The 57,671-nt window shown below is 33.7% G+C and carries 44 protein-coding genes and 1 tRNA gene (2 of these 45 cut by a window edge); 30 read left to right on the plus strand and 15 right to left on the minus strand.

Translation table 11 applies throughout. The features are described 5' to 3' along the window. On the plus strand, positions 1-482 hold the final stretch of the coding sequence (gene murA / locus ACQ4M0_RS03925) for a UDP-N-acetylglucosamine 1-carboxyvinyltransferase (RefSeq protein ID WP_213863812.1). It extends 796 nt beyond the left edge of the window; the window shows 482 of its 1,278 coding nt (coding positions 797-1,278); its start codon lies off the left edge, out of view; it ends in the stop codon at positions 480-482. A 9-nt stretch (positions 483-491) separates the two neighbouring features. Beyond that, positions 492-1,334, plus strand: a complete 843-nt coding sequence (gene thyX / locus ACQ4M0_RS03930; RefSeq protein ID WP_007302176.1) for an FAD-dependent thymidylate synthase — start codon at positions 492-494, stop codon at positions 1,332-1,334. A gap of 24 nt (positions 1,335-1,358) precedes the next feature. Here the strand turns inward: thyX and ACQ4M0_RS03935 are convergent, their stop codons facing one another. The 5 genes from ACQ4M0_RS03935 to ACQ4M0_RS03955 all read right to left on the minus strand — a co-directional run bounded on the left by ACQ4M0_RS03935 (position 1,359) and on the right by ACQ4M0_RS03955 (position 8,397). Further along, on the minus strand, positions 1,359-2,531 hold the full coding sequence (locus ACQ4M0_RS03935; protein WP_438456265.1) for a hypothetical protein: 1,173 nt from the start codon (positions 2,529-2,531) through the stop codon (positions 1,359-1,361). A gap of 265 nt (positions 2,532-2,796) precedes the next feature. Next, positions 2,797-3,753: an IS5 family transposase gene (locus tag ACQ4M0_RS03940; protein WP_213863789.1), complete on the minus strand. Its 957-nt coding sequence runs from the start codon at positions 3,751-3,753 to the stop codon at positions 2,797-2,799. A 16-nt stretch (positions 3,754-3,769) separates the two neighbouring features. Then, the gene (locus ACQ4M0_RS03945) at positions 3,770-3,904 is read right to left on the minus strand and encodes a hypothetical protein (protein ID WP_438456266.1); all 135 of its coding nucleotides are present in this window, start codon (positions 3,902-3,904) and stop codon (positions 3,770-3,772) included. Between the two features lie 59 nt (positions 3,905-3,963). Then, positions 3,964-7,419: an ankyrin repeat domain-containing protein gene (locus tag ACQ4M0_RS03950; RefSeq protein WP_264376648.1), complete on the minus strand. Its 3,456-nt coding sequence runs from the start codon at positions 7,417-7,419 to the stop codon at positions 3,964-3,966. A 9-nt stretch (positions 7,420-7,428) separates the two neighbouring features. Continuing rightward, complete coding sequence (locus ACQ4M0_RS03955) at positions 7,429-8,397, minus strand: hypothetical protein (protein WP_438456267.1); 969 nt, start codon at positions 8,395-8,397, stop codon at positions 7,429-7,431. Positions 8,398-8,495: 98 nt separating this feature from the next. On the opposite strand from ACQ4M0_RS03955, the gene priA reads away from it, so the two are divergent. The 11 genes from priA (at position 8,496) to ACQ4M0_RS04010 (ending at position 24,137) form a co-directional block, all read left to right on the plus strand. Further along, on the plus strand, positions 8,496-10,469 hold the full coding sequence (gene priA / locus ACQ4M0_RS03960; RefSeq protein ID WP_264376650.1) for a replication restart helicase PriA: 1,974 nt from the start codon (positions 8,496-8,498) through the stop codon (positions 10,467-10,469). Positions 10,470-10,583: 114 nt separating this feature from the next. Continuing rightward, positions 10,584-11,387 (plus strand): ankyrin repeat domain-containing protein, encoded by an 804-nt coding sequence (locus ACQ4M0_RS03965; RefSeq protein WP_264376651.1) that lies wholly within the window; start codon positions 10,584-10,586, stop codon positions 11,385-11,387. A gap of 559 nt (positions 11,388-11,946) precedes the next feature. After that, the gene (locus ACQ4M0_RS03970) at positions 11,947-13,335 is read left to right on the plus strand and encodes an ankyrin repeat domain-containing protein (protein WP_007302183.1); all 1,389 of its coding nucleotides are present in this window, start codon (positions 11,947-11,949) and stop codon (positions 13,333-13,335) included. A 132-nt stretch (positions 13,336-13,467) separates the two neighbouring features. Next, positions 13,468-14,055 (plus strand): recombination mediator RecR, encoded by a 588-nt coding sequence (gene recR, locus ACQ4M0_RS03975; protein ID WP_213863825.1) that lies wholly within the window; start codon positions 13,468-13,470, stop codon positions 14,053-14,055. Positions 14,056-14,173: 118 nt separating this feature from the next. Next, positions 14,174-15,178 carry a hypothetical protein gene (locus tag ACQ4M0_RS03980; RefSeq protein WP_438456268.1) on the plus strand — a complete coding sequence of 335 codons (1,005 nt, stop codon included), beginning with the start codon at positions 14,174-14,176 and terminating at the stop codon, positions 15,176-15,178. A gap of 55 nt (positions 15,179-15,233) precedes the next feature. Further along, the gene (locus ACQ4M0_RS03985) at positions 15,234-16,454 is read left to right on the plus strand and encodes a KAP family P-loop NTPase fold protein (protein ID WP_438456269.1); all 1,221 of its coding nucleotides are present in this window, start codon (positions 15,234-15,236) and stop codon (positions 16,452-16,454) included. A 158-nt stretch (positions 16,455-16,612) separates the two neighbouring features. After that, positions 16,613-18,517 carry a molecular chaperone HtpG gene (gene htpG, locus ACQ4M0_RS03990; RefSeq protein WP_007302187.1) on the plus strand — a complete coding sequence of 635 codons (1,905 nt, stop codon included), beginning with the start codon at positions 16,613-16,615 and terminating at the stop codon, positions 18,515-18,517. A 38-nt stretch (positions 18,518-18,555) separates the two neighbouring features. Continuing rightward, positions 18,556-21,735: an ankyrin repeat domain-containing protein gene (locus ACQ4M0_RS03995; protein ID WP_438456270.1), complete on the plus strand. Its 3,180-nt coding sequence runs from the start codon at positions 18,556-18,558 to the stop codon at positions 21,733-21,735. A gap of 64 nt (positions 21,736-21,799) precedes the next feature. After that, a complete protein-coding gene (gene hemA, locus ACQ4M0_RS04000; protein WP_007302191.1) occupies positions 21,800-22,996 on the plus strand; it encodes a 5-aminolevulinate synthase in 1,197 nt (398 codons plus the stop codon). A gap of 45 nt (positions 22,997-23,041) precedes the next feature. Beyond that, on the plus strand, positions 23,042-23,164 hold the full coding sequence (locus tag ACQ4M0_RS04005) for a hypothetical protein (RefSeq protein WP_438456271.1): 123 nt from the start codon (positions 23,042-23,044) through the stop codon (positions 23,162-23,164). Between the two features lie 16 nt (positions 23,165-23,180). Then, entirely contained in the window at positions 23,181-24,137 is a 957-nt protein-coding gene (locus ACQ4M0_RS04010) for an IS5 family transposase (protein ID WP_213863789.1), read from the plus strand. A gap of 237 nt (positions 24,138-24,374) precedes the next feature. Here ACQ4M0_RS04010 and ACQ4M0_RS04015 read toward each other — a convergent pair whose 3' ends face one another. The 3 genes from ACQ4M0_RS04015 to rimM are packed head-to-tail and all read right to left on the minus strand — an operon-like array spanning position 24,375 to position 26,194. Then, positions 24,375-25,067 carry an inositol monophosphatase family protein gene (locus ACQ4M0_RS04015; protein WP_438456272.1) on the minus strand — a complete coding sequence of 231 codons (693 nt, stop codon included), beginning with the start codon at positions 25,065-25,067 and terminating at the stop codon, positions 24,375-24,377. After that, positions 25,068-25,634: an elongation factor P gene (gene efp, locus ACQ4M0_RS04020; protein WP_264336298.1), complete on the minus strand. Its 567-nt coding sequence runs from the start codon at positions 25,632-25,634 to the stop codon at positions 25,068-25,070. 59 nt (positions 25,635-25,693) lie between these two features. Beyond that, positions 25,694-26,194, minus strand: a complete 501-nt coding sequence (gene rimM, locus ACQ4M0_RS04025) for a ribosome maturation factor RimM (RefSeq protein ID WP_019236768.1) — start codon at positions 26,192-26,194, stop codon at positions 25,694-25,696. A gap of 97 nt (positions 26,195-26,291) precedes the next feature. Between rimM and ACQ4M0_RS04030 the strand changes: the two genes are divergently transcribed. Together ACQ4M0_RS04030 and ACQ4M0_RS04035 are read left to right on the plus strand one after the other, a co-directional pair. Continuing rightward, positions 26,292-26,810 carry a DEAD/DEAH box helicase gene (locus ACQ4M0_RS04030; protein ID WP_438456273.1) on the plus strand — a complete coding sequence of 173 codons (519 nt, stop codon included), beginning with the start codon at positions 26,292-26,294 and terminating at the stop codon, positions 26,808-26,810. Between the two features lie 15 nt (positions 26,811-26,825). After that, entirely contained in the window at positions 26,826-29,942 is a 3,117-nt protein-coding gene (locus tag ACQ4M0_RS04035) for a DEAD/DEAH box helicase (RefSeq protein WP_438456274.1), read from the plus strand. Here the strand turns inward: ACQ4M0_RS04035 and ACQ4M0_RS04040 are convergent. Further along, on the minus strand, positions 29,939-31,108 hold the full coding sequence (locus tag ACQ4M0_RS04040; RefSeq protein WP_052264687.1) for an aspartate aminotransferase family protein: 1,170 nt from the start codon (positions 31,106-31,108) through the stop codon (positions 29,939-29,941). The two genes, ACQ4M0_RS04035 and ACQ4M0_RS04040, sit on opposite strands and share 4 nt — an antisense overlap. A 64-nt stretch (positions 31,109-31,172) precedes the next feature. On the opposite strand from ACQ4M0_RS04040, the gene ACQ4M0_RS04045 reads away from it, so the two are divergent. From ACQ4M0_RS04045 to ACQ4M0_RS04065, 5 genes are all read left to right on the plus strand, one after another. Further along, positions 31,173-32,600: a sensor histidine kinase gene (locus ACQ4M0_RS04045; RefSeq protein ID WP_010403276.1), complete on the plus strand. Its 1,428-nt coding sequence runs from the start codon at positions 31,173-31,175 to the stop codon at positions 32,598-32,600. Between the two features lie 176 nt (positions 32,601-32,776). Then, the gene (locus ACQ4M0_RS04050; RefSeq protein WP_012481913.1) at positions 32,777-33,514 is read left to right on the plus strand and encodes a WD_0702 family putative metalloprotease; all 738 of its coding nucleotides are present in this window, start codon (positions 32,777-32,779) and stop codon (positions 33,512-33,514) included. A 72-nt stretch (positions 33,515-33,586) separates the two neighbouring features. Beyond that, entirely contained in the window at positions 33,587-34,597 is a 1,011-nt protein-coding gene (gene tsaD, locus ACQ4M0_RS04055; RefSeq protein WP_007302199.1) for a tRNA (adenosine(37)-N6)-threonylcarbamoyltransferase complex transferase subunit TsaD, read from the plus strand. A 111-nt stretch (positions 34,598-34,708) separates the two neighbouring features. Next, the gene (locus ACQ4M0_RS04060) at positions 34,709-38,335 is read left to right on the plus strand and encodes an ankyrin repeat domain-containing protein (RefSeq protein WP_438456275.1); all 3,627 of its coding nucleotides are present in this window, start codon (positions 34,709-34,711) and stop codon (positions 38,333-38,335) included. A 284-nt stretch (positions 38,336-38,619) separates the two neighbouring features. Next, a complete protein-coding gene (locus ACQ4M0_RS04065; RefSeq protein ID WP_017532259.1) occupies positions 38,620-40,365 on the plus strand; it encodes a type I secretion system permease/ATPase in 1,746 nt (581 codons plus the stop codon). A 99-nt stretch (positions 40,366-40,464) separates the two neighbouring features. Here ACQ4M0_RS04065 and ACQ4M0_RS04070 read toward each other — a convergent pair whose 3' ends face one another. Beyond that, entirely contained in the window at positions 40,465-41,226 is a 762-nt protein-coding gene (locus tag ACQ4M0_RS04070; protein WP_438456276.1) for a hypothetical protein, read from the minus strand. Between the two features lie 57 nt (positions 41,227-41,283). Then, a complete protein-coding gene (locus ACQ4M0_RS04075; protein ID WP_438456277.1) occupies positions 41,284-42,546 on the minus strand; it encodes a pyruvate dehydrogenase complex dihydrolipoamide acetyltransferase in 1,263 nt (420 codons plus the stop codon). Between the two features lie 193 nt (positions 42,547-42,739). Here ACQ4M0_RS04075 and ACQ4M0_RS04080 point away from each other — a divergent pair, with 193 nt between their 5' ends. Beyond that, complete coding sequence (locus ACQ4M0_RS04080; protein WP_213863789.1) at positions 42,740-43,696, plus strand: IS5 family transposase; 957 nt, start codon at positions 42,740-42,742, stop codon at positions 43,694-43,696. Positions 43,697-43,928: 232 nt separating this feature from the next. Here the strand turns inward: ACQ4M0_RS04080 and ACQ4M0_RS04085 are convergent, their stop codons facing one another. After that, positions 43,929-44,423: a WBM0748 family T4SS-associated protein gene (locus ACQ4M0_RS04085; RefSeq protein ID WP_438456278.1), complete on the minus strand. Its 495-nt coding sequence runs from the start codon at positions 44,421-44,423 to the stop codon at positions 43,929-43,931. A gap of 236 nt (positions 44,424-44,659) precedes the next feature. Between ACQ4M0_RS04085 and ACQ4M0_RS04090 the strand changes: the two genes are divergently transcribed. Next, on the plus strand, positions 44,660-45,664 hold the full coding sequence (locus ACQ4M0_RS04090; RefSeq protein ID WP_438456279.1) for a hypothetical protein: 1,005 nt from the start codon (positions 44,660-44,662) through the stop codon (positions 45,662-45,664). Between the two features lie 123 nt (positions 45,665-45,787). Here the strand turns inward: ACQ4M0_RS04090 and ftsH are convergent, their stop codons facing one another. The 3 genes from ftsH to ACQ4M0_RS04105 all read right to left on the minus strand — a co-directional run bounded on the left by ftsH (position 45,788) and on the right by ACQ4M0_RS04105 (position 49,543). After that, the gene (gene ftsH / locus ACQ4M0_RS04095) at positions 45,788-47,617 is read right to left on the minus strand and encodes an ATP-dependent zinc metalloprotease FtsH (RefSeq protein WP_438456280.1); all 1,830 of its coding nucleotides are present in this window, start codon (positions 47,615-47,617) and stop codon (positions 45,788-45,790) included. Positions 47,618-47,629: 12 nt separating this feature from the next. Beyond that, positions 47,630-48,925, minus strand: coding sequence for a tRNA lysidine(34) synthetase TilS (gene tilS / locus ACQ4M0_RS04100; protein ID WP_438456281.1), 1,296 nt, complete (start codon positions 48,923-48,925; stop codon positions 47,630-47,632). A 138-nt stretch (positions 48,926-49,063) separates the two neighbouring features. After that, complete coding sequence (locus ACQ4M0_RS04105; protein WP_438456282.1) at positions 49,064-49,543, minus strand: OmpA family protein; 480 nt, start codon at positions 49,541-49,543, stop codon at positions 49,064-49,066. Between the two features lie 274 nt (positions 49,544-49,817). On the opposite strand from ACQ4M0_RS04105, the gene ACQ4M0_RS04110 reads away from it, so the two are divergent. The 8 genes from ACQ4M0_RS04110 to ACQ4M0_RS04145 all read left to right on the plus strand — a co-directional run. Then, positions 49,818-51,236 (plus strand): carboxypeptidase, encoded by a 1,419-nt coding sequence (locus ACQ4M0_RS04110; RefSeq protein ID WP_007302209.1) that lies wholly within the window; start codon positions 49,818-49,820, stop codon positions 51,234-51,236. A 20-nt stretch (positions 51,237-51,256) separates the two neighbouring features. Continuing rightward, positions 51,257-52,324, plus strand: coding sequence for a rod shape-determining protein (locus ACQ4M0_RS04115; RefSeq protein WP_019236777.1), 1,068 nt, complete (start codon positions 51,257-51,259; stop codon positions 52,322-52,324). 219 nt (positions 52,325-52,543) lie between these two features. Continuing rightward, positions 52,544-53,650 carry a tRNA 2-thiouridine(34) synthase MnmA gene (gene mnmA / locus ACQ4M0_RS04120; protein ID WP_019236778.1) on the plus strand — a complete coding sequence of 369 codons (1,107 nt, stop codon included), beginning with the start codon at positions 52,544-52,546 and terminating at the stop codon, positions 53,648-53,650. Between the two features lie 112 nt (positions 53,651-53,762). Beyond that, positions 53,763-55,061: a WD1261 family protein gene (locus ACQ4M0_RS04125; RefSeq protein ID WP_019236779.1), complete on the plus strand. Its 1,299-nt coding sequence runs from the start codon at positions 53,763-53,765 to the stop codon at positions 55,059-55,061. Positions 55,062-55,141: 80 nt separating this feature from the next. Then, positions 55,142-55,648, plus strand: coding sequence for an inorganic diphosphatase (ppa, locus tag ACQ4M0_RS04130; protein WP_019236780.1), 507 nt, complete (start codon positions 55,142-55,144; stop codon positions 55,646-55,648). Positions 55,649-55,895: 247 nt separating this feature from the next. Further along, the gene (locus ACQ4M0_RS04135) at positions 55,896-56,852 is read left to right on the plus strand and encodes an IS5 family transposase (protein ID WP_213863789.1); all 957 of its coding nucleotides are present in this window, start codon (positions 55,896-55,898) and stop codon (positions 56,850-56,852) included. Positions 56,853-57,076: 224 nt separating this feature from the next. Next, a tRNA-Ser gene (locus tag ACQ4M0_RS04140) sits at positions 57,077-57,167 on the plus strand. A 118-nt stretch (positions 57,168-57,285) separates the two neighbouring features. Beyond that, on the plus strand, positions 57,286-57,671 hold the start of the coding sequence (locus ACQ4M0_RS04145) for a SurA N-terminal domain-containing protein (protein ID WP_012481918.1). The gene runs 742 nt beyond the window's last position; 386 of the gene's 1,128 nt are visible here — the first part of the coding sequence; it begins with the start codon at positions 57,286-57,288; the stop codon falls past the right edge of the window.

The following is a 57,671-nucleotide window of genomic DNA, read 5'->3' on the forward strand; positions in this document are numbered from 1 at the left end:
ATATAGAATGTATTGCAAATGAATTGAAGACTATAGGAGCCAGAGTTGAGTTACATGACGATGGTATTATTATTTCCAGAAAAAATGGCTCTATTAAATCTGCTCACGTTGCAACAAATCCATATCCCAACTTTCCCAGTGATATGCAACCACAACTAATGTCTGCTATGTCAATTGCAGGTGGAATATCAATCATTGAAGAGAACGTTTTTGAAAGTAGATTTGCACATGCAAATGAGCTAAGAAAATTAGGTGCTAATATCAGCATCGAAAAAAATAAAGCTACTATAAGTGGAATAAAGAGCTTATCTGGAGCTAATCTATATGCTAATGACTTAAGATCAACAGCAGCTTTAATTCTCGCTTCTTTGGTAGCTAAAGGAGAAACTACAATAAATAACTCACATCATTTATGGAGAGGATATGAGGCAATGCACGAAAAACTCAATTCATGCGGGGCTGATATTTTCGTTTCATCTTGAGGATATATTATGAATGAGACAACTAAGCGAACTACAGTAAAAGAAATAGATGACATTCTATACGAAGAACATAAAGTATTAGATCATGGATTTGTTCGAGTAATTGATTATATGGGCTCTGATAGCGCCATAGTTCAAGCTGCTCGCGTTTCTTATGGAAAGGGAACAAAACAGATAAATCAAGATGAGGCGCTTATAAAGTATTTGATGAGGCATCATCATACAACTCCATTTGAAATGTGTGAAATTAAGTTTCACGTGAAACTTCCAATTTTTATTGCAAGACAGTGGATAAGACACAGAACTGCAAATGTGAATGAATATTCCGGAAGGTATTCGATACTTGATAATGAATTTTATATACCAGAACAGGTTGCAAAACAATCTGATAATAATAAACAAGGCAGCGGTGAAGCTTTTGACTCAAGTACTTCAAAAGAAATAATAGATTCTCTAATAAATGATTCTAATTTAGTATATTCTCATTATGAGAAATTTATTGAACAGGGCCTTGCAAGGGAAATTGCCCGAACTAATCTAACACTTAATTACTATACTCAGTTTTATTGGAAAATAGATTTACACAACCTTCTTCACTTTTTAAGGCTTAGAGCTGATCAGCACGCCCAATATGAAATTAGAGTCTATGCAGAAGTTATGTTGGACATAGTAAAGAAATGGGTCCCGCTGGCCTATAATGCTTTCATTGAATACTCCTTAAAATCAGCCTGTATTTCAAAAACTGGTCTTGAAATAATTCGCAAGCTAATAAAAGGAGAAAATGTTGCGAGAGAAGAAAGTGGCATTGGTAAAAGAGAATGGAATGAGCTGATGTCTATACTTGGTAAATAGCCAAAAAGATCGAGTTATGTCCTTTCACAGACTTGCAGGTGTGAGCAACAATTTATTCATACCTTTATCAACTGATATATCAATTATTTTTGAATTTGTTCTTTCTGTTGTTTCATAAAGTTTTTCAGCTTTCTTTGAAATCAGTGTTGCATTTCTAAGTCCAATACGAACTTCGCAATAATCTGCAAAATTTTCAACATACATATCATATGAATAATGGTTTACAGCAAGTTCCATTACCCTACAAACTTCCTCTAATGTAAAATTAGCAGCTCCTGTATCAGGACAAAAGCTAACCGCTCCTTTATTAGGGTCAAAAAATATGTATTTATCATTCTCTGCTTTATACACCAACATAGAATGCCCCTCATCCTCAATGACATCTTCTTCATTACAAGCATAGCAAAAATAACTAAATTCTAAGTAGCATCCTATCTTCACATCATTTAAGAAACGTTTGATTTGTTCTTGGTTAGTATAGACCCATACTTTTGTTGAAGATAGATCGTTACATAATTGCTTATATATTATCTCATCATAATAAAATGGACCTCCTTCTCGCTTTTCAATGCTCTGAACATCAAGAATAGGTAAAAATTGCGATAAAAACTTCATCATCAATAACTTAATCGTTTGTTCTTTTCTTCCATCAATATAATTCATAAAATCTTGTTCAGATATAATATTATCAGACTCGAGAAATCCAACAAAATCTTGCCTATTCTCTAATTTTAGAAAAGTAACAAAGTAATTTAATGAGTGACATAACCCTCTTTCGAGAGAAAAACCTAAAATTTCTTCAAATCTATCTTTTAATTGTACAATTTTAGATATACTATCTGACATAAAAGTATTCAAATTAAATTGAATAGCTTTCTCACTTTCAAATAATTTATTATATTGTTCTTCAGCTGATAAATCCGGTGCTTTGTATACATATCTACCATTTTCTCTACGTATACCTTCTATATCTTTAATTATACCTTGTTCTACATTTTTACTGATAGAAATTTGGTGCTTTCCTTTATTGGCAAATTGATTTAAAAACTCCGCAATTTCCTGTTTTGAGAGTCTTGTTTCAACTTGTCCATCTTCTCTATCTTCAGTTTTATAAAACACTTTAACTCTAGGATGTTCCTTATCAGTATAGACTTTTAATACAATAGATTGAGCAATGCGATTAACATATTTTGGCATATTGATTATTAAGATATTAACTATATATCTTAATAACAGTATAACCCACGCCACCTGTCAATTAATAAATTAATATTATTTGTTATATAAAAAAGTAAATTGCATAGTAGATTCCAGTGCTTGACACTGGAATCTAGGAATTTTGATTCTAAATTGGGTATTGGTCTAAAATTAAAATAAACGTTTGTGATGAGATTATATGAACACTGGATCCCAGTGGGCTTTGTTGCACAGCTCTTCGGATAGTGGGTAATGTATAATAAATTCATGAAGCTATATCAAACTTAGCCATGCCTATTTCAGTAAATTTGTTAAGCAAATAACACTTGAGTAGCAGTTCCTTCTCACGATTAATCTCAGATTTATTCCTAAAACTAAATCCAAATATTTGCTTCAGTCGCGAGAAAAAACTTTCTATATAAGATCTCTTCCAATAATTTATCTCTTTTTTCCACCTCTTCATACCATCTTCATCATATGACTTTATGAGCTTGATTGTAGAATTTCTCTCATTCATATAATCCAACTTTGGATGCTCTACTGCATTATTTTGCGGAGGAATCCTTGTCTTTATGTCAAGCTCATCGCACAGTTTGTATAACTTCTTTCGATTATATGCCCTATCTGCATATATCGTGCTTATGTTATACTTGGTATCCACTCTTTCAATAAGATCACAGGCTCCATAGTGGTCGGAATAAACTCCACTACTGTATTTTGCAGCTATAACTTTTTTACTACCTATCTCTAGCATTACATGTAGCTTTCTTGTTTGCTCATAGCGGCGATACTTTCTATCTGTACCATTTGCCTTACTATGGCCTGGAATATTATTGTAGATGCTGATACCTGTACTATCTATAGCAATTTCAATATCTTCCATATCGTTCTTATCAACTCTGCAGTCGTTGATTTTGATATTAAGCTTTTTAAACCTTCTTGAAGCCTGCGAATAGCTGATAATTTGCAAAATTTTCCCTATTTGCTCAAGATATTTCTCTATAAATCCCACTGTTTGCCTAAGACCAATCCTGAATAGATAGGTTATTATGTGAATTAGAATCACTACTTTGTCGCTGTAGACATTGTTGCCACCTGCTACTTTTGGACTATTTTCGTACCAATTTTCAATGGCATCGTTGATATAATGAAAAACATTTCCCCTTTCTTGAAGAAATTTGTTATATTCATTGCAGTTACTGACTTTCATTCTTATTGGCATATTTTTCCTTTGTCGGCTAAATATCTATTTTATAACAAATTCCATCAGTAACTGCCTGTTCTTTCCTTGAGTGGTGCAACAAAGCCATCCCAGTGTCAAGCACTGGGATGACAGGAGAAGGAAACGCCGGAATGGCAGGGGAAAGAAACACTGGGATGACAGTGAAAGATCTAATTCCTTATATCAATTAATTCTCATCCACCTTTTACATTACATAAACTCATCACTTTTATAGAACATCTCATTAAAATCATTCAAAATTCCAAAATCTTGATTTTTAATAAATAGATGCCCATCTGCAATATAGGACTCAGCAAGAGTAAATGGTTCATCATGATGCTGTGATGCTGGCCTAACAATTTCATTGTACAAAACCATTACTTGCTCATAATTGTATCCACTACCATCATGATATTTACCACGTATAGTGTCATAAAAATTTCTTACATCATCATACGTAACTTGCAGTTCTACCTTATATTTCCCTATTTCAACAGCCTCACCCACTTTGATTTTTAAAGGATGTTGTTTCACATTATCTATAACAATTGTTTCCTCTTGCTTCTCTTCATCTCCTCTTATCGATCTTTTACTCCTTTCTTCACTCGCAGGTTGATCTGCTGGCATTTGGTCTATATCGTTAGATTCTTCTTCTTGCATAGTAATTTTTTTGAGATAGCTAAGCATATCCTTTCCAGCTTTTTCCCAAGTTGCAGCTTCTTTTGAAAGCTCACGATAATAAGAATCATTACCGCCTTTGCTATCTATTACATCTCTTGCTAGTCCTTTCTCTTCTGCCCATAACTCAGCATGTTCAACAAGTGTCCTGCCATCTTTGCCTACAACGTCAACGTCAGCTTTGTTTTTTATTAGATATTCTATTGTATCTAACTTTCCATGCCTCACTGCATGAACTAAAGGTGTCCAACCATCATTATCCTGAGCATTAATATTCGCACCTTTTTCAACTAACTGCTCTATCATCTTCTTATTCCCAAGATCAACAGCAAGATGCAAAGGTGTTAAGCCGTAGCTATCCTGAATATCAATATCCGCATTATGCTCTATGAGATATTTAACTACTTCCATATTTTTCATGTACATGGCAAAATGTAGTGGAGATTTACCAGAGCTAATATCACGGGTATCAACATCTATACCACGATCTATTAAGTATTTAGCAATTTCCGTATGTTTTAGCTCAATTGCATAGTGCAGCAGTGTTTGAGCTGACGTGTTTTTGATACCAAGATCTGCGCCATGCTCAATTAAACTCTTAACTATTTCCGCATTCCCTAGCTTAATAGCAGCAAGTAACGGAAAAGTATAATAACTTTTACTATTAGGATCTGCGTTATGATCTAATAGATACTTCACTATTTCTGTATTACCTGAATAAATAGCACTGTATAATGGCGTTTTGGAATAAGCATCTTGAATATTAGGATTTGCACCACGATCTATTAAGTATTTAGCTATCTCTATATTTCCAGACTCAATGGCATAGTGTAAAGGTGTCTTATAATACACATATTTAGTATTAGTTTTCTGATAATAATTGTCATGAACATTAAGATTTGCTCCATGATCAATAAGATATTTTGCTACTTCCGTATTTCCTGACTGAATGGCATAATGTAGTGGCGTTTGTCCATTATGGTCTCTTGTATCAGTATATGAATTGTGTTTTAGTAGCATTGCTACTTTGCTTAAATCTCCCAATGAAGCAGCAAAATGTAAACTCGTCGCACCTGTTACCTTATTTATCTCGTTTACTTTTCCTATAGTGTTTTCTACATTATTGTCATCAATATTCACCTTTAAGAAAGGCTGTTTATTATACTTCATAACTTTTGTTGTAACAGCTTTTCCTTGTTCGTCTTCACTCACTTTTTTAGCAGGTTGCATAGAATCTTCTCTACTGACACTTTCTATCTTGGTTTTATCACCACTTACATTATGTACTGGGCTATAACCATATAGACCCTTGCCTGCACTTTGTTGGCTTGTTGAACTTTCAACACTGTTAGATTCAACAACATTATATTCCATATGTTGTTCACCACTCAGCTCAGCCTTAACCCATTGTTTAAATTCTTGATCATAACCTTTCAGCTCAGTCAAAAAATCCTCAAATAATTTATTACCTTGAGACCTATTTGCACCAGATTTAGAAAGGCTCTTGAGCAAATTATCAATCATATCTGGATGTTTATCTTCAAGAAATTTGATCACTTGTTCAGCATCCGAATGATAATGTTCCCCTTTATTACTCCAAATATTATTGCGCAATATTTCATCTGGTTTGAGACCTTTATTCTTTATTGCAATCAAGGCCTCTTTATCTCCGTGGTCATTGACATGCCGACCATCTTCTAAACTTGCCATATAGTTAGCAACCCCTTCATGCATGGCCTTAGATAAGACATCACCTGTACCATAATAGGAATTAATGATAGTTAAGGCGTGCCCCAATTCGTGTTTTAAAGTTTTACACGAGTCATCAAATTGGTCTTGTAGATAAAAATAAACATGAACTTCTGAGCCACGCCCTTGAACTGTTAAGCCAGAAGCGCCTTTATAGTTAACGTTCAACTCCTTAAGATAATTTTCGTAGTCACTCTTTGTATTAAATACGAAAACATTAACTTTATTTGGTATGTTGTGCCAAGGCTGAGAATTATTAATGCCAAATGCTGAATCAAAATCTTTTATAGTACTCTCGATGGCATTTTTTACACTACTCAATTTGCTCTGAGTTAATTCCTCATCATCATATTTTATATTTATTTGAAGCTTGTGTTCGCCAAAAGTCATAACTTCACTATCTGGCACAAGATCTGCCACAATTTTATCGCCACTTTTTACATCCATCCACTGCTTAAATTCTTTTTCAACTTCTGAGTTATTCAAAAGATGCTTGAATTTTGATATCGCTTCTACTCTATTGAAGGACATTTCAGTAAGCAATTGCTTTATGAATTGAGGATGTTTTTCTTGTAGGAATGTCACTAAGCAATCTGATATTCTATAGTCGTTAGACATACTTGCTATTTTATATGGTGTATCATGCCCAGATTCATGCATTTTATTGTATGCTTCTTTTGTATAATGCATATCGCGAGTGCTTTCTTTTTTAGCTGCATCATAGCTCCACATGAAAAGCTTCATACCGGTACGTAAAACTTCAGGTACTGTATCCATATTACCGGTAGAGTACTCAAGAAATGCATCGCTCATTTTTTCCATTAAAATTTTAGATTTTGCACAAAGTAAGCCATTTACATCTCCAACAATAAAAGTCTTTGCTATCGTGCCGTCAGCTTCGTGTGCTCTTACTGTTCCACCACCCCATAATTCTCTATGGTCCTTACCACCTGAAAGTTCCTTGATGTGAGCTTTGTAATCATCGTAATTTTTCAGCACATAAAGCTGCAATTTTACTGGACCAGAATGAACGCTTTTTTGTGAATAGAAATTATCAGACCAGGCTCCGTAAGCATCTTTTACAGTTTGTTTTATATACTCAGGGGTATAACTAGCTAATCCCCCATATTTTACTTCTATTGTAAGCTGATCGTTTATTACTATACTTTCTTTATTTGGAAATAATTTTTTAATCAAAGTTTGTGATTTATCATATTCAGAATTTGTTTTAAATTTCATATCCACCTCTTAAAAATTTTCACTATAAATAAGTCTTGAGAAAAATGCGTTAACTGTAGATTCAGCCTTTACCTTGTTTTTGCACAACTGCTGAGATAGTTGATCATCGCTGAAAAGCCGATTCTTAGTATCGAGATATTTAGCATAGTTGCCAGCAAGTATTGAGTAGAAACCGCTTTCAAGTTCAAGATAAGAGCTGCTATTGAGAACAAAAAATAAATCGCTCTGGTCAAGCAGTATGTCATAACCAGAGCTCGTACAATGTAAGTATTCATTACTTTCATACTCTGCTATGTAGTATTTACTTGCATCAAGATCACCATTAAGCTGTAAAATTGCTGCTGAACGTCCATTCCCAATACTATGGCCTTTTATTACTCTAAGTACTTTAATCTCATCATTTTCTATGAGTTCTCTTAACTTTTCATTCTTTTGATTTAATTCTTCCTCTGCCTTTCTTCTGTCTTCTTCTAATTTTGTTTCTTTTTCAACAAGCTCATTTTGTATTTGCAAAAACATATCTTGAATGGTTAAGCCATTTAGAAAGTAATCCAATACACTTGACACAAACGGCTGCAATTCACCATTATCTTCAAAGCTCTTTTCCTGCTTTTTGTCATATTGAGTGGGATTATAGATTGCATACAGAGGATAAAAACCATAATTCACCTCGTCGAATGATAACTCTATCGAAAATCCGCTCTGATCAAGTGGAAGTTTAGTAGCTAAATATCTACCATTATTATCTCTGACATACAGCTCATTTATACCATAGTGCCCACTATATTTGTTGTAATAAATATAAAAATTCTCAGGATTAAGATTAAAGTAATCATCTAAATTGTTAGGTTTACCGAGCTTTTCACATAGAAAACTCTTGCTCTTATCTGTAAGTTTGATGCGTGTAGAGAAGTAACACCGATCTATTCGGTCACCTTTTTCTATTTCAAAGTCTAGGACTATTTTATCGCTAAACATACAGAATTTCCTCACATTTCCAATATTTATGATTATAAATTGTGTACTATGAAAAAAGCATTAAGGCTTCTTTATGTATCTAAAAACAGCGCTAACTTATGACAAGAATAGTTGACGTATTACTACCACTTCCAATTGATCAGCTATTTTCATATGCAATTGAGAAAGATACTGAAACTTCAATTGGAGATTACGTAGTGGTACCATTTGGCAGAAAGCGTTTGATTGGAATAGTTTGGAAATATAGCGGCAAGAGTGATCGAGAATTAAAATGCATTGAACAAAAGATCGAGTTACCGAGTATCAGACCAAAACTGATCGAATTTGCAGAGTGGGTTGCGCAGTATAATGTAATACCTATCGGTATGCTTGCCAAAGTAATAATGGGAGGAGTATTAAAGGTAAATCAGATAGATAAGTTAGTTTTCACTAAGCAAAAGCAGGAAATAAGTGAAATAGATTACCAATTAAGCCCTGAGCAGCAAGCAGCTCGCGATAAGATAATAAGTAATTTGAATGAGTATTCAGTGACTTTGCTTGACGGTGAAACCGGGTCTGGAAAAACGGAAGTTTATCTCTCTGTGATTGCAAGGTTAATTGAAATCGTAAACGATGCACAAGTCCTGATCCTTCTGCCAGAAATTGTCCTAACTTCACAATTAGTAAATCGTGTTCACAGTCAGATATCTGGAAATATAGCTGAGTGGCATTCAGGACTTACTCCCAAAGCTCGCCGAAATAATTGGCTTAATATAGCAAATGGAAGTGCGCAGATAATTATTGGGGCAAGGTCATCACTTTTTTTGCCTTATAAGAACCTAAAATTGATCATCGTTGATGAAGAGCATGACTCATCCTTTAAACAGGAACAAGGAATTATATATAATGCTCGAGATATGGCAATTATCTTAGCCAAACTCGAAAATATTCCGATTATTTTATCATCCGCTACTCCGCTGCTTGAAACAATTTATCATGTTAAAAAAGGGAATTACAACCATGTAAAGCTAACCGAAAGATTCGGTGGTGCAGAGTTGCCGCACATAAAAGTAGTGAATAATAAACAATGGATTTCAAATGAGCTTTTCGAAGGGATAAAACAAACCATAGAGAAAAAACAGCAAGTTATGCTCTTTCTAAACCGCAGGGGGTATGCGCAACTTGCAGTTTGTAAAAAATGTGGATATAAAATTTCCTGCTCAAATTGCACTGTATGGCTTACGTACCACAAGAAAAAGAACGTCCTTTTGTGTCACCATTGTTCTTACCAATCAAAACTTCCAGAAAAATGCTCGAATTGTCAAAGTGAGCAGTCATTATCCCTTTGTGGTATAGGAATTGAGAGGTTACTTGAAGAGATAGTAAAACTATTACCAAATGCAAAAACTGCAATTATCAGCAGCGATCAGAAATCGCTTGGTAGCGTCATTGACTCAGTGCTCAAAGAAGAAGTGAATATTATAATTGGTACACAAGTAATTGCTAAAGGGCATAATTTCCCTAAGTTAACTTTGGTTGGAGTGATCAATGCAGATTTAGGACTTGAAAATTCTGATCTTAGGGCAGCAGAAAAGACATATCAATTATTGCATCAAGTTGCAGGAAGGTCGGGAAGGTTTAATGAAAAAGGAATGGTAATAGTGCAAACTAATAATCCTGAAAGTTTGATAATAAAAGCATTGCAGCAGCAAAAAAGGGATTTGTTTTATGAAATTGAACTTGAGTCAAGAAGCAAAGCTAAAATGCCCCCATTTAGTAGATTAATAGCGCTTATAGTTTGCGGTAAGGATCAATTTGCAACACAAAAAGCAGCAAATGAGATAACAAACTTTTTGCATAATCAATTTTCAACTACCTCTCAGCACTTGACATTGAAAGAATTTGAAATTTTTGGCCCATCACCAGCAGCAATAAATTTCTTAAATAATAAATATCGGTATAGAGTGCTACTCAAAATACACAATAAACATAGTTTATCTATAAAGAAAAAGCTAAAATATTGGATTAAAAATTACAACTTGAATTCAAATATTGCAGTAACAATAGATGTTGATCCTGTGAGTTTCTTTTGAATTTATTTGACATTTGTAGGAATTGCTAATAAGTTCTATTAATTTTTTAATTAAAAAACTTGACTTTTATTAGAATTTATTATATTATTTATATAATTAGAATAGGGAGATAATATGACTGATTTACCTAAAATCATTAATGATGGAGAAAAGAAATTTATAGAAAAAATTAAAGAGTTACAAGAATATCTTAATGATAATAGCGAAATTGTGATTAACAAGCGGTTATTCGCACTGGCTATTTTAAATAAAATCCCTGTAAATGGAGATCTTATCAATAAGGAAGGAGGAAAGATAGTATACCCTATCTTGCACCACTGTATTGAACACGATAGTGCAATATCTGAGAAAAAAGAGAAATTATCATTTCAAGACGTGATGAAGATTTTAGATGAAACTGTGAATAGGTTTATTACTCCTCAGTATTTCTACAAATTGATAAATTTTCAAGATCAAAGTAGTAAAAATACATTATTACACCAAGCTGTTACAAGTGATAACACTGATGCAATAGAAGCCCTTTTAAAACATGGTGCAAATCCTTTAATAGAGAATATAAATAAGCAAATTCCATTAGATTTAGCTCATGGAGATACAAAAAAAGTACTCATCAAATGTATGAAAGACCAAGCTCAATCGAAAAAAGAAAGTGCTAGATGTAATAGTTTGATTGGCATTATACCTGGCGTTTTTCTTGGCATTGGACTCGGTGTTGGTGGTGCTTTAGTCCCTTCAATGACTATTATATTATGCGCACTCGCAGTATCTGCTCTTGTTGCTGGAATAGCAGTTGGAGTGGCTATATATTTCCTAAGTCAAGACTATAAACAGGCTAAATCAATCGAAGAAGCTGTTAATCCTCAACTCTCTTCTGTCGAGCATGAAAAGACTGTAGATAATAAAGCAGTACTAGGATAACTGTGAGTTTTTTAACATTAGATTTCTTGCATAACTGGAATTCGAAAGTTCCAGCGCATTTTTCTTATTGGATCCCAGTGTCAAGCACTGGGATGACATCTTATTATGCAAGAAATCTATTCATTTAAAACTTATTTGAGAAAACGTAGCTATAAAAACCGCAGGTACCAGTTGGTTTTTATTAGCTAAATTAAAGGTCAAGTATCTGGAATTCTGAACATAAGATCCCCCTGTATAAAAAAGATTAGAAAAAATGCAGTGCACATACGACAGATATGCTCTGAAGAGGATACGCTACATTTTTAGTGAGTGTGATTTAAAAGTCTGCAGACCGAAGATAGATTTTTGAGCTCAATAAATATCTCTAACTGTAATTGTAATCAGATTTAAAATATGCGGAAGTAATTTTTTAGCTATAAAATCTTCTAAAAAATTAACACAGAAGTTAGTTTCATAAGTATTTTTATCAAAAACTATTTTAAAAAAATTTAAATAGAGTTGAAAAATTTTAAAGATGAGATACCCTACCTGAAATGCAATCCCTGTAAAATAAAGAAATATGAAAGGTGAAATAAACACTGCAGCAAATTTTCAAGCAGAAGACCTTGAGTCTAAAAATGCTACAGATCTTGATTGTTTAGCTAACTCTCTAAATTCTTTGAATGCAAAGAGTGCTGAGATTAAAGATAAAAGGAACGATGTGCCTTTTTCCAGTAGAAAAAGCAACTCGCATGTTTTAGAACTTTTTTCTAGTGAAAATGTTGAGATTAACATTCCAGATGAAACACCTTGTGCTGCTCGGAGTGAATCAGGTATAGCTGTAATATTTAGAGGTATAGCTGGGTTGTTTAAAGGTAGGAATAGTATGGACGTAACCCTTTATCAATCTAAAGTGCAACGTAGCTCTGCAATTGATTACAGTACTACAGAAAGTATAGGGTTACGGCTACTAAATATCTGTAAAGGAGAAGAAGATATCTCTTTTGATCAAGAGATTAATTTTTTATATAAAGAGGGTTATTTGTATGATGTCTTATTGTTGCAAGACGAGGAGAATCATGACACACCTTTACATGTAGCTATAAAAAGAAATCGTACTTGTTTTGTAGAAAAACTTTTGTGTATTCTTAAGGAACCATACTGTTCAAGTGAGTTTTACAAACGCAAATATTTTGAACATAAGCAAGAGAATGAAAAGCCGCTTTTCAAAGTTATTAATACTAATAACAAGGATGGAAAAGATGCAATTACTCTGGCTATTGAAAGCAATAATTCAGAATGCATTTCAGCTCTTTTTAACTACTTAACTCGTGAAAATATTAACAGAAGAAAAGATGTTGAAAATGAGTACACACCTCTACACGAAGCTATGCTTCTTAACAAAAATGAAGCAATCAAAGAGCTTCTCAAATCAAAGGATATAGATACTGAACTCATAGATAAGGAATCTTACAAAGCATATAATTATGCTAATAACAAAGAGGCCATAGAATTGTTTATTCAGCACTATAGTAGTAAAATTAGTGAGTTGCGTATAAAATTAGAAGATAATAATAAAAAACTAGCACGAATTAAGTGCGTCCTAAACAAAACAAAACTTACTTGTGTATGCTTAGCAGCCTTCGGCTCTTGTTTTAGAATGTATAGAAATTCCCATGACATAATAAATGAAGAAGTGAGTGAAGATATGTTATATTATTCTCTTGCATTGCTTGCCAACACTACAGGTCTAATATTATTTTTTAATTATTTGATCGATACAATACTTTCCAAGTATGAAGAAAAAAATTCTAGTTTGAATAAAGAGTCAGACAGTTATGTAGAAGAAAGAAATATGTTGAAAAATAAATTACGTCATTTTCAAAAAAGAAGTACCGTAGTAACTACGCAAATGTGTGAGATAATTTCAGTTATACCTGAATCAGAGTTAGGTTACAGTAGATTGTGATTACATTAATTTTTTCAAGACAGTTCTAAAAAAAGTGGGAAATCTTTTTCATAGCCAATCAAACTAAGCTTTCTTTACGAAAGGTTTGATGTTATCATTTTATAAACTATATCCTGAATTTGTTAAATGAACATTAATATAAAGAATTTAGTTCATGCTTTTTCTAAATTGCCAAGTTTAGGTCCATCATCATCACGAAGATTAGTTATACATTTGCTCCAAAATAAAGAGAAAGTCATGCTACCGCTTGCATCTTTGATTAGAGAGCTAGCGGATCTTATAATAGAGTGCAAAATTTGTGGAAACCTAGATACTAAATCGCCGTGTTCTATTTGTACTAACCCAAAGCGTGACACCAAGTTAATGTGTGTAGTAGAAGAATTGGGTGATCTATGGGCATTTGAAAAAGGGAATATATATTCAGGTATGTATCATGTTTTGGGTGGAAGGCTATCAGCAATAAATGGCATAGGTCCAAAAGAACTGAATCTTGATAACATTCCCAAAAGAGTTACAGAATTTAAAATTGAAGAGGTCATTATTGCAATCAATCCGACATTAGAAGGCCAAGTTACTGCGCAATATATAATTGAATTGCTAAAAAACTTGAATGTGAAAATATCGCGCCTTGCTTGTGGCATACCGATAGGTGGAGAAATTGACTACCTAGATGAAGGGACTCTGAAGATAGCGCTTACTTCGAGACAGGATATTAAATAATATTCCATTTCTTCTGAGCAACATACTTTAAAAATACTGTAACATACTTCAGCCTAGAAACTTGCTTGCTAATTGAAAATATTATACATTTAAATATGGTATTTAAAAATGAGGGGTTATGTTAACTTTTGTACTAGATGGAGTACGTGATACTTATAGTTGGTTAATCAAAAAATCAAGATCAATCGCTCTTGATTTCATTGCGCTATTTAACAAAGAATACGCAGATAGTAAACGAATTGGATACATATTAAAGGATATAAAGATTGACTTAGGACTACAAGTGCCTAATTTAGAAGTGAAAAAATTAAAAGAGTTTGATTTTAAATCAAATGATCTACTCTTAACAAAAAGCGATATTAATTTTCACAATACAGATTTATTAAAGGATATTATTATTAAACCTGATTTCAGCAAAATAATAAGAGAATTAAATCAAGACGAATATGCTCGATATAAGGATCCTGATTTCAGCAAAATAATAAGAGAATTAAATCAAGACGAATATGCTCGATATGAGGATATTATTATTAAGCCTTATTTCAATTTCAGCGAAATAACAAGAAAATTCAATCTAGACGAATATGTTCGATATATTGATAACCTAAGCTTTATATTTCCATTAATGCTGGTGTATAAAAACTTTGTGCATAGTGACTGGGTATCTGATAAGTATGGTAATTCTGCACTAATAGAATTAATAAAAACTTGTGATAGTAGGAAAATCATGGAGGAAAAAATAGAATTATGGAAGGAAAAAGGAAAGTTAACAATAGATATCAGTTTGGATGCAGGAAGCTTAGCTTATATAAACGGGATGTTTCCTTTAATACAAAAAGCTATTAAAAACAGGAGTTTTATAATTCAAAACTATTCTGGACTCTATGAAAGTGGAATTGAGCAACTAGTAACTGAATTCAAAGATTGTAAAAGTTTAAAGGAAACACAGGAAGTAATAGACGATCTTACACAAAATTACGTGCAATACATGGAAAGATGCATAGAAGAAAAAACAGGAATAAAAACTATCACATATGATCCATGTGGTGTGCTTGATCCTGTAAGTAGCTTGAAAAACATTTCTATTAATGTGTTAGAAAAACATGGATTACTAAGCAAATGATTGTCTGGACCCTTAACTTATAAGATACTATAATAAAATATAGCATAAGGATCTTATGTGCTTTAAAAAACTTATATCATTAGTAAGATTCAGAAAAAAAGAAGACGAGCAATTACCTAAGGTAATAACTTGGGAGAATGATTGCTTAGGCTATAAACAAGTTGCAAGTAAATTTAGTTCTATAATCAAGACAATTGGTAAGTCTTTTTCTATTGTATCCTTAGAAGGATATGATAAATGGGGTAAGACGTTTTTTTTGAAAGAATGGGTAAAGGATCTAGAGCAGCAAAATGAAATTGCAGCTTATTACAGCGCATGGGATATTAGTGCGCTAGATCAACCATTGCCTTCTTTTTTGCATTTCCTGTTTGAGGATCTATTCGCATCATACAAAGTAAAAAGGAGTGTTATACAGCAGTTCAAAAACATAAACCAAGAACTATTTTCTCTCAATACATTAGGAAAGCTGATCAGTAAATCTCCACTTGCTATGCTTTCAGTATTTCTCGATGCTGCAAAAGAGGCTGATAAGAAAGACATTGGTTTTGTCTTGGGTGAGTTAAATCTTCTCCAAAGGAGAAAAGAGAACATTAGAGATTTTAAAATACAACTAGCAGATGTGGTTAATAAAATCAGGAAAGACAAAAACATTTATATAATGGTGGATGATCTTGATATATGTCGCCCTAAATTCATTGTCGATTTTTTAGAATCCATAAAGTACATGCTTGATGTTGAGGGACTGGTTTTCATTATCTCTGTTAGCCAAGATAAGAGTAATGTGCAAAGAGCAATTAGCACAATACTTGGACCAAATTTTAGCCTAAAATCTTTTACTGATCTCTCTTTGCATTTGCCAAAACAGCCAACAGATCAGTTTATAAGAAAACTGTTTGAAAGTTCTGAATTACCGAAAAAATCAAAGAGCTTAATTATAGATAGCTTTATATTTTATGCAGAAAGCTTCTCATTATCACTGCAGGCAATACAATACTGTATAAGAAGAATAAAGCTATGTTTTTTGAACCATGCAAAAGAAGAATTACTTGATCCGAATTTATTTACATTTTTAGTAATACTACAGTCAGTAAACACTGATTTGTACGAGGAATTATATTCATCACCTCAGAAAGTATTGGAGAAGATTGAGAGTGATTTAATGCCAAATGGTCAAGAAGAATGGAAAAAGCTTAAAATCTCTCTTGAGACTACTTTTAAAAAAAAAGAATCAAAGACTAACAAATCTTTGAAGCAAATAAGAGATATTATATTCTAGCACTTTCTTTTTAATTTGCATGACACAATGGTTGTACTTATTCCAGTTTAGCATTGGAACCATAAGTTGGCCCACATAAATTTTAGCATGTGTGACCTTGAAAGATCGCAGTGCAATACTTAAATTATTAGAGTAGTAGGCTAATAATGGAGCTCAAAATGCACAACATACAAGAAACTGAAAGTTTAAAATTTGACGCTGAAGTAGGCAAAGTACTAAATATAGTAATTCATTCACTTTATACTAATAAGGATATTTTCTTGCGTGAGTTAATATCAAATGCATCAGATGCATGTGATAAATTGCGCTATGAATCACAATTAAATGCTGATTTATTAGATTCAAGTGATGAGTTGAAGATTACTATTAGCTCCAGTAAAGATAAGAATGAGCTGTATATAACCGATAATGGAATTGGAATGAACAGACAGGATTTAATAGATAATCTTGGCACGATTGCAAGTTCTGGTACGCAAAAATTCTTGGATGCAATTAAGAATAATAAAGATTCGAGCCAAGCTGTAGAGCTGATTGGAAAGTTTGGTGTTGGTTTTTATTCAAGCTTCATGGTTGCTTCAGAAGTTATAGTAGAATCAAGGAAAGCCGGAGAAGAAGAGTCTTGGGTGTGGAAATCTAAAGGAGATGGAGAGTATTCAATCAGCAAATTAGATGGTCAAATCTCTCGTGGCACAAAAATTACGCTCATCATGCGTCCTGAAGAAAGCGAATTTTTAGACAAATTCCGTATTGAAAACATCGTTACTACTTACTCTGACCACATAAATTTTCCCGTTGAGTTTGTAAATGAAGAAGGAAAAAGTGAAAAATTAAATAGCAAAGCTGCAATTTGGACTAAGCCAAAAAATGACGTTACTCCAGAAGAGCACAACGACTTCTTCCGTGGTGTTGCACATGTGGGCGGTGAGCCTTGGATGATATTTCATAATAAAAATGAAGGTGCAATAGAGTATACGAACTTGCTTTATGTTCCTTCTATCAAGCCTTTTGATTTATTTCATCCAGATAGACGCTGCTCTGTAAAATTGTATGTAAATAAAGTGTTTATCACTGAAGATAATGTGCAGATTATACCGCAGTACTTGCGTTTTTTGAAAGGTGTGGTTGATTCACCGGATTTGCCTCTCAATATCAGCAGAGAAACACTGCAAAATAATCGTGTAGTTGAGCAGATTAGGAAATCTTTAACTAAGCGCATAATATCAGAGCTCGGCAAAAAAGCAAAAGAGAATTTAGAGGAATATACAAAATTCTGGGGCAATTTTGGTGCGGTGTTAAAAGAAGGTCTTTGCGAAGCTATGCCAACTGATGAAAGAGAAGCATTGCTTTCCATTTGCAGATTTCATAGCACCAGTGATGGTAAGCTAGTTAGCATTGATGATTATATAAGCAGAATGAAGCCTGAACAGGAACATATCTACTATCTCACAGGTAATAGTCTCGATTCAGTAAAAAACAGTCCACAACTTGAAGGATTCGTCAGCAAAGGATTGGAAGTGCTTCTATTTGTTGATCCAGTTGATGATTTCTGGACTAGCGTGATTCATGAATATAAAGATCAAAAATTTAAGTCTGTGACCCGCGCTGATGTTGATTTAGAAAAATTTTCTTCAGAAGAAGGCAAGAAAGATGAAGAAAATAAATCAGATGAAAACAAAAGCGAAGAAAACGCGGATTCTATACTCGAATACTTCACCAAGGTTCTTGGAAGCTTAGTAAAAAGTGTAAAGATCTCTAAGAAATTAACCGATAGTCCTGTGTGTCTAGCAGTTGATGAAGGAACTATGGACCTCCGTATGGAGCGTTTTTTACGTGAACAGAAGCAGCTAAATTACCGCACGCCAAAAGTACTTGAAATTAACATTAAGCATCCTTTGATAAGAAACATAATGGAATCTCACGCTAAAAATGGTGAAAATCCAACACTTGGAGATATGATTTACTTATTGTTCTATCAAGCTTGTATAGTGGAAGGTGAAGAGATGGAAGACGTAAGTCTATTTGCTAAAAGGCTCAATAACTTGCTTGGCAAAATTTCTATTTAATGCTATACTTAGTTTAGCTAATAATTAGGGGGTAAAACATGGGGTGGAATTTACTTGGTGGGCTCATGCCGCCAGCAGTAGATACTGCAGAAGAAAGGGAGCGTCGCCATTCCAGAGATTCAGGTGCTGAAGAAGAATTTGAAGTTTTAGAACAAGAAGAAATTAAGGAGCATCGTCATTCTGGAGATTCAGGCAATTGTTCAGAGGTTGAGGAAGGACAAAATACTAACAGAGCAATTGAATTGGAATTTCAGCTAACACAATCTTTGCTAAGTCAAGTAAAGGCAGGTGAGAATAATAGGAATGCAAATTCTGGCAAGCAAGCACAACTTGATTTGGAAAGAATGGATTTTGTAATTAATGGGCAAACAATAAGCAAAGCGTATGTTCACGAGTTATATTGCCAGCACAATCACTTAATTTCGAGTGAAAATGCAAATTACCGCCTGTTTGCTAAGCAAGTTTTCACAGAAATGTTTAAATATGCTAAGGCAGAAACTCCAAATGACAATATATTAGAAGAGTTAATTACTAATTGCAATCAGGCTGGGTATGATGGCTCTTTGTTAATGCAGCTCTCTCCTATATTCTCTAAGCATAAACTAAGCTTGCCTCATGCCAACGATAGAAAGATAAGTATTGTATATAATAGCCAAGGTTCTCTCAATATTCAGTATTGTCCAAGTATGCCTGTTAGAGAACTTGATACAAATAAGGAAATATGCAGGGTTGATGCTATTTTAGAGTTCACCCTTAAGTTTCGAGATAGTAAGGTAGAGTATGAAAACGGCAAAGTAACACTTGCTATTCCTGAACAATTAGAGAATTACAAAGTTGATGGCAAAAGTTTGTTAGATGAAATAAATAGGCATTTCGAAGATGAGGATAATAGAATTACAGAGACTCTTGAGAAAAATATGAATGAAGGACCTAAGTCATTTGCTGCTGAAGACTTGTCTATTACTGAGAGTTCATCTGATAGTAGTGAAGTAGCAAACAAAGTAGTTACTGATCCAGGCATTTTAGGTAATGTTGCGAATGTATTGGTAGGTGTTGCAGAAGTTACAGCAGTTGTAGCAACAGAGTTATTTTGGCCTCAAGATCAGGTTAATATAGAACCAAGGCATAATGAAGAAGAATTTACCATTACCCCTAAAAATTTAACCTTTGATGGATTAATAGACGTTATAAATAAAGCAAAAAATTATGGTGATTATGCAGATTTAGATAAAACTATAAATAATATAGAGGAAAGCGATAGATTTATTACTGATTTAAATTGTGGTAATTTGAAGGATTTTTGCTCTCAACAGCTTAATTTGACTGATCATATGCACAATGTGCTGTTGAATAATAGCTATGATGAAACAAATGGTTATTATAATTATTCAGTAAAAGAGCTTTCACTACTAGCCATTGCAGCTGATGACACACTTGTGGAAAGGTATGCAGAAACGCATAAAAGTATATTATTTACGCAAGATGAAGGTCTCGATAGGCTACTTATTGGTGTTGGTGGACAGCGCTATACTAAGCTTTTATTAGAAGATTTGGAAAAAAATCGAAGTACTATTCTACCTTGGCATAGCATATGTGAAAAACTTCGAAGGGCGTTGTCTATTCGTAATCAAGAATGCGTGAAAGCGGTATTAGATAAATTTAAAGATACTGAAGCCAGGTCTAGAGTTTCTGATATGTCAGAAAAATTTTTGCACTATGCTATACAACAAGATTTTATAGATGTAGCAAAGACTATTATTAATCATAAAATTGCTGATATTAATAGTATAGACAATTCAGGGCATGCACCTTTGCATTGGGCTGTGGCACGTAATAATTTAGAATTAATGGGCTTGCTTATTGGAAATGGCGCTGAGATTGATATTCAAGATGAGAGGCATGGCAGAACAGCTTTACATTGGGCTGCTTACCATGATAAATTTGAAATAGTAAAATTACTTGTAAACAAGGGAGCTGATTGGAACATTCAAGATAGAGATGGCAAAACAGCTTTAGATCTGGTAGGAACGAAAAGTTTATATTTGGTAAGGGAAGAAAACAGGGAAAAATCTTCTAGTGAATCAAAAATCACAAAATTTCTTGAAGGTTTAGATGATAAAACACCTTTGCATTTAAATATTAAAAAAGATCCAGAATCCAAAAATATTGATAATCAACAGCCGCAAAGAAACATTGTTGATAAAGTAGAGAATATTATGAATAATGAAGAGGCTTCAATAGAAGAAGCTATAGGTAATAATTGTGAGGAGGGTAAAATGCCTGGAAATGAAAAAATTATAGGAGAAAAATTGTCTAATGCTGTCGATAGAATCAATCTTACTCGTTTGATACATTTATTAAAGAAATTAGAAGTCAGCACATATGAACCTACTGTACAGAAGCTCTTGGACCAAGCAAATGACAAAATTACAAATTTGGAAGAGGGTGAGCAAAAAGAGGCTCTTGAACAAATAATACTATTTCTTGAAAATGAGCTCAAGCACACTGCTGCTACATTACCAGTAGACAACAATGTAGAAGCTGCTGCAAGTAGCCAAGAAGCTCCTTTGGTAGAGTCTAAAGAAAGCTCACCATCACTGAGTTCTGAGGAGGATGATTTTTCTAAACTTGAAGGTAATAAAAGTGATTGCTCTGCCGGAACTTCCTCAGACTCTAATAGTAATTCTCCATTTGAAAAAATTAGTGAAGAAGGTCATGAAACAAGAATATCTGTAATTGACACAGTGGAAGCTGAAGCAACAGCTAATGGTACTGTTTCTAGTAATTCTGTTCCTTGTACTTTAAGAGTAGAATTAACAAGTGATGATGAAGATGAATTTCTTTCGATTGAAATTGAAGATGTTAATAATGATATTAACGTTAATCAACCTACTGAGCATGTAGAACAAGTTGCTAACGGAAATGGACAGCCAAAAACAGAATTGCCAAGAATTAATGAGCAAAGCAGCAAAAGTGGCCTCAAAAAAAATCCACAAAATACAAAGAAGTATGTTGTAGCTGCTTCTGCGCTTGCGATAGCCGTTATTGTTTCAGGGGTGGCTGTTGCAGTTTACTTGGAAATGTTAGCAATAGGAATAGCAGTTGCAGTTTGTTGTCTTATTGCAGCTACAATTACGTACTGCTATAGGCCTAAAAGCTTAGTTGAGGATAATCAGGTCACAAAGGTTATGCAGACAGAAGAATGTCAGTCTAAGTAATAAATATAGTAGTCTATCATTTAATAATTTATTATAATTATATTGATTGTTAATAGATAAAAACTTGGTAGACTACGAAAAAATATTCTTAAATAAAATCAAAGATATAAAAGAAGAAGGGCGCTATCGTGAATTTACGCATTTTGCGTCATTACCTGGCAAACTTCCCTATATTATGGATTATGAAAGAAATAGAGAGGTTATTGTCTGGTGCAGTAATAATTATCTGGGAATGTCACAAAACGATAGTGTCATTGCTGCTATTCAAAATTCATCTGTTGGTGCTGGAGGAACAAGAAATATATCAGGTACAACAAAGGAAGTTGTTGAGCTCGAGAAATCTTTGGCTGACTTGCATCAAAAAGAAGCTGCTTTAACTTTTGCTTGTGGCTATCTTGCCAACCAAACTACACTTAGTACTTTATCGTCTGTTATTCCGGGCGTGGTAATTTTTTCAGATGAGAAAAACCATTCTTCAATGATAGAAGGTATAAAATCAGGAAAAAGACCGAAGCACATATTTAGGCATAATGATGTTGATCACTTAGAGCAGTTGCTAAAGTCTATAGATATAAAAACGCCGAAAATAATAGCACTTGAATCTGTATACTCAATGGATGGTGATGTAGCACCGCTTGAAGCGATATGTGATCTAGCAGATCAGTATAATGCAATTACCTATTTGGATGAGGTACACGCAGTTGGCATGTATGGACCGCGCGGTGGCGGAATTGCAGAAAGAGAAGGTTTGATGGATAGAATAACTGTTATTCAGGGTACATTATCAAAGGCTTTTGGAGTGATGGGTGGATATATAGCGTCTTCAAAGAGCTTGGTGGATGTAATAAGAAGTTCAGCCCCAGGATTTATTTTTACTACTGCTATGTCGCCCGTTTTAGCAGCAGCAGCAAAGGCAAGCGTTGAGCATCTAAAATCAAGCAACATTGAAAGAGAAAAGCAGAAGCAGGTGGTTGAGAAAGTAAAAGACTCACTGAGAAATGCAGGAGTGAATTTTATGCAAACAGAAACTCATATAATTCCAATCATAATTGGCGATCCTGAGTTGTCCAAAAAAGCATCAAAATTGTTATTTGATGAGTATGGAATATATGTACAACATATAAATTACCCAACAGTTTCAAAGGGGACTGAGCGCTTCCGTATTACTCCTACGCCTTACCATACAAATGAAATGATAGAGCATTTAACAAAATCTCTTGTAAAAGTTTTTGAGAAATTATCTGTTTGTGTCTGTTGTTGAGTTTAAAGTTGCCAAGAATAAGATATCTATTTAAAAGCATGGTTAATGTACAAAATCAGTGCTTTATTTCTTGTCATGAAAGTAGCTAACACTGGGATGGCTTTGTTGCACCACTCAAGGAAAGAACAGGCAGTTACTGATGGAATTTGTTATAAAATAGATATTTAGCCGACAAAGGAAAAATATGCCAATAAGAATGAAAGTCAGTAACTGCAATGAATATAACAAATTTCTTCAAGAAAGGGGAAATGTTTTTCATTATATCAACGATGCCATTGAAAATTGGTACGAAAATAGTCCAAAAGTAGCAGGTGGCAACAATGTCTACAGCGACAAAGTAGTGATTCTAATTCACATAATAACCTATCTATTCAGGATTGGTCTTAGGCAAACAGTGGGATTTATAGAGAAATATCTTGAGCAAATAGGGAAAATTTTGCAAATTATCAGCTATTCGCAGGCTTCAAGAAGGTTTAAAAAGCTTAATATCAAAATCAACGACTGCAGAGTTGATAAGAACGATATGGAAGATATTGAAATTGCTATAGATAGTACAGGTATCAGCATCTACAATAATATTCCAGGCCATAGTAAGGCAAATGGTACAGATAGAAAGTATCGCCGCTATGAGCAAACAAGAAAGCTACATGTAATGCTAGAGATAGGTAGTAAAAAAGTTATAGCTGCAAAATACAGTAGTGGAGTTTATTCCGACCACTATGGAGCCTGTGATCTTATTGAAAGAGTGGATACCAAGTATAACATAAGCACGATATATGCAGATAGGGCATATAATCGAAAGAAGTTATACAAACTGTGCGATGAGCTTGACATAAAGACAAGGATTCCTCCGCAAAATAATGCAGTAGAGCATCCAAAGTTGGATTATATGAATGAGAGAAATTCTACAATCAAGCTCATAAAGTCATATGATGAAGATGGTATGAAGAGGTGGAAAAAAGAGATAAATTATTGGAAGAGATCTTATATAGAAAGTTTTTTCTCGCGACTGAAGCAAATATTTGGATTTAGTTTTAGGAATAAATCTGAGATTAATCGTGAGAAGGAACTGCTACTCAAGTGTTATTTGCTTAACAAATTTACTGAAATAGGCATGGCTAAGTTTGATATAGCTTCATGAATTTATTATACATTACCCACTATCCGAAGAGCTGTGCAACAAAGCCCACTGGGATCCAACTAAGTTACTTTACAACATTTTTTGTGCAAAAGGACTAGATGCCATTGTCACACACTGACTATTTGTTCCTATAGTTGTCTTTTCTCGTCTATCTTATTTTGCCACCCTGCTGCAATGAGGGGTAGGTAAGACCATTTATTATTTTCACTACGTGACTTTTGCTCTTTTGAATGAACTTTAGTTTATATCTCCAGCAATGACAAGCGCGTTATCTTCCTTTAATCTCCCACCGCTTTCTTGCAAAAAAAGCCTACCGAGTGAAGTTTTATATTTATTAATTCCAGAGTAAATTATTCCATTGTATCTTCCGGCAGCAAGATATGCAAAACCTAGTACCGTTGAGCCAAGGGAGCGCAGATTATTATTGTCAAGTGGTAATTTATTTAACAAATTACCACTTATGTCTATTATTCCCCCTTCACGAGCTTTCATCCGCATTTTTACATGGCGAGATTTGAAATCTTCAAGAAAAGCTCCTTTCTTTTCCTCTGCCCAGAAAGTTTCTCTAAGGGCTGGAGCATCAATCACAGCTGCTACAACTCTGTTTTTATGAATGAGACAAACTGATACTGCAAAATAAACCATACAACTAAAAAGGTTTTCCTTGCCTTCTATAGGCATAATAAACCAAGTATAACTGCCTTCTTTTAGATCTTGGCCTAAATCGTCTTCAAAAATAAAGTCATAGTTCTGGTTGTAGTTTTTCAAGCAATCGTATATAAGTTGCTTGGATTTTGAATAAGTTTTATTGATAAAGTCTGCTGACTTAACGCTTGAAATTTGCAATTCATTAAAATCATGTATAAGCTGCTTGGAGGCACTGCGTACAGAATCAAGCATCACATTGATTCGTGGTGATGAAATTGCCATTTACTCTTTCACTCTTTCGTAATAGCTGTTATCAGGAGTATGTACTACAATTTTATCACCTTCTTTTATAAATTGAGGCACGTTAACGCGTATTCCGTTTTCCAAAATTGCAGGCTTATAAGAAGCAGTAACAGTCTGCCCTTTGATAACAGACTCTGTTTCTTTTACAGTTAGTGTAACGTGATCAGGCACATGTGCAGAAATTATTTTATCTTGATAAGTTACTACTTTAATTTTCATATTATCTTGCAAATAAGACTTCTTTTCTCCTAATAAGTCTAAATTTATAACAATCTGCTCGTAATTACTTGGATGCATAAGATTTACGATATTCCCTTCAGTAAAGAGATAAACATATTCCTCTTCATCTAAAATTGCCCTTCTGATTGTTGCATCAGAGCGGAATCTTTCATAGTGCTTTGCTCCAGTTTTGATATTTTTCATTTCAGCTTGTATGTAAGCACCACCCTTACCAGGTTGAGTATGCATAATACTTATAACCGAAAATAAACCACCGTTATGTTCTAGTACCTGACCTGGCCTGATATCATTAGCCCTTTCTGCCATAATTACACTTTTAATTTGGTCTGATTATTATAAATAACTTTATACAAATATCAAAATTTTTATTGGCCAATGAATTCTGGCATGTTGATTACTATATACCTTTCCTTCATGTTGATGTATGGAAATACTTCTTTAGTAAAAGATAACATAATGTTTTTTTTTGTGCTGATAACCAAAATTTCTAATATATCCCCCGAGCCGAAATTATTCACAGACTTCACATAGCCATATAATTCATTACTCTCTAGTCTTACTTCCATATTCACAAGATCATCTTGGTAAAATTCATCCTCATCATTTAACTGTGGTAACTTATCTCTTTCTATATATAACTTTTTATTTCTTAAAAGCTCTGCTTCATTACGGGAATTCACACCGCTAATTGTTGCTATTACTAAATTATTACTGACAACAGACACCAAGCTTATTTTATAATTTTCACTTCCGCTTATTAGTTCACCATATAGGAAAATATTTTCGGGCTTTTCAGTAAAGGTTTTTATTTTGACAGCTCCTTTGATTCCATGAGGAGAAGTAATTATTCCGAGGCATATATTCATATTAATATGATAGTTGAAATCAGCTTTTTGTCCATAGAATTGACAATTTACTGAATTAACATACAATTAATATTGTAATAATTATAGCGGGTAATGTGTGAGTTCTATCAGCAATCAAGAAAAGCAAAGTATTATAAGTAGCTTAGAAAAAATCAACTGCAAGCTAAAAGGTGAATCTATAAAACTTGATGATACAAAGGAATCTATAATAGTAGCACGTCGTAAACCTGTTGTTGAAGAGGCATTAGAACATTTACGCAACCCTTCTACTACTAACTGTAATGTTCTGATCGATGCAGAAACTGGGTTTGGCAAGACTTACGATATTGGAATGTGGAGCCATGTACTAGCCCAAGCAGGGTTTCATCATCTGGTTGCAGTACCAAACAGTGATCTAGTAAACCAAGCTAAAAAAATGATGAGTAGTGCATTTACTGTAAACATTAGGACACCCAAAACTGCTGAGGAAATTAAAAATGCACTGCAGGAAACTGAACCTACAATAATTATAATAACACATGACCTGCTATTACAGCAAGAAAATGATCGGAAATTAAAAGACCAAAATACCAAGTTGTGGATTAGTGTTGATGAAGCAGACAGTATTAATAAGTAGCAGGATTTTGAGAACATGTGCAAGCTTGATGAGAAATATCCTACGACTTACCTCACTGCAACACCAAAGAGAAGGATTTTAAATAGATGCGGAAAAGTTATCAGCCCGACAAGATTGAGTAGACGTTGTATTGCAAACGCCATCGAAACAGCAAGTGTTATTGCAAAAACCAATAGGAGAACAAATTTCACTCTAGCATTTGTAGTGAATATTGCTGTTACTATAATACCTATGATTACATTATTTCCTGTTATAAATAGTAATGTTGCTGCTGTAATTGGTCTAACTTCAGATTATTGGCTGTATTCTGCTTTGATTGGAAACTTATATTATACAATTTCTATGTTTATATTTGGTATAGTAATGTTGCCAATTTGGTGGGTACTAACTAAAGCAACTGGTGTAGAGTCAAAAGAACTGCTTTCTAGATTTCTTGCTAACGTGCGTAGCTTATTTACTAGAGAAAAATCGAGCCCAGCTTATGAATATGTTGAAGAGAGCGAAGAAGTTTTTAATTACAATAAGCTTGTTGATACCGATGATTTATTAACTTCTATAAGATGGAATGTGCAAAGCCCAATTGGAGAAAGTGCTCTGCTTTTAGCTGATGATGTAAATAGTATAGTTAATCTTAACTTTGCGTTGCAGGGTAGAGATAATTTAGTATATGAAGGTAGTACACGTTATGAAGTGTATAATAAATTTCAGCCTGAAGGGATTTCTTATCAAGACTATAGGCTCAAGTTACGCGAAGCGAACTTTATAAGCTGCGTTAAAAAGCAACATCCTAGTCTGACAGAAGAGCAGATATCTGAATTAAAAGAAAAGGTGGATTTCAGTAGTACTGCTGAATATCTAAAATATAGAGTAATGCATTCAATGATCGATCTTACTCTCTCATATTTAATGAAGTGTGATAATATTACTTTAGATAAAAAAAGAAGAGAAGGTTTGAGTGAATTGATAGAAGATGTTAAAAAGAATGTTAGCACCACTAATGATAACAATATTATAAGCTACCTAGAGAGAAAAGGCTTTAGTGAGCAATTTGCTAGAGATGAGCTCTTACTGCAAATAAAGACAGTAATTGAAGCACTGAGTAAAAGTGATAATGAGCAATGCAGCTTAATAGTTGATAATTGGCGCTTAAGCAAAGAGCTCCATGACCTCATGGAAAGAGAGGAAGGTATACTACATAGTCTCATTGATTTCTGCAAACAAAATAAATGTATCTTTGCAGGAATTGGGAAAAATGATCTTGGTATTGGAGAAAATAGACCCTTTTCAGCGATAATACGTAATCAAATAGGTAAATATCGAACTATTTATTGTGATTATGAAAAAAGAGATTTTGATTCATTGGCTAAATATGCGTTGACAACGGTTATAGATGGATCGAAAGGTCGTGGATTTGATAGTGAATATAATCATGTTGCATCAATATTTGCAGATTCGGTTAGTCAGTTCAATAATCCATCTGAAGCCCTACAGAATCTTGGAAGAAATAGAGAGCGTAATGAGAGCAGACAATCATGGTTTTTCGCTGCTGCAGGTGAAGAAGTTGAGCTATTTGTGAATAAGATCTTAGCAAATTTTAAAAAGGAACCACAGAAATTTTGTCAGAAAGTTTTGTTTCCAGCTACTAATAAATACAATAAGTTGCTAAAAAATAGAATGGGAGAAGAACTTGGAAGAAAAATAGAAATCTATATTAGTAAAAATATTGATGCATTAGGAAATATTGATGATTCAGCTCTGAAGAAGTTTTCTAGTGATTTGATAAAAGAAACGTATGAAAAAGTTCATGATATAAATGATTTTGATGTCAAAAAGACAGAACAAGATTTACATAGGATTTTAAAAAGTACAGAGGCATACCTTCGTTCATATGAGAACAGAATTAAAAACAACGGTAAATTATCTTGCACACGCTCAGCTTTATTTTCTGTGGGGAGTGCTATAACAAAGGTAATGTATTATCTTTGGGCAGGGTTTGACTATTTAGTCTTTTTGGCTAAAGCGTACAATATAGATAAATCTGGAGATACCAGTGCAAGAGCGTATGTACACATAATCAGAAACTGTCACTGTGAAAGTAGTGTGAAGGCGCAAAATGTATTGGTTCATGCATTAGAAATTGCCAAAGAACATGACAGCAGTTTCAAAAGAAATAGTTTGTACGAAGGCAATGAGGATAGATGTAAAGAAAAAATCATCTCATATTTTCAATCCAAGCAATATATACGTGCATTAGATAGAACAATTGCTCAAATTGAAAATGAACACTTAGCAGCAATTTTGAAAGCTGTAGGCTACAGAGGTGATACTGATAAAATGGCACAAGAAATTAAAGATTTTTTATCTGATTTAAAGAAATTAGACTGTGTGAAATTTAGAGAAAAGTATTATCAAGGAGATTTATATCAAGAAAGCAAATTATGCAAGATCAATGATCGAATTAGTATGGTAATTAATGAAGTTGTAAGGTGCCATAAGTGGCGTCATGGAATAGAGAACTTGGAGCTCAAATTAAAAAATGGCCATAATATTTTTGACGTAAGAGTCAATAATGATTTTTCTAAGTTACGTGAGAAAAACTTTAACAAACGCTCTAAAGAAAGGACATATCTAGGTAGAGCTATGTTACTTATTGGGTTTATAATTTCAATGGAGCTTATAGGTAGAATATCATCAGGTCAGACCATGCAATTGCCTTTACTTTGCGGTTTTATAGTATTTGGACCACTGGCACTCTTGTGTGGTGCATTGTTATATGAAATAACGACCTATTTAGTGAGAGGAGCATTTTTTATTTTTGGAGTGCCAATTCTTTTAGGAGAACTGTCTAAATGTGTTTTGAGAAACGGCTCAATGAAAAGTTTGTTAGATATGACATTATCGCTTGGTAACTCGGCTTTTCTCAATATTCCGAAAGACATCGTGCAATCGTTTATATTTGAGGATATAACAAAATTTGACTCACTAAGTGATATAAATGAGCTTACACTGATAAGAGAACAGGAAAAGGCAAAGTGTACAAATGAAGTAGCTGATAAAGTTGTATCTACTGCTTTATCTGCAATTTTGATACAGCCAACAACTAGTGAGCAGGAAGGTTTAGTTTTTAACTAGAACTTTTCAGATAAATACTGAGTGAGGATTTCAATGCCTTCATCAATCTCTTTTTCAGTGATAATGAGTGGAGGCAAGATTCTTACAACGTTATCTGATGTTACTCCAACAGTGAGTAAACCACGGTGACTTAGCTCTTCTGCAAATTTTTGGTTATTCATTTTTACTTTTATTCCTAGCATCAACCCTTTTCCTCTCACTTCTTCTATCATTGGAAACTTGCTTGCTAAGTCCTCTAGTTTGTTTTTTAAAGACTTACCTCTAACTTCAACATTTTCTAAGAAGCCAGGGCCGAGCAATTCATCCAATACAGCATTACCTACTGAAGTTGCAAGTGGATTACCACCAAAAGTAGAACCATGCATACCGACCGCCATGTACTTAGCAACCTTTTCAGTTGCAAGACAAGCCCCCAGAGGGAAACCTCCTCCTATTCCTTTTGCAAGAGCACATATGTCAGGCTTAATTCCTATGTGTTCAGATGCAAATAACTTTCCTGTCCTGCCAGCACCGCACTGAACGCAATCAAAAAATAGCAGTATGTCGTTTTCGTTACATAGTTCTCTTAGCTCTTTCATGAAGACTTCACTCATTACTTTAATACCACCTTGTCCCTGTATTGGTTCTATTAATATAACACCTATGCCATTAGAAATTGCTTTCTTTACACTCTCAATATTGGGCTCTATGTTATCACACCAGTCAATATAAGGATTCAGTAATTCAGAAAATTTCTGTCTATCGTTTGTTGCACAAGTTAAAAATGTCCTTCCATGAAATGCACCATGAAATGTTAGAATTCTATAGCGATTTTTATTACCTTTTCCATTTTGATAGGCCCTAGCGATTTTAAGTCCACATTCCACTGCTTCTGATCCAGAATTTGCAAAAAATACAGTATTAGCAAAGCTGTTATTTATTAAATTTTCTGCAAATTTGTTGGCAGTAGATATATTATAGGTATTTGATATATGCCATAGTTTTTCTCCTTGTAATTTTAGGACATCAGTTAATCGTGGGTTGGCATGACCTAAACTGCTAACAGCTATTCCAGAGTGAAAATCTATATAGCGCTTATTATCGATATCATACAAGTAAATACCTTTGCCATAAGAAAAATTTATGTTAATAGGAGAATAAACTGGCAAGATAGGAGAAATTGTCATAAAAGTATGATATGCTAATTTTTTATTAATACCATAAAAGACGTTATTTCACAATGAGAAGAATATGTATAAATTAAGTAAATTAATTTTTACTACACTAAAAACAAATAGATATACAAAAATTATCTCGCTATTCTTATTAATTTTTGTGGTTTTATTGGGCACAATATACCGCAGTTATTCATTAAAGAATAATTTTCTTTCTTTTTACCGTAATTCAAATGCAAACTTAAAAGATCTATTGGAAAATAGTATAATAAAAAAATATCATTATTTACTAATAGAAAAACATCATATTAAATATAACAGTTTTGATTACATAAACCAGTTGGTAAAATTGCGTGCTGAATTGTTACAATCAGTAAGCAAAGTAAGAAATTTTAGCTTAATACTGTATGATCAAAATGCCAGAGTAATTTTCAGTAATTTTAATACTCAAGGTCATGACTATGAGCAGTTGCTTACAAATGATGAAATTGATAAATTGCTAAGCAATCAAGAAATATTTTACGCTACAGGAAATACATTAACTTCTACTTTCCCTATATTTCATGAAGATGACATTAAGCCTTCATTTTTTTTGAAGATCATTCAAAGCTATAATGACTCTTATATTATGGTATATAGTCTATTTTCAATATTAATGGGCTTATTACTGGTTATCTTAATACTAATAATGCTTTATTTGCACTTTTCCAATACCCAAATGCTAGCCAAGCAGCATAAAACTAATATTGAATTACAAAGGGTTAAAGAGGCATTAGAGCAAGAAAATGCAAATAAGATAAAATTTTTTGCAAGTGTTACACATGAGTTGCGTACACCTCTTAATGCTATTATTGGATTTGCAAAGTTGATCAAAAATGAAACTTTAGGTTCTGTAGATCACTCTAAATACAAGGAATACGTAGACGATATATATAATGCTGGTACACATTTACTTGCTTTGATTAATGATGTGCTCGATTTTTCTAAAGCTGAATCAAGTAGTTTAACAGTAGAGAAAGTGAAGTTTAATCTGAATAAGATAATAGATTCGTGCTTAAAAATGTTATCACCTAAACTAAAAGAAACAGGGATTAGTTTAAAGAAAGAGATATCTGATAAACAATTATTAGTTATCGCCGATCCCAAAAGAATGAAGCAAGTTATAATAAATTTGTTATCAAATGCAATCAAGTTCACTCCTCAAGGTGGTTTAATAAGAATGATTATTAAAGAGAATATAGAAAAAAATTTATTAACTATTGAGTTTCATGATAATGGAATAGGGATAATGCAGCAGGACATATATAAAGTTATGTCCGTTTTTGGCCAAGCAGATTCGGGATATAGAAACGAAGGCACAGGTATCGGATTACCTCTAAGCAAGAAATTAGTAGAGTTAATGGGTGGGACTTTCAACATTCAAAGTGAAGCAAAACTTGGTACTACGATAACATTGAGCTTCTTTTATGAAGAGCAAACATGTGAAAAGTTGATTGATTTTTAGTAAAATATATTTGATATTGCACTTTTATATCTAGTACATTCCTAAGTCATACTGACGTGATACCTCTTGGCTAATAATAAGTAGCGGAATGTAAGTAAATTAAACTTTTTTAGCTATACTTCCTGAAAACACTTTATAATTCTTGAGCATAAAGAAAATTCCTTTAATAATGAAGCATGCTAATCAGGAACTTAATAAAACAAGCAACTCAAGTAGGAAATAGTGAAAACGTAATACAATATGTCAAATATCTCTATCAATTTGAGAAGTTTAGAAATACATTAAACCTCACTTTGTCAATAATAAAGCAAACTAGACTCTCGTTTGAAATATATCAAGAAGGATTAGTGGATATGGAAGAGGGAGTGTGTAAGACAATTCGTTCTTCTGGTTTAAATAAGTATGTTATTGTGCTAAGAAGGTCAAATCCTTACATCATAGTACATGAACTTTCACATATGGTTGAAAATGAACTGAACTTAAGCTTAGAGCAAGAATTTCTCTATAAAGTTTATCAGGATATTGAGCAGAACTTAAAGCAGTCAAATATTCTGGTACAAAAAATTATTGGTCAAATTATATTTAAGGAGATACAAGTTTACCAAACTCCAAAATCACGTGCGTCTGAGTTATTCGCACGCTATTTTGAGCTGTTTGCTTGGGCTCAGGAAGTTTATCCTAAAGATAAAGAATATCTAATTCGCACTCAAGATTTAAACAGAGTATTTCTTGCTACTAACCAATGGAAAAAGAGCTACCTGGATCTACAAATAATGGAGAGAATAGATAAAGAAGTAAAGGAATATAGCGATAAAACTGCTTTTAAAGATATAAACAAAGTACAAAGCAGTTGGACTAATAAATTTTCTCCTGGAAGCAAAAAAATTGGTTCTATATTTGAAGATGATAATTAGCTCAGCAGAACAAAGTTCACTTCTTCAACATTTCAAGTTATAGTTCTCGCAATTTAAAGAGTTCAAATATATATGAAAACCATTTTAGCGATTGAAACAAGTTGCGATGAAACTGCAGTTGCGATTGTAAATAGTGATAAGCAAGTGCTTGCTAACGAAATTCTTTCTCAGGTAGAGCACAAAAAGTGCGGTGGAGTGATTCCTGAAATAGCATCACGTGCTCATATGAAGCATTTAAGTGGTTTAATAAAAAGTGCTATGGAAAAATCTAACCTTAACTTTTGTGATCTAGATGCAATTGCAGCAACATCAGGACCAGGACTCATAGGTGGATTAATAATTGGTACAATGATGGCTAAAGCAATTGCACACGTAACACAAAAACCGTTTATTGCAGTTAATCACTTAGAAGCACATGCGTTAGTTGTTAGGCTACTATATGAGGTTGAATTTCCGTTTTTAGTCCTGCTGATATCAGGTGGTCACTGCCAATTTTTAATTGCACAGGATGTAGGTAAATACATCAAACTTGGAGAAACGCTTGATGACTCATTAGGAGAAGCATTTGACAAAGTCGCTAAAACGCTGGGTCTAAGCTATCCGGGAGGTCCATTAATTGAAGAGTTAGCTAAAAAAGGTGATGGTATGAGATTTAAGCTGCCAAGAGCAATGATAAAACGTTCTGGATGTGACCTTTCATTTTCTGGAATTAAAACAGCGGTAAAAAACTTAGCACGAGAATTTGTAATGAGTGAACAGGATGTGTGTGATATGTGTGCTTCGTTTCAAGAGTGTATTAGCGACATATTACTCGATAGAGTCAGAAATGCTATTGGTATCGCTGTATCTTTAAATATTAAAATCAATGATTTTGTAATTACTGGTGGAGTTGCAGCAAATAATTTCCTGAAAGAGAGATTAAAAAAGCACATAGACTTGAACGTGCTTTCTCCTCCAAGCAATTTATGTACAGACAATGCAGTGATGGTTGGATGGACAGGAATTGAAAGGTTACAGAGAAGCTATGTAGACTCTCTTGACTTTGCACCAAGGCCAAAGTGGGAATTAGAAAAATATTACTAGCACAAAAAATTATCTACTATATAATGCGGCCGCTGGTGAATTTTTGTAGGCTTAAAAATTACAGTGGTATCTACTAAAGCCTTACCGGCATTATTATTTATGAGGTACAGTATGTTCAAAAATAAATTTGACACAGTTATTAGTGTTTTCAAAGCTAAATCTAGTACAAGCGCAAAGACACTCAGTTCAGGTTTATTTGTTGCGGGAAACGTTGTTATGGCCAGAGCAATTAGTGAGATAGACCTCTCTTCATTACAAGGCAATTCAGAAGATAAAGTCAATAAGCAAGACCTAATAATCATATATGATTATATTAATAAAGTAACTCAAGAAGAAAACTATAATATATGTACTAATAATCTTGATTGTATAAAAAGCAGGATTTTAGCAGAAAATATAAGTGATTCATTAGCTGAAAAATTTCGTCAAGATGGATGGAATATAATAAGTAATGATGGTTCTTCGCTATTAACAGTGGCTATTGAAAGAATTAGGAAAGAACAAAAGAAAAATAGGAATTATGATATTCATGTTGAAATAGCTGTATCTCTAATTCTTAGTATGGGCAGAGAATTGATTATAAAATTGGAGAATTTTGCAGATAGTAATGATAAAACACTTCTACATTATTTAGCTGAGTCGGGTAAAGAAGATATTTTATGTTTTGTGATAGAAAATTCTAATTTTGACATTAAAGAAGCAGTAAGGAATAAAGATAGAGATGGTAAAACACCACTACACTATGCGGCTAAATCTGGCAATAAAGAATGCTTGAAAATTCTCATAGAAAATGAAGCAGATTTTAGTTGCACTACCAATAATAAAACCGAGTTACACTATGCTGCCAGAAGCGGAAGTCCTAACCTCCTAGAATATTTAAAAGAAATATTGACAGCAAAAGGAATTTTTGATAGGGAGAAAATTAAAACAGATAAATATGGAAATAACGCATTACACTATGCTGTGCAATCTGGAAATGCTGAGTGCATAAAATTCTTCACTGATAATCAAGTACAATTTTTAAAAAATAAATATAATGAGAATCCTTTTCATAAGATTGTAGGTAACTCAGAAACTCAAGAAAATGCCATAAATTTTCTTATAGAGCATCTAAAATTTTTAGGTAGACGAAAAAGTGAAATTAATCAAGAAAATGTAGATGGTAACACCCCATTGCATATAGCTGCAAAACATGGAAATAACCAGCTAATGAAATTGTTTACTCAATCAGGTGCAAAAATTGTTCAGAATAAACAAGGTAACACCCCCTTACATATTGCTATTATACATGGTAATTCATATTGTATAGACCTATTTTATGAAAATATAGGAAATAGCATACTTCAATCCAAAGGTGATTATGGAAGAGATCTTGTACATTTAGCTGCAATGTACGGGAAGTATGATTGTCTAACATCTTTACTCAAGAAATTTCCTGATTACGATTTAAGCACAGAAACACACAAAGGAAATATGGCCCTACACTTAGCTCTATCGAGTAATACAGAAACAGAACTAAGAAAAAAATGTGTGAGTCTATTAATAGACAGAAGCATGCAAGTAAATAAGAGTAATAATGAAGGAAACACCCCTTTACATTTTGCTGCCCAACTTGATTTATCGTTTTTAAGCATGATAGAAAAAAAGTTGGAAGAGAAGAAATTTGACGTTTATCAAGAGGTTTTGCGTGAGAATAGCAACGGTGACACCGTCTTTCATATGGCAGCACGTGTTGGTAATAAATCATGCCTTGAGCACCTTTTTAAAAAAGAGAGAGTGGGAGAAATATTAAGTAAGAAAAATAAGGATGGACAAACTTTACTACACTTATCTATCCTCAGTGGAAGAGTAGAATGCGTTAAGTATTTGGTAAAAAAAAGCCCAAAGGGTATTTTTTTAGAACAAAATACACAAAAAAAGTTGTTATTTGCAGCTATTTTGAGCGGCAATAAGGAATGTCTTGAATTTGTGTCAAAAGAACTTGTAGGTAAAAAGGTGGCTGCTAGCATCAAAGTGTTATATGATGAAAATGACAATACACCGTTACACATGGCTGCTCTTGCCAACGACATAGAATTCTCTCAGTATGTTATTGAAAGTATTGCTAAGTCAACTATTAGGAACACAGTACCACTTTTTAACACAAACAGTCAAGGGCTTATACCTCTACATTTAGCTGCCATGAGCCTTAATGCTGAGTTAATAGAATATTTTATGAAAGATAATCATTACCCCTATAATAAGAAAATGTTAAATGTTGTATCTAAATCTGGAAGAACAGCATTACACTATCTTGTAATGAGTGATAATGATTTTGAAAAAACTATAAATGAGGATTTTAAGCAAGGTCAATTTTTGAAAAAGTTAGTTTTAGAAAAGCGTAAACAAAATGAGCACTTAAGGGAAAAAGCTATTAAAGCCTTATTCTACCTAACAATCAGCACCGGAGAGAAAACTTTAAATGAAAAGATAAATTTTGATATAAAGGATAATGCAAAAAAAACAGCTTTAGATTATGCTTTTAAACATGGTGACACAAATATCTTGAGGTTATTTTTAGATTTCTTTTATGAAATAAGGGAAAACAAAAAAAGGAAATATGATAAACTTAACATGGAAGATCAAGAAAGAAGCAAAAAGCTTCTAGACTACTATAATCTGGCCATGTCAATATCAAGTGTGATTATTTCTGTTTGCATTAAGTATAATAATGCAGAATCTGAAAAGGAAGAAATTCCTACCTGGATTTCCATTGCATTTTCTTCGATATCATTTTTACTTATCTTATACAACTTAGTGATTGGCCTTCAAAAAGAACCTGTTAAACGTAAGATAGAAAACTATACTGAAAAAATGAACAGAATTGAAGAGGCTACAGGAAAGTTAGCTAAGACAAAAGTAGGGGATCATGATTTGGAGGAATACAACTCAATATTGGAACTATTAATAAAGAATGCAGAAGATATTTCACGATTGGAAAATGAACTTTACAAGTTTACGCATGAAACTAGATTAGAGAGTAAAGACAAACTCAATATTTCTCCTCAGAAAATGAGTAGGGGTGGTAGTGCACTACTATGTTCGAATAAGTCTTTAGAAGGTAGAAAAAGTTCACCTGTTTTGAATGATTTAACAGCAAAACTTAGTCTGTGTTCAAGACGCAACAGTAGAGTACAAAATACAATGGACAAGTTAGATAATCCATCATGTGTAATTACTATAAATGAGAATTCAGAAATTAAACCAAAAGCTCCGAAAAACAAATTCAAGAATGTTGCAACTAAGCTAAAAATAGGCAATATCTTTAGTAAGAAAAAAGAAGATCTTATCGCTTCATCAAGCTTATCAGAAGGTGCTAATCACGAGAATATTACAAAAATGAATGAAGAAAACTGTGGGTTGATAAAACGATTTGGTGATACCAATGGGTATTCAATATTTTCGACTCCTTTTAATCCAAGCAGTTCAACCTCAAGAGAAGAGTGTGGTAACAATCATAGTGCAGCGCGTCATGTGAGTTATGGTAGTGCAAATAATCCTGTGAGTGATAAGGAAGTTAGTAAATCTCCATCTCTAATACTTTCTAACTTTGAGGAGGGGATTACTGTTGACTGTTTTAAATTCGAAAGATATAGACCAAGGGTATATTCAAGTCCATCTTGTGTGAGAAAAAGAGCAATTACAGCTAGATCATTGGAATATGTAATACTTCCTGATCATATAGAAAGAGGAAAATAGATGCAGATTGTAGTCACTGACTCTGATAGCATCAACTTTCAGAGGAGTGATAGTAAGAACTGTCATTGAGTAGTAGATAAGAAAAACGTAGAACAATTGGCAAGGCTATCGTATAAGGTTATAGTAGAGAAGAAATTAGATAGCCTTGCTAAATTTCCATGAAAAAGTTTATATTCGCATATCATTAATATTTTATTACATTAATGATATGGTAAGGCAATAACTGTTAATACTTTTGAAATAAAAACTATATATGGTACATATAATTAAATAAAAGGAAGATTGTGGAAATCACTCCGTCAATAAAAAAGGAATTAAAGCAAAGTATACTATATACTTGTCTAGAGAAGTGCAAGAGTGCGTTTTGGTTCATTTTCTGGTTTAGCTCAGGGATTAATGCGTTAATGTTATTTTTGCCACTTTATACCTCTCAGGTACTTGATCGAGTGATATCGAGCGAGAGTGTGTCAACACTAGTTATGCTGACGATTATTACTTTATCTGCGTTTGCATGTTCTGCAATGCTTGAAACTTGTCGATATTTAGCTATGGCTAAAATTGGTGATTGGATTGATAAAACTGCAACACCAGATCTAATAGTAAGGTCAATCAGGTTAACATCAGTACAAAGCTCAACTTCAAGTGGTGAAGCAATACGAGATCTTGGAGTAATAAAAAATTTCATTACAGGAAATGGTATATTTTCACTGTTCGATACTCCATGGTCGCTAATTTACCTTGTTGTGATCTTTATGATACATACCTCTACAGGGTTTATAGCTATTGCCGGGATCATTATATTAGTTTCAATGGCAGTATGGAATGAACTTGCCACTAAGCGTATATTGCGAGAAACCAATGAAGAAACTATACGCAATATTAATGCTATAGATGTTGCAACAAGAAACGCAGAGGTGGTTGAAGCTATGGGCATGTCAGAATTTATAGTTTCTGATTGGTGTAAACGGAATGATCAAAATCGTGCAATGCAAGTTACAGCGCAGAATCGTTCTAATGTAATTACTGGTATTACTAAATTTTTACGTTCAACTCTCCAAATTTCAGTAATTGGAACAGGTGCATTACTTGCAATCACAGCTCACAAAACTGCCGGTAGCATTATTGCTGCCTCGATTTTGATGGGTAGAGTATTGGCTCCATTTGATGCAGCAGTTCATACTTGGAAATTTTTAAATCAAGCCAAGATGTCATATGGCAGGCTGCAAAGACTTATCCTAACATCCCCAAAAAGAGAGCAAACTATGGCTCTACCAGAGCCTGAAGGGAAGTTGGAATTTGATAGGGTATTTTTTACTCCTTATGGGAGCAATAAGCCAACAGTAAAAGGAATCTCATTTGTAATAGAACCAGGGGATGTTGTTGGTGTTATTGGTGCAAGTGCTTCTGGTAAGTCGACCATTGCAAAACTAACCGTTGGTGTTTGGAAACCCATATCAGGTGTAGTCAGACTAGATGGCGCTGATGTATATACTTGGAATCGAGAGAACTTTGGTAATTATGTTGGTTACTTACCTCAAGATATTGAGTTATTTAACACGAGCGTTAAAGCTAATATTGCCCGCATGAGACCAGATCCAAATCCTGAAGAAATAATCAAAGCAGCAAAAATTGCAGGAATACATGAATTAATACTGAGCTTACCAAATGGGTATGATACAACAATAGGAGGACCTGGAGGAGTAATACTCTCTGGTGGCCAAAAACAGCTTCTTGGACTTGCAAGGGCTTTTTATGGTAATACTAAGCTTTTAGTGCTTGATGAACCGAATGCTAACTTAGACAGTAATGGAGAGGCGCGCTTGATTAATGCAATCAATGTTGCAAGAGAGCAAAATACTACCACTGTTATCATCACTCATAAGCTACAGCTACTATCTGTAGTCAATACAGTGATCGTCATGTCAGATGGGGTTATTTATGCTATGGGACCAAAAGATGAGATTTTGAGTAGATTAGTTGCTCCATCACCAGATGCCACAGAAGATAAACGTTCTTCAGCAAGTGGTTAAGAAAGAGAGAAGTTGTCACACTTCTCTTTCTCTTATAGAGTACTATATGCACAGTTTATAAAATCTTAAGCAATTGTTATTCGAAAAATCCAATAATGATTAGCCGCGGAACCTATTTGCTAATTCTCTCACATTAACCTTAGACATTTCTGATGTAGGCTCTTGTGTATATGAGACATCAGATTTAACGCCTTTTTTGTCATGACCTTTAGTAATAGAACATACTACAGTATCAGCCTTTACATGCTTAACACTTGGATCTGATTGAAACCCATGCTTTCTTTCCATTTGTGCTTCAAGCTTACTGCTATCATGTGTAACCCTACACCTTTCTAGATTACGGTCACGTTTGTCAGGAGCTACATATCCATCTATATCACTACATAAGAACGGGCGCACTTTGAACCTGTCTGAACTAACACCATTTTCAACACTTGCAGAATTATGAGCTTTTCTATTATTGCGCATTTTATCTACAGCTTCCTTTATTTTTTCTTTTGATGGTTTTGGCAGCAGTGCTGGCTTATATGCACATGCTGGTAGTTCTGGAAATGAGTCCTCCTGAAACAGCAAATGACTTTGGTTTCTCTTACTATCTGATTCTTCAATATTCTTTATTGGTGTCTTGAAAGAGTTTTCATTTTTCTTTCTTAGATCCAACTCATTTAATCCGTTTCCAACATTATTTTTTCTTGTTGTAGTGTGAATAACACCTGGAAGTTTCACTTCATACTTAAATTTTTTACCAATGGTATCTATTGACTCATTAGATGAGGAATCTATTTGAAACCTATCGTTTGAAAATTTTGATTTTGTAGCATCAAAAGATATACTACGTTTTTCTATCTTTTTATAAGTCATATTTTACCTCTAAACCTATTAACTAATAAAAGTATAAACTAAGAGGTATTAATTTTATTATAATAATAAAGGCTCAAGAAGCATCACCGTAGGGTTTTCTATATAGTACTTAAAGGCATTTAAAAATTTTGCTCCGAGTCCTCCATCAACTGCTCTGTGGTCAACAGAGAGAGTAACTGTCATTACCTCTGCTATCTCTATTTTTTCACTTATGACAACTGGTTGTTTTTTAGATGCGCCGACAGCCATAATGCAAGACTGTGGTGGATTGATTATAGCACTGAAAGTTTTTATACCAAACATGCCTAAATTAGAAATGGTAAACCCTCCTCCTTGAAATTCTTCAGGCCTTAATTTTCCAGATCTTGCTCTATTTACTAAATCTTTCACTTCTTTTGATATAGATAAAACACTTTTTTCATCAGCATTTTTTACTATAGGAGTAATCAGTCCATCCTCAAGCGCTACAGCAATTGAGATATCTATATTTGAGTATCTTACTATTTTAGTATCTATCCACGATGAGTTTATATCAGGAAATTTTTTCATGCTGAAAGACACAGCTTTTATAATTAAGTCATTAATTGTTACTTTATTGTTCTCATTTGCTGAATTAACCTCATTTTTGAGCGATATTAGCTTATCAACGTGGCAGTCTACAGTTAAATAAAAGTGTGGAATATTTTGCTTAGATTCAACTAGGCGCTGCGCTATCACTTGGCGCATATTACTTACTTCAACTGTTGTATTTTCCTCAAATCTCTCATAGCTTTTAGTTTGATCTAAAAATTCTAATACATCAGCTTTGATGATACGACCATATGGACCTGTACCTTTTAATCGCTTTATATCAACACCTTCATTTTGAGCTATTTTTTTAGCTAAGGGGCTTACTTTTATTCTATTTTCTGTTGCTCTATCCTCTTTTTTAGATCCCAGTGTCACGCACTGGGATGACATTAAAGAGCTAGATGAAATCGAAGGGTTGGATGATACTGAAAAATCGGCTTCAACCTCCTTCTCAACCTTGGTATTGATGGCAGAAGCTAAATCAAGTGCGCTTTTATCTTCCCCTTCCTCTAACATTAGAGCTATCAGTTGATTTACAGGCACGCCACTTGTTCCTTCCGACACTAAAATTTTTGCCAAAACTCCTTCATCGACAGATTCAAACTCCATTATGGCTTTATCAGTCTCAATTTCAGCGATTACATCACCTATTTCAACTTTATCTTGTTCTTTTTTACACCACTTTACAATTTTTCCTCCAGTTTTACTCATTGTTGGGGAAAGAGCAGGCATCAATATTTCTATAGGCATTTATTCTGTATTAAAAGATCTATTTAACTTTTAATTTACTCTTTACCCTATGTCAATCTAATCGTAAATTATGATACTTATATCATCCTAGTACGTGATGCTGTAATGGCTTTGTTGCACCACTCAAGGAAAGAACAGGCAGTTACTGATGGAATTTGTTATAAAATAGATATTTAGCCGACAAAGGAAAAATATGCCAATAAGAATGAAAGTCAGTAACTGCAATGAATATAACAAATTTCTTCAAGAAAGGGGAAATGTTTTTCATTATATCAACGATGCCATTGAAAATTGGTACGAAAATAGTCCAAAAGTAGCAGGTGGCAACAATGTCTACAGCGACAAAGTAGTGATTCTAATTCACATAATAACCTATCTATTCAGGATTGGTCTTAGGCAAACAGTGGGATTTATAGAGAAATATCTTGAGCAAATAGGGAAAATTTTGCAAATTATCAGCTATTCGCAGGCTTCAAGAAGGTTTAAAAAGCTTAATATCAAAATCAACGACTGCAGAGTTGATAAGAACGATATGGAAGATATTGAAATTGCTATAGATAGTACAGGTATCAGCATCTACAATAATATTCCAGGCCATAGTAAGGCAAATGGTACAGATAGAAAGTATCGCCGCTATGAGCAAACAAGAAAGCTACATGTAATGCTAGAGATAGGTAGTAAAAAAGTTATAGCTGCAAAATACAGTAGTGGAGTTTATTCCGACCACTATGGAGCCTGTGATCTTATTGAAAGAGTGGATACCAAGTATAACATAAGCACGATATATGCAGATAGGGCATATAATCGAAAGAAGTTATACAAACTGTGCGATGAGCTTGACATAAAGACAAGGATTCCTCCGCAAAATAATGCAGTAGAGCATCCAAAGTTGGATTATATGAATGAGAGAAATTCTACAATCAAGCTCATAAAGTCATATGATGAAGATGGTATGAAGAGGTGGAAAAAAGAGATAAATTATTGGAAGAGATCTTATATAGAAAGTTTTTTCTCGCGACTGAAGCAAATATTTGGATTTAGTTTTAGGAATAAATCTGAGATTAATCGTGAGAAGGAACTGCTACTCAAGTGTTATTTGCTTAACAAATTTACTGAAATAGGCATGGCTAAGTTTGATATAGCTTCATGAATTTATTATACATTACCCACTATCCGAAGAGCTGTGCAACAAAGCCTGCTGGAATCTTGGTTGACTACTGTTATCCTACTATTTCTATTGCTTAGTCCTAGACAGAGTACAAATAGTAAGATCATCATGAAAATAGACGAATCTGTTATAATGGAAATAGAAAAATGTAGTGCTTACTATCCTCTCACAAACATATAGCTTGGGTACAGAAAAAATTTATATGAGGAGCTGGTTAAATTGATAAAAGATCAGAATTAACAGTAGTTTCCAAATCTTCTGTAGCAGGCTCTTCATGTGAAGCAGAGGACAGACTAACTTCTTTATCCTCTGTTCTCTGTATAGAACTACCACAAAAACTCCTTAACATCTCTTCAGCAGATGAATTTAAAATCTGTATAATAGACTTTTCACTTTGTTCTTTCAGCGATTGATTCATTTTAGAAATCAACTCGGAAAATTCACTACCTTCTTTTCTAGCTTCACTTTCTATCTTATTTTTTATGCTTTCTATATTACTTTGGTTAATTTCTTCTTTCGTTATGTTAAATGCATTAGCAATACCTTGATACTTAATCTCACAATCGCCACAACCAATTATACACAGAGCGACAGATCTAGATATTTCACTTGCAGCCCAATTGTGTATAGTGTAAGCCAAGTAATTGTCATGGTATTTTATATCAAGCTGTTCCTCTATAAACTCAGAAATTTTCTTTTTTAAAGACATAAAGTATCTCCTTCTTACATTACTGTACCTTCTGATTAAAGTACAACAGCTGCTCCTAAATAGCAATCCATATATGGTTTACTTTAATAAATTATTAAAGTAAGAAGCTTTTACATCCTAAAACATAACTTAGATAGGCCAATGTAAAAAAATTTTTAAACGAGAATTATTGTATATATATTACTTATTTGGTAAAATTATTTTGGCAAAATAGCATATAAAAGTTGAGGCTAATTATGAATATTAAAGAACGAAAGGATTTACAACAGGAGTTATTAGGAATTGTTTTCAATATACTGGTAGAAAGTGAAGATAGTACCATAGAAACTATGGAGCTAAGAGCAGTAGAGATAATTAAAAAACTAAAAGAACACATTAATGATGATATAGAACATGGTACAGGATTTGATAGTCAAAAAATGCCAATTTTAGACTGGATCGTTGCTTGTGATTCTCAGAATCATGTTAGACTAAACAACAAGTCGCTATTAAAATTTGAAAAGACAATTAAGGATATTGGAGGAAGATCAAAGCGAAATTCAAGAGGTTATGTTGGAAGTGAAAGAGAGATATTTCTGAATTTCCACTTCTTTGAAAACGTGAATGAAAGAAGGGCAAAGAACTATGAGAGATTAGATCATGTTCTAAATCAACCTCAGAGAGTTCGCCTTAGCGACAGGGGTGAAAATATAGTAAGGCAAAGAACACAAGAGATATTAAATAACATCAGAGATCTTGATAGAGCAGATGACAGAGAACTATTCTCTGAAAACAGGAGTGAAAATATAAGAAGGCCAAGAGAACAAATACAGCCAAGTGAAATACCACTGAATCTCTTTGGAAACAGGGATGAAAATGTGATAATAAGAGAACGAATAAGTTCAAGAGAACAAATGCGGCCAAGTTGGCGTATTAGACGTGAAAGAGAAGTACCACTTAGTTCAAAAATAGGACAATTAATTGTTGTAGTTTCGTCCATAATTGTAGGTGCTTTCATTGGTACAATGGTTGGTATGGTCATTGCTGGTTTATGTATTGAGCTTTGTGTAATCACCACTGCAGAACCGATTCTTCTCATCATGGGTGCTACTGCTGTTATAGGAGCTATTGTAGCAGGAACTGCTCCTGTATTAAAGCTAATAGAGATGTTTAAAGGTCAAGAACCTAATCTTTCTCCTAGTAGCGGTCTGGAAAGCTCTAATACTGAACATACTTATTTAAATAGGCAAAGAGTTATTTAGAAAAAAATTGGAGAAATGTTCAAGGAAGTTCATTGGTAAAATGCAGAGGTTTAATTATAGCTTTGTAGTTTAGATTCTGGTTAAAGATTTTTATTTTAGCAGTTAAATCAAAGCCAGATCTTATTAGAGAGAGGATCTTCTTATCTCTTCTTTACCTTCATTTTCATTTCTAACAATTTTTTTTCCACTTAATATGTCTCTTATTTCATCTCCTGTTAAAGTTTCAAACTCCAGTAGATTTTCAGCAATGAGCTCCAAGTCTTTCCTACGCTTGGTTAAAATGTCTTTTGCTTCTTCATAGCAAGAAAATACTACTTTCTTTACTTCCTCATCTATAAGTCTTAACGTATCTTCAGAAATTGTCTCAGAATCATGTGTGATTTGTTCGCGATTATGATAGATCGGACCTATTTTGTCGCTCATTCCCCATTTTGTCACCATAGAACGTGATAAATCTGATGCTAGTTTTATATCTGAAGATGCACCGCTTGTGACTTTATCATAGCCAAAAATTAGCTCTTCTGCCACACGTCCACCCATTGCAACAGTTATATCTGCTAGCATCTTTTCTCTTGTGAGGGACACTCTATCTGTTTCTGGTAGTCTCATAACTAAACCGAGTGCTCTACCACGTGGAATAATTGTTGCTTTGTGTATAGGATCAGAAGCAGGCATATTAACTGAAACTACTGCATGACCAGCTTCATGGTAAGCAGTAAGCTTTTTTTCTTCTTCTGTAATGACTAAGGACCTTCTTTCCATGCCCATCATCACTTTATCACGTGCATACTCAAAATCATCCATGGTAACAATTTTCTTATTTCTTCTTGCAGCAATAAGCGCAGACTCATTCACTAAATTTGCTAGATCAGCCCCTGAAAAACCTGGCGTTCCCCTCGCAACTGTTTTTACGTTTACATCTGGTGCTATCGATATTTTCTTTATATGCGTATTTAATATTCTCTCACGCCCATTTATATCAGGTAAAGAAATAGTAATCTGTCGGTCAAAACGACCAGGTCTAAGTAGTGCTGGATCTAGGACGTCTGGACGGTTAGTTGCAGCAACTATTATCACACCTTCATTAGACTCGAAACCATCCATCTCAACCAGTAACTGGTTTAATGTTTGTTCCCTTTCGTCGTTACCGCCACCAAGACCGATGCCGCGATGCCTACCTACTGCATCTATTTCGTCTATGAAAATTATACAAGGAGCATTTTTCTTGCCTTGATCAAACATATCCCGGACACGGCTTGCACCAACACCGACAAACATTTCAACGAAATCAGATCCAGAAATACTAAAAAACGGTACATTAGCTTCACCTGCAATTGCACGAGCAAGTAGAGTTTTACCAGTTCCAGGAGAACCAATTAAAAGACATCCTTTTGGTATCTTTCCACCCAAAACTTGAAATTTTTGCCTTTGTTTAAGAAAATCAACAATTTCAACCAATTCTTCTTTTGCTTCATCAATCCCAGCAACATCATCAAATGTCACTTTTTTCCCAGTAGTCATAAGCCTAGCTTTTGATTTGCCAAAGCTTATAGTTCTATTACCTCCTGCTTGCGTTTGTTTAAAAAGGAAAAGTAATAAACCGATAAAGATAAGCGTCGGAACCCATTGAATAAGTAATCCACCAATTATACCTATTGCAGAGTCTCCAATTGAAAAGGAGAACTTCACTTTCCTATCATGCAAACTTTTTATTAAGTCACTATATATAACACCACTTGAGTTAAAGGCTGACCCATCCCTAAACTTCCCTTCGATGCTTTGGTTTCTTATTGTAATATTTTCTATATCATTATCTTCTAGTCTAGTTAAAAATTCTGAAAAAGGTATGGTTGTTTTACTCTTACCTATACTTCCGCTAAATTGAATATAAGCAACTGAAATAAGAACAATAATCACTAACCAGATCAATAAGCCTTCTAAAAATTTTTTCATTTACATTTCTAATTAAATACTAATCAAGCTTACCAAATTTTGTTTTATCGTGCTATTAATAATGCATCGCACCTTATCATCATCGGTACTTTTCCCGTTATAACTCACATCAGGATAAGCAATCATTTTTCCATCTTTTTGTACTGTAGGTAAAGAATAGTAAACTTCAGAGCAATAACCATAATTTTTTAGAAATTCAGGGATTTTTTGTGTTTTCTTTAGCGGAGCAATAGTTACTGAACACTCCTGATCTCCAAATATTGTGCAGCTAAACCTGTTATCCCATTCAATAGAACCATTTAATGGTAAGTGTACATTAATTTCCTGTATATTTGACGATTCTCTCATTATCAAGATGCTCCCTCCATATTTTCTTATTTTGCACCCAGAGAGTGTACAGTTAATATCACTATCTTTTTGCAATATTTTGTTAAATATTGCGATAAGGCTACGGTACCTTGGTTTATAGTGCTTGTTGACAATTGCCATTATAGAATAAAGAAGAAGCCTTAAAGCTATTTCCTCTGGCAGTTTATAAAGTTCATCTAGTTTAATTTCAATATAACCAAGATCATGAATATTAACGCAGTCATTAAGTGCAAGGCGTGTGTAGTGCATCAACGCTTTTGCAGCTCTTTTCATGTGAAGTGCTGTCAGGCATATTCGCTCTGTTAGAACATCTTGATTATCACTTGCTTTAAGTAAGTTACGGTATAAAGTTCGTCTGTATTTTAAGTCATAATTGCTTCTATCTTTGATCCATCTTAATTGGTGAAGTTTAGCATACTTTTCTATTTCACTACGACTAAAATTTAACAACGGCCTAAATATATAAATACCATTTAAGAAAGATTTGTAATCCATTGATGATAATCCATCTACTCCACTACCCCGCTCTAATCTCAACAAGAACGTTTCTGCTTGATCATTTTTGTGGTGAGCAACAAATAAATATTTAACATTATTATTTTTACACCATTTTGTTAATAAGTTATACCGTGCTTTTCGTGCCTGCAACTGAATATTGCCTTTAATATTTTTCTTCTCCCAATTTAATATGAACGATTCCTTTGCCCCAAGTTCTTTTGCATAGCTTACAGCAAAATCAGCTTCTTTTTGAGATTCTAAACGTAACCCGTGATTTACTGTTAATGCTATAGGAAGTGAAGGTTTATTTTTTTTTGCCCAATTAATCATTAAGTGCAATAAAACTACACTGTCTACACCACCTGATACTGCAATCGCAACTTGATTATCATGAAAAGCAAACTTATTAACTATATTTTGAAATGACAGCTCCAATCGCATTATGTTTCTTGACGGTTAGGTAGTTTATGTCTCTCTACATTATATCGCTACGGAACTTCAATACAAGCAAACTAACAATCTGTGCAAAGGATTTGTACACTGTATCATCCCAGTGCTCAGCACTGGGATCGGAGGAGATTAACTTTTGATCCCAGAGAATGAAAATTCTACTCTACGATTTTTAGCATGCTCTCTCTCATACTTGGAATTTCTAGAATCATCTTTTACATTAACCAAAGGCTCAGTTTCACCTTTAGAAGCAGTTTTTATTCTATTTTCTAGATAAGGTGTACAGCTGACCATAAATTTTTTAGCTGCATCTGCTCTTCTAGCTCCTAGTGCAAGATTATACTCGTGAGAACCACGATTGTCAGTATGACCAGTTAAAGTGACCTTTGCGTCAGGATTATTTTGTAACACTTCCATCACATCAAGCAATACATCTGCACTCACTTCACTGATACTAGATTCATCATAATCAAAGAAAACTTTTTTATCACCTATCTGCTTAACAACAGCATTCATTTTATTTGTCGTATTTACTCCTTTTTTAGGGCAAGAACTTACACCAGTAAGCAGTAAACAAAAACAACACATTATAATCAGTCTACTCCACATCACTAAACCTCCATAAATTTAAAATATAGTGCGTAATTTTAATTTTAGTACTAATAATCACTCTATACTAGAATAGAGTCAAGGGAAATAAAATACTAAATGTTTTCTTTACAATCTTATAATTAATTTTCTGATAAGATGCTCAATTCTTAGCAATGAAGTACAATAAAAGAATAAAAATACAATTTTTTATTGTACTTTAAGCAAATATACTTTTAACTTTATTATTAATCTATTACGATATTAAGCAGATGTTTCAAAGCAATGAATAAAAATGAGATCTTATAAGTTTTTAGAGGAAGTATTACATAAGGTAAGGAATATCGAAAACACACTAAAACTACTAAGCAAAAGCCAATTGAATGTAGAGGACAAAGTTGAACAAATGTGTCTTCTAGAGGAAATCAGACATGAAATTATCTCTCATGATGCAATAAAGGAATCATTAGCGAATGCTCTTAGGAATAAAAAGAGTGCTAATATTCAGCAGCTAAAGTTAATAGAGGGGATACACAAAAGCAGCAGTGCTATTCCTGTTGATTTAGTAAAATCTTTGTCCAAAGCTAAGATTGAATGCCAAAACTTATGGAGGCTAACTAATTCTGAAATTAGTAACTTAGAAAAGCTGAAAGAATGCTTTACTAACCTAATTAAGCTTACTCGTGAAGCAGCTTCTATAAAATCGCAGCAATTAAAGCGCTCAAACTATGAGTCATTGCTTGCTGACTATGACTCTAATATCACAGAAAAGAACATAAAGGAAATATTTCCTAAGCTAGGTAAATTTTTTAGTGAAAATGTAGAGAAAGTAACTCAAAAGCAGAAGAAGGATAAGGTTACTAATATACAAAAAGTTACGGTTCAGAGACAGATTGAACTTGGTTCCTTATTCTTACAGCAAATGAGTGTTACACCAAATGAGATTTCCATTTCTTATTACGATTCTATCGATTATGATGAATCTGACCTTTGTTATGGTTTATTTTTACTTTTACGGCATACTGGTTATGCAATTCATCAAAAATGTTTAGCGCAAAATTCTATAAAGAGCTCAATTACAAAACATATTATGTATGAAACTCAAGGGTTATTCATGGAAAAGATCATTGGAACATCGAGAGAATTTATTGAGTTCATTCAACCACACATAAAGGAGAAACTTTCTACAAAAGGCAAAATTAATAGTAGTGTTGAAAATTTGTATTTGATTTTCAATAAAGTAAATCTTTCATCTTTTTTGAAGAATGCGGATGAATTTAGTTTATTGGCTCACATTATGCTAAGAACTAAATTAGAACAAGATCTAATAAATGGTACGTTAGAAGTTAAAGATCTACACGATAAATGGCTGGAAGGTATGAAGCATTACAAGATTTCAGTAAAAGCTAAAAATGAGCTAGACACTTATTTTCAAGATGAGTATTGGATAAGTGGTGTTATAGGCTACTTTCCTATTAAAGTCATAGCGTTAATCGCTGCTGTGCAGTTTTTTTCTTTCATTAAGAAAAATCATTACGAATTTTTAGATTCTATAGTAAAAGGAGATTTCAGTTTACTTATCGATTGGTTCTCTAAAAATGTATATAGTGCAAATTATGGCTTTTTGGAACAGCTAAAAAAGGTAACAGGTAGGGATTTAGATATTGAGTGCTACACTAGTTACTTATCTGAAAAGTATAATTTGTCTCAATAAATGGTTTTCTTGAGTTGTGTATGAGTTTTGTTCAGAATTTAATCAGAAATTTTTTTACTTTCAAAGGTTTATTTGCTAGCGATATTGCTATAGATCTTGGTACTGCAAATACTTTAGTTTATCAGAAAAATCAGGGGATAGTGCTTGATGAACCCTCAGTTGTAGCAAGAGTAAAAGAAAAAGGAAGTTACGTTCCTTATGCTTTTGGCAAAAAAGCTAAGATGATGCTCGGAAAAACACCTGGAGAAATAGAAGCGATAAGGCCCTTGAAAGACGGAGTTATTGCTGATTTTAAAAGCGCGGAAGAAATGTTAAAATATTTCATACGCAGCGCAAACACAAGATTCACTGTTAATAAGCCTAGTATTATCATATGTGTTCCATCTGGATCTACCCCAGTTGAAAGGCGTGCTATACAAGATGCAGCAGAAAGTGCTGGTGCAAATGAAGTATTCTTAATTGAAGAACCAATGGCTGCAGCAATTGGGGCTGGACTTCCAGTTACCGAACCTGAAGGTTCTATGATTGTTGACATAGGAGGTGGTACAACTGAAGTTGCAATTATTTCTTTAGGTGGAATTGTTTATTCACGTTCTGCCAGAGTAGGTGGTGATATTATGGATGAGGCAATAAAGTCATACATTCGTGAAAATCATAAGTTATTGATTGGCGAAACAACTGCTGAAAAAATTAAGAAAAACGTCGGTTCAGCCAGTCTGCCAGTTGAAAACAACAAAGAGGGAATGATAATTAAAGGCAGGGATTTAGTGAGTGGTATGCCAAAAGAAATGCTTTTATCAGAATATCAAGTTGCAGAGAGCCTAATAGAGCCTGTACATCAGATAATTTCTGCTATTAGAACTGCACTGGAGAGTACTCCACCCGAACTTTCTTCTGATATAGTTGATAGAGGAATAATTTTATCTGGTGGAGGTGGGTTATTGCGCAACTTGAGTAAAGTTATTAGTGAAACAACAAAATTACCAGTTCGTGTTGCAGATGATCCACTTTGTTGTGTTGCCCTGGGTAGCGGAAAAGTACTTGAAAACATGGACTATTTTGGCCATGTTTTATTCAAGCAAGATTAAATTGTTTTTGAAGATCGAATTGTTTTGATGGAATTATGTAATATAAATGAGATCCCAGTGTCACGCACCAAGTAATTTAAAGGCAACTTCCAGCAGGAAGGGGTGTCATCCCAGCGCTTGACACTGGAACTTGACTACAAATAAGTATGCTGTTTCGATGAAATTGTGTAATAGAAACTGGATTCCAGTGCTTGACACAGGTTTGTGTTTATAAATTATATGCTAAAAGAATTTGAAATTGAACCTTTATTAAAAGATAAAGCTCCGCATCAAACTAAGGCTATTGTTGCAATGTCCGGGGGAGTTGATAGCTCCGTTGCTGCAGCACTGCTGTATAACCTTGGGTACGAAGTGATAGGTGTGACTCTTCAGCTCTATGGCAGTGATGGTAATGCGAGAAAGGGTGCATGCTGCGCTGGACAGGATATTTATGATGCCAAATACGTGGCTGAAAGTGTTGGCTTTCCCCACTATATTTTAAACTACGAGGAAATATTCAAAAAGGAAGTAATAGAGGATTTTGCAAATACCTATATGCGTGGAGAAACTCCCATACCGTGCGTAAGGTGTAACCAAACAGTAAAATTTCGCGATCTATTGCAAGTTACAAAAAATCTTGGTGCGGATGTGCTCGTAACAGGACATTACGTAAGAAGATTAGAAGAAAATGGTGAGGTAAAGTTGTGCAGAAGTATTGATAAAAGTAAAGATCAAAGTTATTTTTTGTTTGCAACTACTGAGGAGCAGTTAAAGCTTTTGCGATTTCCATTAGGTGGGTTCTATAAAAGTGATATAAGAAAATTAGCAAAGTATTTTGGCTTACAAATTTCTGAAAAGCCGGATAGTCAAGATATATGCTTTGTTTCCGAAAGCTATAGTAAAACAATAGCTAAATTAGCTCCACAATCTGTGCAGAAAGGTAAAATAGTAGATATTCATGGAAAAGTGCTAGGTGAGCACAGCGGCATAGTAAATTTTACAGTGGGACAGAGAAGAGGCCTCTGCATCGCACACAATGAGCCTCTTTACGTGATAAAAATTAATACAGAAAATAATGAAGTTGTAGTAGGCCCGATCAATGCTCTAATGCAAAAAAAGATATTGGTCAAAGAGTTAAATTGGTTAGAACAACCAAAAGAAGGCATGGAAGTAACTGTGAAGCTTAGGTCATCACATGCAGGAAGCTTAGCGACAATATATTCAACTGACGAAAAGAACAAAGCCTGTGTAATTTTAAACGACGATTACTTTGGCATCAGTCCAGGTCAAGCCTGTGTAGCATATAAGGGCGAACAAGTTATAGGTGGAGGTTGGATATGCTCCTAACTTGGTGGTTTAATTTTTTAATGCAGAATGTAAACATACAATAAAATTTATTGCTGTTTTATCCTATATTCTTTATACTATAAAGATAATTATTATATTGTGGACTAGAGGGATGGTTAAAGAAGTTGAAGAGTTAATAAAAATTGTTGGTAAGGGCAATTTACTAGAAGCCGCATTTATTCGTTTGGGCAGTTTTCAACATGCTGACTTACATCATTGCATGGATTACAGAAATCATATAGGTCTATTCGAATTCATTAATAAAAAAGAACAAGAGCCATTAGATAAATATTTTAACTTAAAATTTAGTCTACAAGGATTGTTTTTAATTTATGTTCAAGCTTATAGAGTTCTTGCAGAAAATGCTCAGTTCAATACTCAAGAAGTAATTGATAAAATATATGCTGCAGTTGAAAGTAAAAAAATACCTACTCTTTGTGACACTTCGAAGAAACTGCTAAGGGAAATTGTAGATCAAGTAGAATTGACAGAAGATCAAAAAAAACTAAAGCTTTTTAATATTCTAGCAAATCCGAAAGGTGAAGCTCTATTTAACAATAATGATGACTTTGAGAAACAAGTACTCAATAATATTAAAAAGTTACTCAAAATAAGCTATGCAAATGAATTTGATAAAGAGTTTAGCTTATGTAAAGAGGTAATAAATCATTATTACTCGATTCACAGTATAAAAATAGATAAAGACATAGCATTACTATTTTCTAGTTATGGTATATTTTCTACATGTACTGGAAATGGAGATATTTTATCACTCAATCAATATATTAATGAGAAAGCTAGAGTAATCAACACACCACTGTATTACAGTTACATCTTACAGTTAATAAAGGTATTAAGAAAAATTGAGTTACCGTATAGAAATGGATTCACCAAGTATACACTTAATTATAGAGGTATAAGTGAATTGAACGGGACATTTACAGCTGCAAGAGAGCAAGACAGTCAAGATTCTCTATATCCTAAAAATATCAAACGTACTCTAGAGCAACTACTAAAAAACCAAAATAGTGATGCATTTGAACAATTAGTAACAAACCCTGAGAATACGTATTACTCAGTGCCACAAAGTGAATGCAGACTAAACTCTAGTATCAGTAACAAAAAAAACAAAAATCATAAAAACACATTTTGTAAATTAGCTTTAGGTATGTTTATATTGTCTATTGGATTATATACTGCTGATTATTTCTTTATGGAGCAAAAGTTATTCAACTCAATAACAAATATTTTGCCACAAAATAATCTTATCAATTTCATAGTTGCTGCAGTACTTACTATCGTAATAGTATATGCTTTATTTCAACTACTAAAATCACCTCAAGAACCGCCACATTCAACGATCAATGATACAACTATTAACAGTTTTGCAAATGGTCCTATTCAATCATGAATCTCTACTTATGAATGATAAATGTAGCACTTTTAAAGTGTATGCTATATAATATCTTCTCTTGAATAACGAGGTAATCCATGGATTTAAGCAAAGTAACAACAAAACCAGATGAAATAAATGTAGTAATTGAAATAAGTGCAAATGCTGAGCCTGTAAAGTATGAATTTAATAAAGAGCTTGGGTTGTTACAAGTTGACAGATTTTTGTCTACCTCAATGACTTATCCTTGCAATTATGGGTTTATACCAAATACCTGCGCAGGTGATGGTGACCCTGCGGATGTTTTGGTGCTAACTCAATTTCCTTTAGCGCCTGGAGTTTTGATATCGGTGCGTCCAGTAGGTGCATTACTTACCAAAGACGAGAAAGGAGAGGATGAAAAAATATTAGCTGTACCTATCTCCAGTGTTGATAGCTATTATGACAATATAAAAAACTATTCTGATTTATCTAAAAACTTACTAGATAAAATAGCTCATTTCTTTTCTCATTATAAAGATTTAGAAAAGGGAAAAACGGTGACAGTTGGAGAATGGGCTAATGTGGAAAAAGCAAAAGAAATCATTGAAAAAAGTAGAAATTAGTTTGCGTTGATTTAGCCTTAAATTACAGTTATTCGGAAAAATGTTGTTGTTTTTAATGGGTAAATATTGGTATCCGTTCAGGATAGCGGTAAGGTAGTATAACCATAGAGTAAAAGTGAGTTTACAACAAATGGTGTCATCCCAGTGCTTGACACTGGGATGGCTTTGTTGCACCACTCAAGGAAAGAACAGGCAGTTACTGATGGAATTTGTTATAAAATAGATATTTAGCCGACAAAGGAAAAATATGCCAATAAGAATGAAAGTCAGTAACTGCAATGAATATAACAAATTTCTTCAAGAAAGGGGAAATGTTTTTCATTATATCAACGATGCCATTGAAAATTGGTACGAAAATAGTCCAAAAGTAGCAGGTGGCAACAATGTCTACAGCGACAAAGTAGTGATTCTAATTCACATAATAACCTATCTATTCAGGATTGGTCTTAGGCAAACAGTGGGATTTATAGAGAAATATCTTGAGCAAATAGGGAAAATTTTGCAAATTATCAGCTATTCGCAGGCTTCAAGAAGGTTTAAAAAGCTTAATATCAAAATCAACGACTGCAGAGTTGATAAGAACGATATGGAAGATATTGAAATTGCTATAGATAGTACAGGTATCAGCATCTACAATAATATTCCAGGCCATAGTAAGGCAAATGGTACAGATAGAAAGTATCGCCGCTATGAGCAAACAAGAAAGCTACATGTAATGCTAGAGATAGGTAGTAAAAAAGTTATAGCTGCAAAATACAGTAGTGGAGTTTATTCCGACCACTATGGAGCCTGTGATCTTATTGAAAGAGTGGATACCAAGTATAACATAAGCACGATATATGCAGATAGGGCATATAATCGAAAGAAGTTATACAAACTGTGCGATGAGCTTGACATAAAGACAAGGATTCCTCCGCAAAATAATGCAGTAGAGCATCCAAAGTTGGATTATATGAATGAGAGAAATTCTACAATCAAGCTCATAAAGTCATATGATGAAGATGGTATGAAGAGGTGGAAAAAAGAGATAAATTATTGGAAGAGATCTTATATAGAAAGTTTTTTCTCGCGACTGAAGCAAATATTTGGATTTAGTTTTAGGAATAAATCTGAGATTAATCGTGAGAAGGAACTGCTACTCAAGTGTTATTTGCTTAACAAATTTACTGAAATAGGCATGGCTAAGTTTGATATAGCTTCATGAATTTATTATACATTACCCACTATCCGAAGAGCTGTGCAACAAAGCCCACTGGGATCCAGTCCTTTCGCACAAAAAACGTTGTAAAGTAACTTGGTTGGATCCCAGTGTCAGCTACTCTGATGACAAGACAGGTTTCAATATTTGCATGCATCTGGACAGATACAAATATTGCAATTAAAAGCATTAGACAGGCAGTAAAGGTCTTGATATTATAGTAATAATTTGGAAGGGTGGCCGAGCGGCTGAAGGCGGCGGTTTGCTAAACCGTTATACGATTGAAAAGTCGTATCGAGGGTTCGAATCCCTCTCCTTCCGTATATTATTGTTTAGGTATTCATTACAGTAATTTCACCCTCTTTTTTAATTATTAAAAAGTTAGCTAGCGTTTATTCAGTATTTATTATAGAATTAGTTATTAGCTAAATAATTTTATATGCATAAAATACTAATTTTGATATTAATAATGCTGCCGCTTAGGTTACTTGCAACTGAGATTGAAATTGTTGCAGATGTAAATGGTGAGCCAATTTCAAATTTAGATATCGAAAGACGTATAAACTTCATAAATTCATTGCTTGGCACTCAGAAGATTAATCAAAAAGAGGTAAAATCTCAAATTCTAAGACAGTTAATAGACGAAATTATCATTGTCAGCGAAGCACAGAAGATGAATATAGAATTGAGTAACGAGGAGTTAAATAATGCTGTCACGTTATTCTTAACTCAAAGTTTAAAACTTAAGGCTGATGAAGTTGATCAATACGTAAAAAAGCATAATATAGATCTCAATACCCTAAAAAAACAAATAAAGTGTCAGCT

The sequence above is a fragment of the Wolbachia endosymbiont of Kerria lacca genome, from assembly GCF_051602725.1.
In the GTDB taxonomy this organism is placed as follows: domain Bacteria; phylum Pseudomonadota; class Alphaproteobacteria; order Rickettsiales; family Anaplasmataceae; genus Wolbachia.

Coding starts and splice junctions, on each gene's coding strand:
- ACQ4M0_RS04035 (WP_438456274.1), top strand. CDS start 26,826: ATGTGCAAGCTTGATGAGAAATATCCTACGACTTACCTCACTGCAACA.
- ACQ4M0_RS04110 (WP_007302209.1), top strand. CDS start 49,818: ATGAGATCTTATAAGTTTTTAGAGGAAGTATTACATAAGGTAAGGAAT.
- tsaD (WP_007302199.1), top strand. CDS start 33,587: ATGAAAACCATTTTAGCGATTGAAACAAGTTGCGATGAAACTGCAGTT.
- ACQ4M0_RS04125 (WP_019236779.1), top strand. CDS start 53,763: ATGGTTAAAGAAGTTGAAGAGTTAATAAAAATTGTTGGTAAGGGCAAT.
- ACQ4M0_RS03950 (WP_264376648.1), bottom strand. CDS start 7,419: ATGAAATTTAAAACAAATTCTGAATATGATAAATCACAAACTTTGATT.
- ACQ4M0_RS03995 (WP_438456270.1), top strand. CDS start 18,556: ATGGGGTGGAATTTACTTGGTGGGCTCATGCCGCCAGCAGTAGATACT.
- ACQ4M0_RS04010 (WP_213863789.1), top strand. CDS start 23,181: ATGCCAATAAGAATGAAAGTCAGTAACTGCAATGAATATAACAAATTT.
- efp (WP_264336298.1), bottom strand. CDS start 25,634: ATGGCAGAAAGGGCTAATGATATCAGGCCAGGTCAGGTACTAGAACAT.
- ACQ4M0_RS03935 (WP_438456265.1), bottom strand. CDS start 2,531: ATGCCAAAATATGTTAATCGCATTGCTCAATCTATTGTATTAAAAGTC.
- ACQ4M0_RS04060 (WP_438456275.1), top strand. CDS start 34,709: ATGTTCAAAAATAAATTTGACACAGTTATTAGTGTTTTCAAAGCTAAA.
- ACQ4M0_RS04115 (WP_019236777.1), top strand. CDS start 51,257: ATGAGTTTTGTTCAGAATTTAATCAGAAATTTTTTTACTTTCAAAGGT.
- ACQ4M0_RS04070 (WP_438456276.1), bottom strand. CDS start 41,226: ATGACTTATAAAAAGATAGAAAAACGTAGTATATCTTTTGATGCTACA.
- tilS (WP_438456281.1), bottom strand. CDS start 48,925: ATGCGATTGGAGCTGTCATTTCAAAATATAGTTAATAAGTTTGCTTTT.
- ACQ4M0_RS03955 (WP_438456267.1), bottom strand. CDS start 8,397: ATGTTTAGCGATAAAATAGTCCTAGACTTTGAAATAGAAAAAGGTGAC.
- ACQ4M0_RS04005 (WP_438456271.1), top strand. CDS start 23,042: ATGTACAAAATCAGTGCTTTATTTCTTGTCATGAAAGTAGCTAACACT.
- thyX (WP_007302176.1), top strand. CDS start 492: ATGAATGAGACAACTAAGCGAACTACAGTAAAAGAAATAGATGACATT.
- rimM (WP_019236768.1), bottom strand. CDS start 26,194: ATGAATATATGCCTCGGAATAATTACTTCTCCTCATGGAATCAAAGGA.
- ACQ4M0_RS03985 (WP_438456269.1), top strand. CDS start 15,234: ATGTGCTTTAAAAAACTTATATCATTAGTAAGATTCAGAAAAAAAGAA.
- ACQ4M0_RS03940 (WP_213863789.1), bottom strand. CDS start 3,753: ATGCCAATAAGAATGAAAGTCAGTAACTGCAATGAATATAACAAATTT.
- ACQ4M0_RS04040 (WP_052264687.1), bottom strand. CDS start 31,108: ATGACAATTTCTCCTATCTTGCCAGTTTATTCTCCTATTAACATAAAT.
- ACQ4M0_RS03970 (WP_007302183.1), top strand. CDS start 11,947: ATGAAAGGTGAAATAAACACTGCAGCAAATTTTCAAGCAGAAGACCTT.
- htpG (WP_007302187.1), top strand. CDS start 16,613: ATGCACAACATACAAGAAACTGAAAGTTTAAAATTTGACGCTGAAGTA.
- ppa (WP_019236780.1), top strand. CDS start 55,142: ATGGATTTAAGCAAAGTAACAACAAAACCAGATGAAATAAATGTAGTA.
- ftsH (WP_438456280.1), bottom strand. CDS start 47,617: ATGAAAAAATTTTTAGAAGGCTTATTGATCTGGTTAGTGATTATTGTT.
- ACQ4M0_RS03980 (WP_438456268.1), top strand. CDS start 14,174: ATGTTAACTTTTGTACTAGATGGAGTACGTGATACTTATAGTTGGTTA.
- ACQ4M0_RS04080 (WP_213863789.1), top strand. CDS start 42,740: ATGCCAATAAGAATGAAAGTCAGTAACTGCAATGAATATAACAAATTT.
- ACQ4M0_RS04045 (WP_010403276.1), top strand. CDS start 31,173: ATGTATAAATTAAGTAAATTAATTTTTACTACACTAAAAACAAATAGA.
- mnmA (WP_019236778.1), top strand. CDS start 52,544: ATGCTAAAAGAATTTGAAATTGAACCTTTATTAAAAGATAAAGCTCCG.
- ACQ4M0_RS04050 (WP_012481913.1), top strand. CDS start 32,777: ATGCTAATCAGGAACTTAATAAAACAAGCAACTCAAGTAGGAAATAGT.
- ACQ4M0_RS04105 (WP_438456282.1), bottom strand. CDS start 49,543: ATGTGGAGTAGACTGATTATAATGTGTTGTTTTTGTTTACTGCTTACT.
- priA (WP_264376650.1), top strand. CDS start 8,496: ATGACAAGAATAGTTGACGTATTACTACCACTTCCAATTGATCAGCTA.
- ACQ4M0_RS04085 (WP_438456278.1), bottom strand. CDS start 44,423: ATGTCTTTAAAAAAGAAAATTTCTGAGTTTATAGAGGAACAGCTTGAT.
- ACQ4M0_RS03965 (WP_264376651.1), top strand. CDS start 10,584: ATGACTGATTTACCTAAAATCATTAATGATGGAGAAAAGAAATTTATA.
- ACQ4M0_RS04135 (WP_213863789.1), top strand. CDS start 55,896: ATGCCAATAAGAATGAAAGTCAGTAACTGCAATGAATATAACAAATTT.
- ACQ4M0_RS04015 (WP_438456272.1), bottom strand. CDS start 25,067: ATGGCAATTTCATCACCACGAATCAATGTGATGCTTGATTCTGTACGC.
- ACQ4M0_RS04090 (WP_438456279.1), top strand. CDS start 44,660: ATGAATATTAAAGAACGAAAGGATTTACAACAGGAGTTATTAGGAATT.
- ACQ4M0_RS04075 (WP_438456277.1), bottom strand. CDS start 42,546: ATGCCTATAGAAATATTGATGCCTGCTCTTTCCCCAACAATGAGTAAA.